At 36.3% G+C, this 57,671-nt stretch carries 42 protein-coding genes (1 of these 42 only partly in view); 7 read left to right on the top strand and 35 right to left on the bottom strand.

Annotation, left to right across the window (positions count from 1 at the left end; genetic code table 11):
* Positions 1 to 14: 14 nt before the first annotated feature.
* From IC221_RS01370 to IC221_RS01390, 5 genes are all read right to left on the bottom strand, one after another.
* Positions 15 to 1,316, bottom strand: a complete 1,302-nt coding sequence (locus IC221_RS01370; RefSeq protein ID WP_188167260.1) for a hypothetical protein — start codon at positions 1,314 to 1,316, stop codon at positions 15 to 17.
* A 1,031-nt stretch (positions 1,317 to 2,347) separates the two neighbouring features.
* The gene (locus IC221_RS01375; protein ID WP_188167261.1) at positions 2,348 to 5,368 is read right to left on the bottom strand and encodes a CHAT domain-containing protein; all 3,021 of its coding nucleotides are present in this window, start codon (positions 5,366 to 5,368) and stop codon (positions 2,348 to 2,350) included.
* Between the two features lie 230 nt (positions 5,369 to 5,598).
* Positions 5,599 to 7,659, bottom strand: coding sequence for a sugar-binding protein (locus IC221_RS01380; RefSeq protein ID WP_188167262.1), 2,061 nt, complete (start codon positions 7,657 to 7,659; stop codon positions 5,599 to 5,601).
* Positions 7,660 to 8,044: 385 nt separating this feature from the next.
* Complete coding sequence (locus IC221_RS01385; protein ID WP_188167263.1) at positions 8,045 to 9,277, bottom strand: MFS transporter; 1,233 nt, start codon at positions 9,275 to 9,277, stop codon at positions 8,045 to 8,047.
* Positions 9,278 to 9,555: 278 nt separating this feature from the next.
* A complete protein-coding gene (locus IC221_RS01390) occupies positions 9,556 to 11,376 on the bottom strand; it encodes a PAS domain-containing sensor histidine kinase (protein WP_188167264.1) in 1,821 nt (606 codons plus the stop codon).
* Between the two features lie 121 nt (positions 11,377 to 11,497).
* Here IC221_RS01390 and IC221_RS01395 point away from each other — a divergent pair, with 121 nt between their 5' ends.
* On the top strand, positions 11,498 to 12,352 hold the full coding sequence (locus tag IC221_RS01395; RefSeq protein WP_188167265.1) for an urease accessory protein UreD: 855 nt from the start codon (positions 11,498 to 11,500) through the stop codon (positions 12,350 to 12,352).
* Between the two features lie 77 nt (positions 12,353 to 12,429).
* On the opposite strand, the gene ureG is transcribed toward IC221_RS01395, so the two are convergent.
* The 10 genes from ureG to IC221_RS01445 form a co-directional block, all read right to left on the bottom strand.
* Positions 12,430 to 13,167 (bottom strand): urease accessory protein UreG, encoded by a 738-nt coding sequence (ureG, locus tag IC221_RS01400; protein ID WP_044212651.1) that lies wholly within the window; start codon positions 13,165 to 13,167, stop codon positions 12,430 to 12,432.
* A 4-nt stretch (positions 13,168 to 13,171) separates the two neighbouring features.
* Positions 13,172 to 13,828 carry an urease accessory protein UreF gene (locus tag IC221_RS01405; protein WP_188167266.1) on the bottom strand — a complete coding sequence of 219 codons (657 nt, stop codon included), beginning with the start codon at positions 13,826 to 13,828 and terminating at the stop codon, positions 13,172 to 13,174.
* Between the two features lie 297 nt (positions 13,829 to 14,125).
* Complete coding sequence (gene ureC, locus IC221_RS01410; RefSeq protein WP_188167267.1) at positions 14,126 to 15,835, bottom strand: urease subunit alpha; 1,710 nt, start codon at positions 15,833 to 15,835, stop codon at positions 14,126 to 14,128.
* A gap of 43 nt (positions 15,836 to 15,878) precedes the next feature.
* Positions 15,879 to 16,619: an urease subunit gamma gene (gene ureA, locus IC221_RS01415; RefSeq protein WP_188167268.1), complete on the bottom strand. Its 741-nt coding sequence runs from the start codon at positions 16,617 to 16,619 to the stop codon at positions 15,879 to 15,881.
* Positions 16,620 to 16,648: 29 nt separating this feature from the next.
* Positions 16,649 to 17,404: an urea ABC transporter ATP-binding subunit UrtE gene (urtE, locus tag IC221_RS01420; protein WP_188167269.1), complete on the bottom strand. Its 756-nt coding sequence runs from the start codon at positions 17,402 to 17,404 to the stop codon at positions 16,649 to 16,651.
* Between the two features lie 384 nt (positions 17,405 to 17,788).
* Positions 17,789 to 18,547 carry an urea ABC transporter ATP-binding protein UrtD gene (gene urtD, locus IC221_RS01425; RefSeq protein WP_188167270.1) on the bottom strand — a complete coding sequence of 253 codons (759 nt, stop codon included), beginning with the start codon at positions 18,545 to 18,547 and terminating at the stop codon, positions 17,789 to 17,791.
* A gap of 193 nt (positions 18,548 to 18,740) precedes the next feature.
* Positions 18,741 to 19,847, bottom strand: coding sequence for an urea ABC transporter permease subunit UrtC (urtC, locus tag IC221_RS01430; RefSeq protein WP_188167271.1), 1,107 nt, complete (start codon positions 19,845 to 19,847; stop codon positions 18,741 to 18,743).
* A gap of 126 nt (positions 19,848 to 19,973) precedes the next feature.
* Positions 19,974 to 21,584: an urea ABC transporter permease subunit UrtB gene (gene urtB, locus IC221_RS29465; protein ID WP_223241260.1), complete on the bottom strand. Its 1,611-nt coding sequence runs from the start codon at positions 21,582 to 21,584 to the stop codon at positions 19,974 to 19,976.
* A 264-nt stretch (positions 21,585 to 21,848) separates the two neighbouring features.
* Positions 21,849 to 23,102 carry an urea ABC transporter substrate-binding protein gene (gene urtA, locus IC221_RS01440; RefSeq protein WP_188167272.1) on the bottom strand — a complete coding sequence of 418 codons (1,254 nt, stop codon included), beginning with the start codon at positions 23,100 to 23,102 and terminating at the stop codon, positions 21,849 to 21,851.
* A 60-nt stretch (positions 23,103 to 23,162) separates the two neighbouring features.
* On the bottom strand, positions 23,163 to 24,494 hold the full coding sequence (locus IC221_RS01445) for a hypothetical protein (protein ID WP_188167273.1): 1,332 nt from the start codon (positions 24,492 to 24,494) through the stop codon (positions 23,163 to 23,165).
* Positions 24,495 to 24,785: 291 nt separating this feature from the next.
* Between IC221_RS01445 and IC221_RS01450 the strand changes: the two genes are divergently transcribed.
* Both IC221_RS01450 and IC221_RS01455 read left to right on the top strand, forming a co-directional pair.
* A complete protein-coding gene (locus IC221_RS01450; RefSeq protein WP_188167274.1) occupies positions 24,786 to 25,424 on the top strand; it encodes a hypothetical protein in 639 nt (212 codons plus the stop codon).
* Between the two features lie 91 nt (positions 25,425 to 25,515).
* On the top strand, positions 25,516 to 26,175 hold the full coding sequence (locus tag IC221_RS01455; protein ID WP_188167275.1) for a response regulator transcription factor: 660 nt from the start codon (positions 25,516 to 25,518) through the stop codon (positions 26,173 to 26,175).
* A gap of 97 nt (positions 26,176 to 26,272) precedes the next feature.
* On the opposite strand, the gene IC221_RS01460 is transcribed toward IC221_RS01455, so the two are convergent.
* Positions 26,273 to 29,614 carry a two-component regulator propeller domain-containing protein gene (locus IC221_RS01460; protein ID WP_188167276.1) on the bottom strand — a complete coding sequence of 1,114 codons (3,342 nt, stop codon included), beginning with the start codon at positions 29,612 to 29,614 and terminating at the stop codon, positions 26,273 to 26,275.
* Between the two features lie 459 nt (positions 29,615 to 30,073).
* Here IC221_RS01460 and IC221_RS01465 point away from each other — a divergent pair, with 459 nt between their 5' ends.
* The gene (locus IC221_RS01465; protein ID WP_188167277.1) at positions 30,074 to 31,468 is read left to right on the top strand and encodes a hypothetical protein; all 1,395 of its coding nucleotides are present in this window, start codon (positions 30,074 to 30,076) and stop codon (positions 31,466 to 31,468) included.
* Positions 31,469 to 31,652: 184 nt separating this feature from the next.
* On the opposite strand, the gene IC221_RS01470 is transcribed toward IC221_RS01465, so the two are convergent.
* The 15 genes from IC221_RS01470 to IC221_RS01540 all read right to left on the bottom strand — a co-directional run bounded on the left by IC221_RS01470 (position 31,653) and on the right by IC221_RS01540 (position 49,701).
* Positions 31,653 to 32,753 (bottom strand): hypothetical protein, encoded by a 1,101-nt coding sequence (locus tag IC221_RS01470; RefSeq protein ID WP_188167278.1) that lies wholly within the window; start codon positions 32,751 to 32,753, stop codon positions 31,653 to 31,655.
* Positions 32,754 to 32,765: 12 nt separating this feature from the next.
* Positions 32,766 to 34,232: an alginate export family protein gene (locus tag IC221_RS01475; protein WP_188167279.1), complete on the bottom strand. Its 1,467-nt coding sequence runs from the start codon at positions 34,230 to 34,232 to the stop codon at positions 32,766 to 32,768.
* A 3-nt stretch (positions 34,233 to 34,235) separates the two neighbouring features.
* A complete protein-coding gene (locus IC221_RS01480; protein WP_188167280.1) occupies positions 34,236 to 35,006 on the bottom strand; it encodes an NAD kinase in 771 nt (256 codons plus the stop codon).
* 213 nt (positions 35,007 to 35,219) lie between these two features.
* Positions 35,220 to 35,429: a hypothetical protein gene (locus IC221_RS01485; RefSeq protein ID WP_188167281.1), complete on the bottom strand. Its 210-nt coding sequence runs from the start codon at positions 35,427 to 35,429 to the stop codon at positions 35,220 to 35,222.
* 85 nt (positions 35,430 to 35,514) lie between these two features.
* Positions 35,515 to 37,161, bottom strand: a complete 1,647-nt coding sequence (locus IC221_RS01490; protein WP_188167282.1) for an MFS transporter — start codon at positions 37,159 to 37,161, stop codon at positions 35,515 to 35,517.
* 13 nt (positions 37,162 to 37,174) lie between these two features.
* Complete coding sequence (locus IC221_RS01495; RefSeq protein ID WP_188167283.1) at positions 37,175 to 39,292, bottom strand: CehA/McbA family metallohydrolase; 2,118 nt, start codon at positions 39,290 to 39,292, stop codon at positions 37,175 to 37,177.
* Positions 39,293 to 39,484: 192 nt separating this feature from the next.
* On the bottom strand, positions 39,485 to 40,870 hold the full coding sequence (locus tag IC221_RS01500; RefSeq protein WP_188167284.1) for an alanine racemase: 1,386 nt from the start codon (positions 40,868 to 40,870) through the stop codon (positions 39,485 to 39,487).
* 34 nt (positions 40,871 to 40,904) lie between these two features.
* Complete coding sequence (locus IC221_RS01505) at positions 40,905 to 41,648, bottom strand: hypothetical protein (RefSeq protein ID WP_188167285.1); 744 nt, start codon at positions 41,646 to 41,648, stop codon at positions 40,905 to 40,907.
* A gap of 9 nt (positions 41,649 to 41,657) precedes the next feature.
* Positions 41,658 to 42,293: a TMEM175 family protein gene (locus tag IC221_RS01510; protein ID WP_188167286.1), complete on the bottom strand. Its 636-nt coding sequence runs from the start codon at positions 42,291 to 42,293 to the stop codon at positions 41,658 to 41,660.
* Between the two features lies 1 nt (position 42,294).
* Positions 42,295 to 42,903: a hypothetical protein gene (locus IC221_RS01515; protein ID WP_188167287.1), complete on the bottom strand. Its 609-nt coding sequence runs from the start codon at positions 42,901 to 42,903 to the stop codon at positions 42,295 to 42,297.
* 175 nt (positions 42,904 to 43,078) lie between these two features.
* A complete protein-coding gene (locus tag IC221_RS01520) occupies positions 43,079 to 43,879 on the bottom strand; it encodes an SDR family NAD(P)-dependent oxidoreductase (RefSeq protein WP_188167288.1) in 801 nt (266 codons plus the stop codon).
* A gap of 105 nt (positions 43,880 to 43,984) precedes the next feature.
* Positions 43,985 to 45,124 carry an Ldh family oxidoreductase gene (locus IC221_RS01525; protein ID WP_188167289.1) on the bottom strand — a complete coding sequence of 380 codons (1,140 nt, stop codon included), beginning with the start codon at positions 45,122 to 45,124 and terminating at the stop codon, positions 43,985 to 43,987.
* A 119-nt stretch (positions 45,125 to 45,243) separates the two neighbouring features.
* On the bottom strand, positions 45,244 to 46,014 hold the full coding sequence (locus IC221_RS01530; RefSeq protein WP_188167290.1) for an SDR family NAD(P)-dependent oxidoreductase: 771 nt from the start codon (positions 46,012 to 46,014) through the stop codon (positions 45,244 to 45,246).
* Positions 46,015 to 46,055: 41 nt separating this feature from the next.
* Positions 46,056 to 47,219 carry an arginase family protein gene (locus tag IC221_RS01535; protein ID WP_188167291.1) on the bottom strand — a complete coding sequence of 388 codons (1,164 nt, stop codon included), beginning with the start codon at positions 47,217 to 47,219 and terminating at the stop codon, positions 46,056 to 46,058.
* A 427-nt stretch (positions 47,220 to 47,646) separates the two neighbouring features.
* On the bottom strand, positions 47,647 to 49,701 hold the full coding sequence (locus IC221_RS01540; RefSeq protein ID WP_188167292.1) for a sigma-54 dependent transcriptional regulator: 2,055 nt from the start codon (positions 49,699 to 49,701) through the stop codon (positions 47,647 to 47,649).
* A gap of 207 nt (positions 49,702 to 49,908) precedes the next feature.
* Between IC221_RS01540 and IC221_RS01545 the strand changes: the two genes are divergently transcribed.
* Entirely contained in the window at positions 49,909 to 50,463 is a 555-nt protein-coding gene (locus IC221_RS01545; protein ID WP_188167293.1) for a Pathogenesis-related transcriptional factor and ERF protein, read from the top strand.
* 76 nt (positions 50,464 to 50,539) lie between these two features.
* Here IC221_RS01545 and IC221_RS01550 read toward each other — a convergent pair whose 3' ends face one another.
* A complete protein-coding gene (locus IC221_RS01550) occupies positions 50,540 to 51,274 on the bottom strand; it encodes an HAD family phosphatase (RefSeq protein WP_188167294.1) in 735 nt (244 codons plus the stop codon).
* 291 nt (positions 51,275 to 51,565) lie between these two features.
* On the opposite strand from IC221_RS01550, the gene IC221_RS01555 reads away from it, so the two are divergent.
* Both IC221_RS01555 and IC221_RS01560 read left to right on the top strand, forming a co-directional pair.
* Complete coding sequence (locus IC221_RS01555; protein ID WP_223241261.1) at positions 51,566 to 53,137, top strand: arylsulfatase; 1,572 nt, start codon at positions 51,566 to 51,568, stop codon at positions 53,135 to 53,137.
* Between the two features lie 99 nt (positions 53,138 to 53,236).
* Positions 53,237 to 54,235 carry an AraC family transcriptional regulator gene (locus tag IC221_RS01560; RefSeq protein WP_188167295.1) on the top strand — a complete coding sequence of 333 codons (999 nt, stop codon included), beginning with the start codon at positions 53,237 to 53,239 and terminating at the stop codon, positions 54,233 to 54,235.
* 2 nt (positions 54,236 to 54,237) lie between these two features.
* On the opposite strand, the gene IC221_RS01565 is transcribed toward IC221_RS01560, so the two are convergent.
* From IC221_RS01565 to IC221_RS01575, 3 genes are all read right to left on the bottom strand, one after another.
* Positions 54,238 to 54,870 (bottom strand): HAD family hydrolase, encoded by a 633-nt coding sequence (locus IC221_RS01565; protein ID WP_188167296.1) that lies wholly within the window; start codon positions 54,868 to 54,870, stop codon positions 54,238 to 54,240.
* 88 nt (positions 54,871 to 54,958) lie between these two features.
* Positions 54,959 to 55,429, bottom strand: coding sequence for a peptidylprolyl isomerase (locus tag IC221_RS01570; RefSeq protein WP_044207744.1), 471 nt, complete (start codon positions 55,427 to 55,429; stop codon positions 54,959 to 54,961).
* Between the two features lie 100 nt (positions 55,430 to 55,529).
* On the bottom strand, positions 55,530 to 57,671 hold the 3' portion of the coding sequence (locus tag IC221_RS01575; protein WP_188167297.1) for a PAS domain-containing protein. It continues 1,113 nt past the right edge of the window; the window shows 2,142 of its 3,255 coding nt (coding positions 1,114-3,255); the start codon falls outside the window, past its right edge; its stop codon occupies positions 55,530 to 55,532.

Genomic DNA, 57,671 nt, shown 5'->3' on the forward strand with positions numbered 1-57,671 from the left:
ATGAGCACTTTTTATTAAGAGTTATCAACATCTTTGAATAAAAATGGATAATCTTTAGGTTCCCAACTCATTATTTCTTGCTCTAATAATTTTTTTATTTTTGGATTATCCTCATATTTAAACAAGGCTCTTCGGTATGTTTCTTTCAAATAATCTCTGATCCAAGCAGTTGTGCTTCCCCTATCATCGAGTACTTCAATGGCAGTTTCAGTATCAAGACTTTTTCCTTCCCAAACAATATTACAGTTCCACACATCTGAAAGCATGACCACATATCTTATAAACTCAAACGTGGGAACAGTTTTAAACTCTACAATGTGATAACCCGCTTCCGTGTCTTTTCTGACGCTGACTCTTGATTTAATATTCTGTAAAAAAGGCAATTGAAAACTAGAAACCTTTAGTTTGATACTAGGAATATTGTCCTTTATCATCGTGGCATCAGGGGTATATCGATAAGGAAAATCTGGTACAATCACACCTACAAAAGACTGTATCGCATGTTGAAACTCGTCTTTTAATTGTGTTATTCTCGCTTGATTCTTCTTACTTTCTGCATTAAAAAATTCTTTTCTTTTCGTGATAGATTGTATTCCCTCTACTTCAATAATGGAAATATTTTTATAGCCTATACTATTCGGTAAATCATTATTTTGGTTCACCTTTATACTCATTAAGTACAATTTACCATATAAGTTTTCTCTCACTTTCATGGGCAGTACTTTCTCTCTTTTCGCTTCACCAAAAAAGTGATATTCAATTTCTATAAACTCTAACCGGCCAATGCATAACATGACATCATCAAACCATTCTACCCAATTATTTTGATTGATTCGTTGATTTCCTTTTTCAAAATCAATATTCTCCAAATACAGTTGTGGATCCTTTAATAACCTAGACTTTTCTTTCGTCTGACTTATAATTGCTTTTAAATTAAATAATTCTTGAACCGTTGATAAGTAAGCTTGGTTGGTTTTCAACTGATAACCTATTCTTACACCTTTTCCCTCTCCTTTCACATACTGTTTCAATCCTCCTATTTTTTGATAAAAAGTATGTTCTTCAAGATCTTCCAGTGGAATAATCACCTCCTCCACTTGTAGTGAATACTCGTTGTGTAATTTTATATTGTAACGGATAAAAGTTTTATAAAAAGCATCTTTGACCTTTTTCTCCTCTCTTTTTGAAGTGCAATAAGATAGTTCTTCATTTAACGTTCGGCTCAATTGAAAAAAGTAAATAACTTCACCCTTATGATCTAATAAGAGCTTTACATATTCAATGAATGAAAATAAGTTCTGGTTTGAGTTTTTCATAAGTAGGGTATTAAAATTTATTTATTGCGATTTTTTCAGTCGCAATAATTTACACTATCCCTCTATATAAACAATGTACATAAGATTATAATACACGTTTTTATAAAAAATATTCTACTCCTAAATAAATCGCTAAATTTCATTCTACTTTTGTAACATAATATAGAACGTGTCATTTCGATTATGAACGTGATGTGTGATGATTTACTGCATAAAAAATAATTTATTGTGATTATGATGGCCTTTCCTAAAATTTGATAGGAAAGCTTAATTCATTGTATAGTTAAATACAATTCTACATTCTTAAAAATATAGTTTTACCCAAACTATTTTTGCTGAAACAAGCGAATACTCTATTCTGTAGTGAGCTACAGTGGTTAATGTTCGGTAAATCATCTTTACCTGTATCGAACATGAAGGGTTAAGTGTTATGCTTAGCCCTTCTCTCAGGTGATCAGGCAAAAATCACAATTACCCCGAATAATTTAGCACATTGTAAACTAAATTATCATCTACTTTCAATCGACCTTTCTACAAGCATTTATAGGGGCTACTTTCAAGCTTCCTTCTTCTTCATTTTTCCATTGATGAAAAACGAAGCAAAAAATCTAGGCTTTGAAGTCAAAAGCTAAATTCCATTCCTTTCGCCTATTGAAAGGATAACTCGATCAAAACTTCATCATTTTGAGATGCTCAAACAGCAAAATCATTTTTAACGGCTCAATACATGAAATTCTTCACGCTTTTCCCTTCAAGGCCGAGGAAGATACTACTAAATGATTGTCTAATTACATGTCAAAAGACAAAGATTTAATAATAACCTTCTAAAATGCAGTTCTGTAGGGACGTTGCATTGCAACGTCCCTACAGAACCACAATACACTACCATTTATCATCCATAAAAAGAAATTTACAAAATATTTAACTTCAAAATATTAATTTATAATACATAAAAAATGAGCCTTTGGTTATATTACTTTCACCAAAGGCTCATTATTTTCTAATCTCTATTTTAATAGATTTATTGCTTACTATTGCACATGTACAAAAGCAGCCCAATAATAAGGATGTTCGTACTCCTGCTGTAGTTCTTCTTTTGCTTTTACGACAGCCAAATCTATATCCGATAGTTCTACATAATACTTATAGAAAAGTGTCATAAATTTTTGTGTGGCGGCATCATCTACTGTCCATAAACTGATGATTTGATGCTCAATTCCAGCTAATTTAAAAGCTCTTTGGAAACCATAAACACCCTCAGATCTTGTACTTTGACCGATACCTGACTGACATGCTGAAACAATGGCCAAGTTTGTTTTTCTTAAATCATAGTTGGATAGTTCACTTGCCATCAAAATACCATCACTTTTATCTTCAAAATTCTTCCCGGTTTCCCAGAAGTAATTGGCTCCCGAAAATACAATTCCAGCTCTGTTCATTGGATCGGGATCTGAATATATCTTTTTAGCCCCTTTAAATGAGCCTTCTGCTATTTTTTCTTTTTTGATATAGGGAGAGAAGTAAGCGTGAGAGGCAATATGAAGAATATCAGTTGGTGCTTTACAATATTCAATAAATTGATCTTCCGTTGCGGAATTTCCTGTATATAAATCTACTTCCACCGAAGAAGAAGTAAGTTCTTCATTAATCAAGTCAACCTCTTTCAGCGTTCCTCTTAAATAATTGAAAGTTCCGCCTACCATTTGTATTTGGTTCTCTTGTGGAGCAGAAGGGGCTGAACTTTTCTTCTTCTTATTTTTGACTTTCAAACCTCTTTCTCCTCCCGACTCAGATTGCTCCTGCAATGCCTGATCATCATAATTCATCCCTCCAAAAATGGTAGCTTTGCGAGGAGAAAGCTTTGTTTGCTGTGCCAAAAGAGAAGTCTTACTTACTCGTTTTAGTCTGAATTCCTTTCCTAATCGCTTTGCTTTTTCGTCAGAAGATAGTTTCAAAGCCTCCAAAGAAATACCATGCAAAATACCTGATGGTGCATAGAAAATTGTCTTCACATCTGATAAATAAGGTCGTAATGGGTCAACGATGAGTGATAAAATTTGCTTTCCATTTTGATTATAAACATAGTCAATACCATTGATTTCACTCATACGTTGCTCCGGTTCCAACCACTTTTTGAGCTCTTTCTCTTTACATAATGGAATGATCACTGGAGAATCCATATCCTTTTTCAATACCAATGCCGCATAACTATCAGGAGCATAAAAGACATATTCAACTGCAATTTGATTATCCTTTAAAGCAGCTTGTACTTGTTTCCATTCCACAGTATTTTTTTCCATTTCATAAAATACTTGTTCCTTCGTTTTGATCGCCAATTCTTTATGCAAACCGAAGCTGATATCTTTCAAACTATCAATGTCCAATCCTTCTTCATGAAATAAGATTTCTTTTCTGACTTTCATCCATTCCTCAAAGAGACCTTTGTAATCTTTATTTTTACTATCTGCAGCGTACTTTCTGATGGCAATTACGGATGATAAATCAATTTCTTTCGACAGAAGAGTATAATTATAAGCCAACTGTTTTGCTTCTTTTCGATCCACATTTGCTGCCAATTGATACATAATATCGCCGCACTGTTCCGAAATATTGATGATCTCTTTTTTACCTAGTTTTGATGGGTTTAGCAAGATATTTCTGATAATGTAATCAAAGCTATCATACTCCTCAAAAATCTTATTTAAATCAATTTTATCCGCTTTTCCTTCAGTCATCAACTCACCTACATACATCATATAGTAATAGAAATTGTAGAGTTTCATTGTCAGCATGGCAGTGTTATCCATATCTCCCATATCCGGTAATCTTCCAATTTCTACTTTTGACTTTTCAAAAGCGTCAAAGAAATAATCTTCTGCTTGTTCGGGATCCTCCTTACGTTTACAAATCTCTCCTAACGTAAAGTAAGAACCGGAATTTACATCCTTTCCTTGTTTCTCTGATGCAGTCATCATTTCCATACTTGCATCATAAGCCTCATCATATCGTTCTAATCCAAAAAGACATGATATTTTACAATTGATAATCCCAAAATAAAATGGATTGGTAGGGTCAATTTTATTCAAATAAGCTTCCGCAAGCTCTAACGACTTTTCGTAATCCTTGAGTTGTAAGTAAGAATAGATCAGAGTCGTTTCGTGACTCAATAGCCCTAGTTTTTCCTGCTTTAATTGTACTTCAAGCATCTTCTCATAGTTTTCCTGGAGAGAATAGAAATTCCCTAAACTCATCAAGAAACTTTGATAGAAATAATGACTTGTATTGTTTGTTGCCTCCAATTGCTCCACTGCTTTTTGAGTCAACTTAGCACCTAGATAATATTGATTGGAGCTATACATTTTATTGACCAAACCAAATATTGCTTGATAGTCCATTGTCTTTTTAGAAAGCTCTTCTCTTATGATTCTTGAGAAGTTTAAAGATTGAGCTTTTGCATTATTCCAGAAACGCTGTACGTCATCATAAAAATCCTCATATTCTTCTTTTTCTTCTGCACTAGCATTCTTATAAAGTACATCTAATCGAGCTAAATAAGGTTTGACATAGAAAAACTTATCGGCTAGTTTCTGAAGCGGCATTAACATTGGGTTCGCTTGGGTCTGAATGACAAGGTATGTTTCTATAATTTTAAAGAGTTCTTCCATCTCTTCAAAACTTTCTTTTTCATCCATCTCAAAACCAAAAATAAAGCCTTTCACTTCTTCCAAATATTCCTTTCGTAATTGGTCTATTGCTTGATTTTCTTGGGGTTTGAAATAAGAATAAACAGATACAGTGGCAGCACTTCTTACAAAGAAATCTTTGCCTTCCATGTTTTCAATTACTTTTTCTGCCCATTTCGCTTTCCACTCATCACCATATTGTTTTCTATAGGCTGAATTCAGTGCGTCTACCTCTTTCTTCTCCTTTTTCATGGCTGGCAAGGCTGCTCTTAATGCTTTAGAATTGTTGATCTCTTGGGACCAAGCAGGAAAATGATGACACAAAAACAAGAGTAATGTACACAGCAATAGTTTTGAAAAATTCCTCATCGATTTAATTCGTAATATTAAATAGTTTGTTTGACTTTAACACCATTATTGGCTTTTATCTCTACCTAAGCATTGGCATATTCAGCCCTAATTTACTTTAGTTTTGGTATTGAGGAGGCTAAAATAGAAAAAAGAGAAGGATATAAAAAGTACTGCAATTTTAAAAAGAGCAACCTCGATACAAATGATCGAGGTTGCCTTAGTCTATATTGGTGGGTAAAAATTGATGATTATTTCTTTTGTAGTTTCTTTACAATGACTCCTTTGTGGGTTTCTAAAGAAAGAAAATACAGTCCAGAGGGTAAGTATTGAAGATCTATAGCTGATGAGCTTTCTAAGACTCCGCTTTGGATTTTTTGCATTTTGGTATTGAAGATTTTATAGTTCAAAATTTCCAATTCACTATCAATAAATACGTATTGATTTGCAGGGTTAGGGTAAATAGTCAGCTGTGGAGTTGGAGGTGTTTCCAATGCTAATACTTCATCCGTTTTATCTCCTACAATATAAAATTCAGCAGCAGCTGTAAATGGTATTTCTGCATTATTTTGTGCTTCAGACAATGCTATAATTCTTAAGTACCTTCCTGCATGTGGTTGGTCAAACACTATTTTCTGAAGCATCTTATAGTTTCCTACCAAAGAATTACCCCAATTTAATGTTCCTTTTGCCACGGCATCACCCCAATCTGATGGCGAATTACTTAAATATATTTCATACTCACCGATGGCACCATTAGGTCCAAACTCATCTTGACGATTGTAATAATGCAACTCCTCAATGGCATATACTGATTTCATATCAATCTGAATTTCATGTGGAATAGCTGCTTTTTGGTCTCTCCATTCCGTATGCCAGAACGTTTCCATATCGTCATCAATCGCATTTTCGGCAATGCCTTTAGTGTCTTCACTGTCTACATAAATGATTTCCCAATCCGTTTTAAATGGATAGTTGTAAGTCCATTCCTCTAAAAACATGGAACCGAATTTTCGAGTATCACTTTTCGCTGAATTAATACCCGTATTGTTGGCCCAATTCAATTCGTTTTCAACCACTAGATTGGTATCTCTATCCAGGGCTGATAATTCAAAACCAATCTTCGCGTTTTCTAAATTAGAAGCATCATCTAAAATGACCATCCATGGAATTTTTGCTTCGAGTACATAGCCATTTGTTGTTTTGACGGTAGCATATTCAAATCCATCAAAGTTGATGTCTTGTTTACCTCCTTCATATTCCTTGTAGCTATTGTCTCCATAAAATAATCGCAAACGTAAATCTCCTTCATCATAAGTACCATTTTCTAAATGCTCATTATCTTGATTAAAATATAATTCAATTGCATCTCCATTTTCTTTTGAAGAGGAAGCATCCACTGCCTGAACATTATCATCAGTAACATGAGCCAGTAAGTAAAGGTGGTCCATGTCGTATGCCATTTTGAAAGTATAAGAAAGGTCGGAAGCTGTGATCGGTTGCTCATTGACTTCATAATTTCCTTTCTTTTGTGCAACATAATCCCAAAGCGTTTCGATTTCCCCGTCTACAGTAATACTTTCGTCCAATTGTTTGATATTGTATTGACGAGAAGAAGCAAATTCTCGGAAGGAAGCATCTTCACATTCCAGTTCCATAGCAGGCGTACCGTTAGCCATTGCCACACTCCCTTTACCTTCTTGGAAGAGAGCTATTCTGTCAATTGGGTGAAATTTGGATCTCCCTGAAACTTTGATTTCATAAACTCCCGGAACATCAAAACGGGCGTAGACATTCATTCCATTTATACCGGCATGCTCACCAAAACAATTCCATGACCATTTATTAAGGTCTTGAATCCACATTTTCATAAAATGATCTGTACTCGGCACTTTCTTGTTGGTACTTGCCTTGATACCATAAAATTCTGCTGCTTCGACCATCAACCAACTATCGTTTTCCTCATCAAACTTAGCAGCGTTTTTACCATTTCTTGACCTCCATTTTACACGATAAGTCCCTGGATTAGTGATTTGAATTTTGTAAGTAATAATACTTTCCTGTACTACAGAACCATAGCTATTTTTTCCCTGATATTCGATATGCCCTTCTCCAAGTGCATCTTCATCAAAAGAATTTGTGACTATCCAATAGTCATTGAGAGTGGTGTTTTCTGCTTCAAACACCACATAACCATCACGCTCAACAAATACGTCTTTTGTACAGTTTTCATGAGCAGTAGCAATGGTGTTCGTTTGAAAAAATAGACAGATAATTAAAAAGAGATTAGTGTTGTGTAAGTATTTCATCATACGTTTTTTGTTTTTTATGCACAGACGTGTGCAACAAAGCGGATGACGGTTCAAACTGCCTTCTTGAGTGTTAAAATGGTAAATTCTGTTTCAATAAAATTAATGCAATACGGTATTTTATTGTTGTTTAATTATGCTTCATTTCATTCCTTTTATAATAATTCACTTCAAGTCAAACAGTTGAAATCATAGTCATTCGCTCAATGAATAATAGTTATTAAAAAGATACTTGATCAATCAAAATTACTATTTAAAACTGCGACGTTAGGCTAATAATTTGACATAAAAAAAGGGGGGAATAATTTTAATTTTTCCAATTCAATTGTAATGTTGAAAAAGATTAAAATTACTCCCCCATTAAATGGTAATTCAAGTATGCAACTGCTTAATTCAGTTCTAGTTCCTTTTCCTTTTTAACAGATTGCTTATAAAGTTGAAGTAAGAATAGGCTAACAATAAGCCCAATAGACATTGCAACCCAAGTGAGGTTAAAGCCCATAAAATCAACAGACTGCATTCCTAAATTATGCCCAATCAGGTGAGCAATAGAGAAGGAAATCGCATATAATGCCATGTAATCTCCTTGATTTTTGCCCAGTGACCTTTGCATTGCTTCGGTGTTTGACAATGGAAACATCAACATTTCCCCAATCGTCAGAAAGATCATCCCAACAACCAATAAACTCACATCAAAACTTGCCATTAACAGTATATAGCTGATGATCACACAACCTACTGCAATCATCATTACATTCATTTTGGAAGCTTTCTTCTGTTTCTCAATCCAATGCATCAATGGCATCTCTAAAAGAAAAATGATCAATCCATTACTTGAAATAATCAAACCAATCGTCGCTTCACTTAGTCCATGTACCTCTTTATAAAAAAGTGGTACAGTACTGAAATATTGAATAAAAACTAGACCAAATAATGTCAACGAAAGTACAAACAAAAGGTACGATTTATCCTTGTAGGGCGATTTTAATACTGATGAATCCTCTTCTTTTTTTTCTTCTTTAGACAATGCATTCATTGGTTTTTTCAACGTCAATATGAAAAAGAGCATTGCCAAAATGCAGCTCAAGCCATCTACCCAAAAAAGAGAAGCATAACCAAATGAAGCAATCAGCATCCCTCCTGTTGCAGGACCAAATGCAAAACCCAAGTTGATTGCCAATCGTACTAATGTGATCGATCTTGTTCTATTTTCTTCATTGCAATAGTTATTGACAGCCACAAAAACAGGCGGTCTTAAAATATCGGACAGTAAAATCACTAAAAAGAAACCCAAAGCGATCTGCATAAATGAGTCTAAATCTTTTAAAATAATTAAGCCAATACCTGATGTCAATAAGCTAAATACGATAACAGGATAAAAACCAATTCGGTCTGTTAGCTTTCCTCCTAACCAAGACCCGACGACTGAACCTACCCCAAAGGCAGTCATAATCCACCCGATCTCATGTAAGGTAAAGCCTTTGCTGTCGGACAAATAAATAGACAAAAAAGGAATTACCATCGCTCCAATTCTATTGATTAGCGATACAATGGAGAGTATCCATATTTCCTTGGGTATACCTCTATAGATATCCCAAAAGGAACCTTTTGGTTGAGTCATTTTTTTGAGCATCTATTTAATTTCGATGGTTGGTTAGTACATTATAAACTAAAAAGGGAGAAAGTCCTCTAACGTAGGTGTTAAACGATAGCGACATTCTTTCTTTAAAAATTAATAGAAATCTACTGATTTCTAATGGCTATAAATATTTGAAGATTTAGAGTTTACAACGTAGTTAGTTATACTATTTTCACACAAAAGTATCTGATTCAAAAGGATTTTGGAAAGTATGGGTAAAGTATTTTAATGCAATACTCAACAAAATTGTCAATCTATAATTAATCTAAAATGGGTACTTCTAGCGTGATATGTGTTCCTTTTCCAACTTGGCTCTCCAAATACCATTTTGCTCCTAATAATTCGGCCCTTTCTTTCATATTGGCTAAGCCGTAAGAGTTAGCATCATAATCAGAAGTCAATAGAGACGCGGTTGAATAATTAAAACCTACTCCATCATCTACTATTTCCATGGTAATAAACTCTGCATCCGACTCTAAAATAACAGAAACATTTTCAGCATGAGCGTGTTTCATCACATTATTGAGGCTTTCTTGAAGTATACGAAACATGCCCATCTCAATATCAATGGATGTTTTTTCTAGCTCGAAATTATCAATAAACTGTATATTCAAGTTGGTGCTCTGCTGAATGGAAAGGACCAAATCTTCGATAGCTGACTTCAATCCGAAATCCTCTAAAACGCTTGGTAGCAATTCTCCACAAATACGACGTGATTCTCCGATAATATTTCGAATCATATTGTCTACATCACTGTTTTCCTCAAAGATTATAGGGTGTTCTTCTTCCAGCATTTCTATTTTCATTCTCAAAGAAGTCAACATCTGACCAATGCCATCATGGATTTCTACAGCCACCCTTTTTCTTTCTTTTTCCTGACCAGCTACCATAGATTGTAATTTCACCTTTTTCAATTCCTTCTGATTTTCTAGTTTTTCTTTCATCAAAAGGTGCAATTCCTGCTCTGTCTTTTTACGTTTTGTAATGTCAATTCCAATCACCAAAAATTGATATAATTGTCCTTTGCTATCAATCATTGGCATCAAAGTCACCTCCAACCAAAAGTCCGTTCCATCAGACGCTTGATCGAAAATCTCACCTTGCCATACTTCATTTCTTCTTATAGGATCCTTGATATGATCATAAATGATATTTTCATTATGCGTTTTGTCATTGTAAAAAAGAGGCCTTCCCAACAGTCCGCTCATTTCATACTTTGTGACATTGCAGTACTTATCGTTGGCATAAATGATATTGCCTTCAGTATCAATTTTCACAAAGTAAGTGGCCTTTTCTAAGGTAAAATTAATATCTCTAAGGCTCTGATGTGACTTCTCCAATACATTGTTTGCTACTTTTATCTCTCTTGCTAATGCTCTTGCATTTTTCTCAGAATCAGTCAGTTCCTCAAATGACAAACGTATTCTTTTTGCTAATGGTCTGAAGATAAAATAGGCTTCTAAAAGTAATAATATGATGACTGATGCGAGAAGGTATAATTCTATTTTTTTGAGAAAAATAACGTTCTTTCTAGAGATTCTATCGTAATCAAAAACGATCATTTCCATTCCTAAAAAGTACGCTTTCTCACTAATTAAGAGTTGATCAATCTGCTCTTCTAAAGCTTTTCGATCTAGTGGTTTCCGATTAGCAGGAGCTGTAATATTGACGATTTCCCAAGCGGCGTCAATCATTTCTTTATAAGGGTTTTCAATGATATTGAAGAGTTCGATCATATCCACATTGTGGTTTTCCGGTATATTTAGAAATTCATTGCCGTGCTGTAAACTCTCATGGGTCTTCTGTAATTGCATCAAAATATTCTGAAAATCCTTGCGGTGTGTCTTGTTGCTTCTCTCACTTTCCAACAGTAAAGCCAAGCGAGTTAAAGACTGAGAATTGGAACGTAGTCTTGTGGCAAAATTGATCAAATGTGTATCATGTAATTGATTGCCCAAATAGCTTTGAATCAAGAGTTGGCTGACGATAGAAATAATGGCTATGACCGATAATGCAATCGCATACATCAGATTGTAATAGCGGATAGTTTGCTTGGTTTGAGTATCATTATTTCTATGCATAATTAATCCTTAATTTTTCAAAATTTACAAGTGCTATTTACAAAAAAAATTACTATTTTGTAGTGTAATTCAATCATTAAATTTGGATATAAATCTCAATTCATTTCAAATACTACAAACAATGACAACAAACTTAAAACTAGGCTCTTATATAGAAATAAAAAATATACAAAACACTTCTAAAGTAACGAGCCACTTCAATCAAAATCCTTTAAAAATACTATTACCAAAAACACATAATAAAGCGGTACATCTGGTGACTACCAACTACGGTGGAGGGATGGTTCAAGGAGATAATATTCAATTTACAATCAACGCCAATAAAGACACCAAAGCATTGCTTACTTCTCAGGCCAATGCCAGAGTTTACAAATCAGAAGATGGACGTTTTTGTAAGATGATTCAGAAAACCAATGTACATGAAAATGCGGAGTTTTATCAATTGAATGATCCGTTGGTATTGCACTCTAATGGAAAATTAAAGCAATTTACTGAATTTGATTTGGGTAAAAACAGTGTTTTGTTCTTTATGGATTGGGTGCAGGCAGGAAGAGTGAGTACAGGCGAAGTTTTCCAATTCCATCATTTTTATTCTGAGATCAATATTAGAAAAGAAGGAAAAAGAGTGGTTGCCGACAAGTTTATGATTTCTCCTGATACGCAAAATTGTACTTCTCCGGCCGTATTCTTCAAGCACACTAATTTTATTAATATCTTTTTGGTGGGTGATGAGAAAAATGAGAAAGTGCAATTGATGGAGGAAAAATTAAGTGCAGTCACCCATCAAACGGTACAAGCGAATATCACTCAGGAACCTGAAGTGTTAGTTTCTTTTGACCGTATTAATAGTGAGGTGATTTTAGTTCGGTTATCAAGTATAAATCATGACAAATTATATGATTTTATACATGAATTCTCTAAAATATTTAAAAATAATTCTCTATTGAATTTTAATCCTTATGATAGGAAATTATAATTCAATTTAAGGGTAAAACTAACACTAATTCAAGTCTCAAAGCTTGAAACAGTGTTAGTTTTACTTTTGAAAAAATATTAGTGTGTATGTGCTTCCTCCAAAGCATGTGCTTTTGCATGGAAAATATGGTCAATCACCTTATCCACATTATAACCATGGTAGGCTTTTGCAAAAATAAACGGTCCGTTTTGACGCATTTTCGTTGCATCTCTTTCCATTACTTTTAAATCTGCGTTGACTAACTCTGCAATATCAATTTTGTTGATGACTAACAAATCCGCTTGTGTGATACCTGGACCACCTTTTCTAGGAATTTTATCACCACCCGATACATCAATCACATAAATCGAGAAGTCTACTAATTCTTTACTGAAGTGCGCCGCTAAGTTGTCTCCACCACTTTCTACAAAAAGGATTTCTGTATCTGGAAATTTCTCCATCAAATCCTCCAATGCATTCATATTAATGGAAATATCTTCACGGATAGCTGCATGAGGACAACCACCTGTTTCCACACCTACAATTTTATCTGCCGGCAATGCTTCATTTCTTGTCAGAAACTCTGCATCTTCTTTGGTGAAAATATCATTGGTCACTACCGCAATATTCGTTTTCTCTTTTAGTCTACGGCACAACTGTAATAAAAGGGCTGTTTTACCCGTACCTACAGGTCCGCCAATACCTACCGTAAATGCTCTTTTTTTATAATTTCGGTCTTCTTTGCTTAACTCTCTATTGGAGAAAAAACCAGGACCGTCGTAATGTTCTTGATGGAATAAGTGAGGTAATGAACACCCAGGAGTGAATGAAATCATAATCTTAATTTTGAAAAAGTTTTGTGTATAAATATTTGTGTGAGAGCTGTGCCATTTCTACAATGTAAGTGCATTTATAGGCTTGTTCTACTGAAGGTATTTGGTCAATAGTAAACGTTTTTTCGAGTTCCTTCAATAGATCGCTCTGCATTTTATGTCCTTGCGATGGACCGAGTGTTCCCAAACGAATGATGGCACTCAATTGATCTCTAGCAATCATAAAAAGATAGAGGATACATACATTTTCTAATGAGTACCCCAATAGCTTGCAGGTATAGCCGAAGATGATCAAGAAATCAGGATCGGCTTCTTTTACTGGCCAAAGGTCTATTGTTTCACCATGCAATTGTTTGATGGCTCTTTTCCAGTTTTTACCCAATACCACCCCTGCCTTTTTGATCGCCGGATTCAACAGCATCACATCATAGCTTTCGCATAAATGCGGTAACTCTTCTGCTTCTGCCTCAAACGCCTCCTTTACAAAAGCCATATCAAACTTGATGATCTGATGGAGGTAATCTTTCAGGTATTGGTTCAACCCTTTTACATCTGAAATGATCCCCGACTTTACGGCGTATTCTAATCCGTTGGAATAAGCATAACCACCAATCGGGAAAGCAGAATCGGCAATATGCAATATTTGATATAATTCAGTATTCATACCATTTTAACAGTGTGATGTCGCATTGAAAATTACTCCTATTTTCTTCTGTCTTCTTCATTTTTTCCATTGATGAAAAAACGAAGCAAAAAAATCTAGGCTGTGAAGTCAAAAGCTAAATTTTATTCCATAAGCCTAAAATCTTCAAAACTCGCTGCACTCAAACAGACGAAGATTTTTTAACGGCTTATTCCACAAAATTCTTAACGCTTTTCCCTTCTATGCCACTAGCTCGAACTTCAATTGAAAACCATTTTTTACTAACCAATCTAAGATTAGACTTATATTAATGCTGTCTTAGAATAGGTTGTACAGTTGTGCCAAAGGAACTTTTGCTACTGGTTCACATGATAAATGCACACCGTCGGCAGTTACTTTATAGCTTTCTGGATCTACGGTGATTTCCGGAAGTGTGCTATTTAGTTTCATATCCTTTTTACCAATATTTCTACAGTTTTTAATACCTACGATTTCTTTTGAGATACCGTATTCTTTTACGTTTTCAATAGAGCTTTTTGAAACAAAAACAGCAGAAGTATGTGGAGCTGCTTTTCCTTTAAAACCAAACATCGGTCTTGAATAAGATGGGCCCGGAGTTGGGATAGAGGCATTCGGATCACCCATTTGTGCTTGTACCACTACACCACCTTTGATGATGATTTCTGGTTTTGCACCAAAGAACTGAGGCTTCCATAATACAATATCCGCCATTTTCCCTACTTCAATCGAACCAGTCACATGTGAAAAACCGTGAGCGATGGCTGGATTGATGGTATATTTTGCCACGTAGCGTTTTACTCTGTGGTTGTCATTTCCTGATTGATCTTCCTCCAAGAAGCCTCTTTGCTCCTTCATTTTCGCCGCCGTTTGCCAAGTTCTTGTGATCACTTCTCCTACACGTCCCATAGCTTGAGAATCAGAAGCGATAATGGATAAAGCACCCATATCATGCAAAATATCTTCGGCAGCAATAGTTTCCTGACGGATCCTTGATTCTGCAAAAGCAACGTCTTCAGGAATATTTTTATCTAAGTGATGGCACACCATCAACATGTCCAAGTGCTCATCAATCGTATTGACTGTAAAGGGTCTTGTGGGATTGGTAGAAGATGGAATTACGTTCGGATCACCGCATAACATGATGATATCTGGTGCGTGACCTCCACCTGCACCTTCGGTGTGATAGGTATGAATAGTTCTATTTTTCAAAGCGGCTTTTGAAGCTTCTACAAAACCACTTTCATTTAAAGTATCGGTATGAATACAGATTTGAACATCCATTTTATCTGCCACACTCAAACAGTTGTCAATTGCCGCTGGAGTGGATCCCCAATCTTCATGTAATTTCAAACCGCAAGCCCCCGCTTCTATTTGCTCTTCTAATGCTTCGGGGTGCGATGTGTTTCCTTTTCCTAAGAAACCAAAGTTCATCGGATAATCATCTGTGGCTTGCAACATCATACGGATGGCAAATTTTCCCGGAGTACAAGTGGTCGCATTGGAATTGGTTGTTGGTCCTGTTCCGCCTCCTAAGAAAGTAGTAACACCTGAAGCCAATGCTTCATCGATCTGTTGCGGACAGATATAATGAATGTGTGAATCAATTCCTCCTGCAGTGATAATTGCCCCTTCTCCTGCTACTACATCGGTACTCGCTCCTACAATCATATCAGGGTGAACACCGGGCATAATATGCGGATTTCCTGCTTTACCAATGGTATGAATTTTACCGTCTTTTATACCAATATCTGCTTTAATAATACCTGTGTAATCGACAATCAGAGCATTGGTAATTACCATATCCAATACATCTTTTCGGCGTAACCCTGAAGCTTGCCCCATGCCGTCTCTTAATACTTTCCCTCCTCCAAACTTGCATTCTTCACCATAAACGGTGTAATCTTTTTCTACTTCAATACAAAGGTTTGTATCGCCTAAATATAATTTATCGCCAGTAGTGATGCCGTACATATCGGCATACGCCTGTCTGCTAATTTCTTTTGCCATAATCGTTTTTGTTAATTGATCGAATTGAAAGCTGTTGGGAAAACTAAACCGTTTTGGCTAGTTTTTCTTTTATTTCCTCTTCCGTCACCTGATCTACAGGACCGTTTACGATGTTGTTTCCTCCGTAAATGATCTTTTGACCGGCAATCTCTACCAACTCTACTTTTTTATTTTCTCCTGGTTCAAAACGGATAGCAGTACCTGCAGGAATATTGAGTCGGTAGCCAAGAGAGGCCATTCGATCAAAGGACAATTGAATATTGGTATCAATAAAGTTGTAATGAGAACCAACCTGTACGGGGCGATCTCCCATATTGGTCACGTCTAATGTGATGGTTTTTCTGTTCTCATTGAGAATAATGACTCCTTCACCCAGTTCCTTTTTACCCGGTAAAGGATTGGATACATTATCCATTTCAATTTTTGTTTTCGATTTTGTCAGACCAGAACCATATAAAGCCCAATCGTTGTCAAGGTTTTCGTCGCAGATAGGTGAATGCACTGTAACGAGTTTGGTACCGTCCATAAAAGTACCTTCAATCTGTACTTCATGGAGCATTTTTTCTACACCGGGCATTACATCGTCAATGCCTAGTATTTTCTTTCCTCTATCCATTAATTCTGCTACGGAAGCACCTTCACGGATAAACTCCAATAGTTGAGTGGAGATGAGAGCGACTGATTCGGGGTAGTTGAGTAATACACCTCTAGCGTAGCGTTTTTGTGCTACTACACCAGCATTGTGCAACATCAATTTGTCTATTTCTTTCGGACTTAGATGCATGTTAGTAGTTTTAGCTTATTGAAAATTGTCTAAACTGATAAGTGCTTACGAATTCTATCGGCGTCAATAGTACTTGCTTCCATTTGTTCGATGACCTTACCTCTATCCATAATATAGAAGTAATCAGAAATTCGTAATGCGAAATCTAGTTTTTGCTCTACTAAAACTACAGAAATTCCTTTTTCCAATGCAAGTTTTTTCAAAATATCTCCTATATCCTGCGTAATTGAAGGCTGAATTCCTTCTGTAGGCTCATCTAAAAGCAACATACTTGGCCTTCCACACAATGCTCTTGCTATGGCTAACTGCTGTTGTTGTCCACCACTTAAGTTTCCTCCTGGGCGGTTTCTAAAATCTTTTAAAATGGGAAATAGCTCGTAGATTTCATCCTCTGGAATTTTCGCTTTTCTATCTGTACACGCATCCAAACCAATCAGAAGGTTTTCATAAACGGTTAATTTCGGGATGATTTCTCTCCCTTGAGGCACATAGCCAATTCCTGCTTTTGCTCTTTTGTGTGGAGGAAGTTTTGAAATGTCTTTTCCTTCAAATTCTATGGCTCCACTTTGTACATTAAGCAATCCCATTATGGTTTTTAAAGTAGTCGTTTTCCCAACTCCGTTTCTTCCCATGATGGTTGTTACTTTTCCTTTTTTGGCTTCTAATTCTGTTCCCCAAAGCACTTGGCTTTCCCCATAAGAAGTTTCCAAGGCACTGACTTTTAAATGTGTTTCGAGTTCATTCCAAGAGGACGTGATTTTATTTTCTGTGGCTACGAGTTCCATTTTATTTCGAGATTAAGTGAGTCTTTTGATATAGAAATCAGGAGATTTCTATTGATCTGCAAGGCACGAATGACGCTATCGCTTAACATTCGCGCCAGTGGAGCTACTACTTTCTAAATTAAGGTAGAACTCCCACCGGCCTTGAAGGGAAAAGCGTTAAGAATTACATGAAGAGAGCCGTTAAGAATGATTTTGCTGTTTGAGCGCAGCGAGTTTAAAATCATTTAGGCGAAAGAAATGTAATTTAGCTTTTGACTTCAAAGCCTTGAATTTTTTGCTTCGTTTTTGTTTCAAGACAAAAATGAAGAAGAAGGAAGCTTGAAAGTAGAGTCTTCAATGATTTCCTAACGGTCTGTCAAGCGTTGACAAAACGTATTAAACATACTATGCTGAACGTTGGGTCTGAGCCGAATCAGGTGCTCCCAAATAGCAATCAATAACCTGTTGATCATTTTTGACTTCCTGAAAAGTACCTTGTGTCAAAATCGATCCTCGTACCAAAACGCTTACTTGATCAATAGCGATTTGCTCTACAAATTTCATATCGTGCTCAATCACAATAACACTATGAGAATTACTCAGCTCACACAACAGATTGCCTGTTTTTTCTGCTTCGGAGTCTGACATTCCTGCCGCAGGTTCATCAATCAACATCAATTCTGGATCTTGGAGTAAGACAATTGCTATTTCCAGCCACTGCTTTTTACCATGCGATAAAGAACCGGCTATTTTATCTAAATCATCCTGCAAACCTACTTTCAAAGCGATTTCATGGATTTTTTCTAAGTGTTCTTTTTTTGTTTTGTAAAAGAAAGTGGAAATGATATCCTTTTTGACTTTCAAGCCTAAAAGCATATTATCAAAAACCGACAAGCCTGTAAAGACTGTTGGTTTCTGAAACTTTCTCCCCACTCCCATTTCCGTAATTTTCACTTCGCTCATACCAATCAATTCTTCTCCTTTGAACAAGATTGACCCTTCATCCGGTTTTGTCTTTCCACAAATTATATCCATAAAAGTAGATTTCCCTGCCCCATTAGGGCCGATCACTACTCTCAATTCGTTTTCTTTTAAATCAAACTGATCCAATTTCAAAGCCTGTACTCCTCCAAAAGCCACGCTTAAGTTTTTTACTGATAACATCGTTTTTTATTTAGTTAAGTACTTGATAAAAATACCGTACACCATGACTGAAGTCATGGGCAAGTAATACTGACTCCAACAACACTAAAGTGATGTTTCCGTTTTGAACCTTCAAGACTTTAGTCTTGAAGGTTAAGGTATCACCTGCCCATAGTTTTAACTATGGTGCACGCAACACATTTCCTTCAAGTGCTTAGGCTGAAACATTTATTACTTCATTCTCTGCTTCTTTATTATTTTTATCGGAGGCAAAAAATGTCTTTATATAGGCTTGAATTTGCTGGAATAAGCCGATCATTCCTTTATCTAAATACAGTACCGTAATCACGAACAAGCCTCCCAAAACATATAGCCATCCTCCTGGTAAGATGGAAGTGAAAATACTGTAAAGTAAGTTGACTACGATGGCTCCTAACACGGCTCCTTTCAAGTTTCCTCTTCCACCCAAGGCTACCCAAACGATCATTTCGATGGAAGCCTGTACATCCATTCTTCCCGGTGTGATGATGCCGGTTTGTGGTAAATAAAGCATACCACCAATGGCTGCGATCACTGACCCGATCATAAAAATGGTAATCTTATACGCTGATACGCCATAACCTGTAAATCGCATTCTTGATTCACTGTCTCTGATGGCGACCAAACCTTTTCCGAATTTAGATTTTGTCAAGAAAGAAGAGTAGATATATATCAAACACAAAACGATAAAACTGATGAAGTATAGACCTAGTTTTGTGGATGTTTCTCTAAGGTCAAATCCTAATAAATATTTGAAGTCTGTTAAGCCGTTTGTCCCTCCCAACATGGTTTCATTTCTTGAGAATAAAAGGAACATAGCCAAGGCTAATGCTTGTGTAATGATGGCAAAATAAACGCCTTGAATACGGCTTCTGAAAACGAAAAAACCGAAGATCAAGGAAAACAATGCCGGCACTAATAATGAAAGTATAAAGGCTAATGGAAAAGAGGAGAATGGAGCCCAGAAAGTGGGCAGTTCAGTGACCTGATTCCATTCCATAAATGCCGGCAATTGATGTCCTTCGGGTAAATTGGAAAGGGTCATGTACATACCGATTCCATAGGCACCCAAACAAAAGAAGAAGGCTTGCGTCATACTTAGCACCCCCGTATATCCCCAAATCAAGTCGATTCCAATGGCGGCTATGGCAAAGCAAAAATAGCGACCCCACAAGGTCATGGTATTCGTTTCAACAAACCCTAAGAGATTGCCCAAGGGCATAAGTATTAGAAACAAGCCTATGAAGACTAAATGATATTTTTTCTGAATTAATGTTTTCATGATTTCAATTTCTTTGATTAGGTAATGGAATGGAGCATGAAGAGGTAGTTCGTAGTGTAGAAAGTTTATTTGAGAATTTCTTACCTTTTAACTCTTACCTCTTCCCTCTAAATTCTTCCCTCAAATCTATTCTTCAGACAATCTTCCTTTATCAGGGAATAGTCCTTTAGGTTTGAACTGTAAGAAGAAGATGATAATGGCGAGCATTATTACTTTGCCGTACACTGCTTCGTAAAAGGATTCAAAGATTTTGGACAATACGCCCACACCCATTGCCGAAGCAATAATTCCTACAAGTTTCCCTACTCCACCTACAACCACAATCAAGAAAGAATCTACGATATAAGTCTTTCCCATATTCGGTACTACATTACCGATCAACGTCATGGCACAACCAGCAATTCCTGCTAAACCAGAACCTAAAAAGAAAGTCATGGCGTCAATTCTTTTCGTGGAAATTCCTAGACAAGCACTCATATTTCTGTTTTGAGTTACAGCTCTGATTTTCACACCTAGTCTTGACTTAAAGAAAACGATATAGGTCAGCACACCCATAAACACCGTCAAACCAATAATGAACAATCTATTGAAAGGTAAAATCAAACCATCCATCACTTCTATGCCTCCTGATAGTAATTCTGGTGATTTTACGGCGGTGATGTCGCCGAAAATACTTCTACAAATCTGGATCATAATCAAACTCAACCCCCACGTTCCTAAAAGGCTTTCCAACGGTTTGTTATAAAGGTGACGAATGATTAACCTTTCTATTAAAAGTCCAATCAAACCTGCCGTGATAAATGATAATGGCAATGAAACCCAGAAATAACCTTCAAACCATGAAGCGGGTAAATAGGCAATAAAGCACTGCTGAATAACGTATGTTGTATATGCACCGATCATTAAGAACTCACCGTGACTCATATTGATCACACCTGCCAATCCATAAATAATTCCTAGCCCTAAGGCCACCAACAATAAAATACTTCCTAAAGAAATACCACTGAAAAGGTTTTGGGCTGTATTGATAAATCTTTCGTGAGCTTGAATATCACTGATCAGTTCACTTGCGAGAATGTAAGACTGATCTTGTGGTGCATTTTCTTTTTTCTTTAAATATTGTTCCAAAGGATCTAACATTTGATCCGATGCTCCTTCCCCTAGCTTGGCCAAAGCATTCATCTCCAACTGCTCATCTCCACTTAAAAGCCAAATGGTATAAATGGCTTCATATCCTGCTGTTTTGACTTTTTCATCACTTTCTGTTTTTAATTGTTCCGTCAGAAAGGCCACATCCTCTAAAGTACCTGACTGCTTAAAGCGTTGGTAAGCATTGAGCTTGCTTTGAGCAACAGGCGTGTACAATTGGGTATATTTTGATAAAGGACGAAACTTTAGAATATATTTTCTAGAGAGTTTCAATGGTACTATTCCTACCACATCATTCCCTGCCTCTTTAAATTCCGGATATACTTCATAGTATGATTTTATACCTGGAAACAGGGTGTATGCTTTCGTTCCTTTTACATAAAGTCTTTTTTCTAAAATAGCACCAATGAGTGCGTAGGTATGGGGTGTTTTAGTTTCTACTAAGAAGTTAACGACGCTGTCTAACTCCGTTTTATTATTGGATAATAGGGTTTGTACACTGTTTTCTACTGTTTTTTCAAAAGAAAAGGCAGTAAAGGAGAGGGTTCCCAAAATCAAGGTTAGGAACAGGAGTTTTGATTTTAACATCAGAAAAATATTAAGTGATAGAAATGCGGGATGTGAGTTTGAATACATAATTGAAGTGGGAGCGGTCATAGGCTTTACGATCACCTATGACCCAGAACTATTGACCACAGTTCTACTCACTTAAACACTTCAATTTTAAATACAATAAAGAAGTAATGAGGATTTGGGAGTGGAATGTTAGGCATTGTAATACAATTTCCACATCTTCCACTATAAGAACTATTTAAAATATCGAATACTTACTTCTTTGGTGATTGTTAGTAATTACATCGCAAACTTGCTAAATGGTTCTGGTACAACGAGATCATCTGTTCTTGAAATAATATCGAACTGACCATCTGCACGAATTTCACCAATTAGTACTGGTTTCGACAAGTGATGGTTATCAGGATGCATTTCTACATATCCACCTGGTGCTTCAATAGAAAGACCTGATAGTGCTTTGATCACTTGATTTACATCTGTTGTTCCTGCTTTTTCAACTGCTTTTTTCCATAAGTATATACCTGCATACGACCAGTGAATTGGATCATCTGTTACACGAGATTCACCGCCATGCAATCCATTTTCTTTACAATATTTTTTGAAGCTTTCCACAAACTTAAAGTTCTCCGGAGTCTTTACCGATTGATAGTAATTCCATGCTGCCAAGTGACCTACTAAAAACTCTGTATCCATCGCTCTCAACTCATCTTCCGCAACTGACATGGCCATGATCGGGCAAGTAGAAGCTGATAAACCTTGGTTCGCAAATTCTTTATAGAAAGGTACATTACTGTCGCCGTTGATCGTACTCAATACACATGCATCACCTGAAGAAGCAAAACGCTTGATTTTTGACACAATAGTTTGGTAATCTTGGTGGTGGAATGGTGTGTATTCTTCAATGATATTTTCTTCAGGTACACCCGAATCCAATAAGAAGTTCTTTAAGATTTTGTTGGCTGTTCTTGGGAATACATAATCCGTACCCAATAAATAGAACTTTTTATAGTTACCTCCCTCTTCGCTCATCAAATATTCTGCTGATGGAATCAACTGTTGGTTTGGTGTTGCTCCTGTATAAATGATGTTTGGCGATTGTTCTTGCCCTTCATACTGAACAGGATAGAAAAGTAGTCCTTTGTACTCTTCATAAACTGGCAATACTGATTTTCTAGAAACCGAAGTCCAGCAACCAAAAGTTACATCTACTTTATCTTTCACTAAAAGTTCTTTTGCCTTTTCGGCGAATAAATCCCAATCTGACGCCGGATCTACAATGACAGGCTCTAATTGTTTTCCTAAAACACCTCCTGAGGAATTGATTTCATCTATTGCCATCATCAGTACATCTTTTAAGGATACTTCTGAAATGGCCATGGTCCCACTCAAAGAGTGTAATACGCCTACTTTAATGGTTTCTTGTTTTTCTGCAACAGTTTCTGAGCTAGAAGAGGCTTTTTTATTGGCACTACAGCTAAGAAGTAGGCCTAAAAGAAAGATTAAAAAACAATGCTTGTTGATGATACGTTTCATAGTTAAATTATTGTTTGTTCAAAAGATATATATGAGATGTTTTCCGATAAATGCAATGCATTAGAATACAAAGATTTGAGCTTGAAGCCATACTTGGCCATAGGTCTTTGATTCGTCTGTTGCTGCTACTGTTTTTGTAGTTGTAGTATATGATAATCTAAGGTTGGTATTGTAACCATTAAACCAATAGTTTACTCCTCCACCAAATACGGTAGTGGAATTGTACTTATTGAAGTCTGAAATACTCTCAGCATCTCCAATTTGATTACTTTCAGCATTCATGCCCTGACGCTCATAACGCAACCAAGGTTGTAATTTAAGATCCTTAAAGTAATATCCCAACTCCATGAATTGAGTATTTTGTGTTGGGATCATTGTCGCAAACGAATATTCATTTTCTGGGCTGTTTCCTCCTGAAATATAAGAGTACGCTCCGTTCAATGTCATCGAACCTAAATCACCTACAGGCATATCTAAGAATACATCAACACCTGCTGCTAAGTAATCGCCTTGAGCGTCAACACCACCACCAATAGAAAGTGTTTTTCCTTTGCCTAAGTTTGTTCCTGAGTAATAGAAGTTTTTGTCTTCATCAAAAATATTGTACACCAAACGACCTACGGTACGGATCGGTGATGAGTTTGTACCATCAAAGCTTGTTCGGCCTGAGAAAAATCCTAAACGGTATTCTAGCTTGTTATTCGCGAAGAAACCTCTAAAATTCACCCCCAAATCTCTACCAAAGTTACCTTGTAAAGGACTATCAGGAAACAAGTTATAAGGATATTGGTAATAAGTAAAATCATTAGCCATTAAACCGGCAGCACCCTGAAGGCCATTTCTGTTGTGTGATACCAATTGTAGACCACCAATCACTGAAAAGTAATCATTGAAGACATGCTCATACTGGCAATCCAAGATAATTGGTGTAACAGCGGCTTGTTTCCCTCCGCCAGCTGTCGTTGCACCATTGATTGGTGAAGGAATTTCAGTTTCCATAAAGAAGTTTCCCTTTTTTGTCAACTGAGCACCTACCATAATTCTTGCTCTATAGACCGCAAAGTCAGTAGACCAATTACTTGGATCTGGACCTGCTGGATCACCTCCAAAAGCATATCCATCTTGTTGGCTTCCTGCAAACATATGGATGATAGCACCTACTGAAAAAGAAGGTTTAAACTCCTCTTCTTTTTCTTTTGCAATCTTGTCTTCTGCATTACCAGCAAAGATGCTTTTGGTCTCATTTTTCTCTGCATTGATTTCTTTCAGCAATGATATATCATCATTGATACGTAAGCTTGAGGATTGTTTTGATTGTGCACTTGCACTGTAGTTTACGAAAAAGAAAGTTAAGAGAGTTACAGTAAAAGTTAAGTAGTTGGTTTGTTTCATAATAATTTGTTGCTTTTAAATTACTTACGTAACAAACGTACGTATCAATATAACTTTATCCAATATTAATAACAAAAATTACGTAATAGCAACTTAAAAACATTTTAAAATCTGCTATATGGCAGTTTACATATAAATCAATTAATAATTTCAATTAAAAACCATATTCCAGTATATAATTACGTAAATTGCGATATAAATAATAAATTAATTTATATTAGCATTCAAATAAAAAGATCTATCAAAAATAAAATTACGTAAGTAATTAATAAATTAAACTTAAGTATGCTAATGCTAACAGAAAGCCTCCCTCTATTATTTTCCGCTTTGAGTATAGGAATCATTCACACTCTCTCAGGGCCAGACCATTATATGCCATTTGTTGCACTTGCCAAAGCAAAGAATTGGAGTACAACTAAAACATTAAATGTAGTGGCAATATGTGGAATAGGCCATGTTGTGGGATCAATTGTTTTAGGACTCTTAGGCGTTGCATTAGGATGGAGTGTTTCAAACCTTGAAATCATTGAAGGACAAAGGGGTTCCATTGCCTCTTGGTTTTTATTGATCGCAGGAGTTTTTTATGCTGTTTATGGAATTTATACAGCGATCCAAAATAAACCTCATTCTCATGTTAACACAAAAAAGTCGCTCTCCTTTTGGGTTGTCTTCATCATATTTGCCTTTGGCCCTTGTGAACCTTTAATACCTTTATTAATGTACCCTGCTGCTCAACTCAACCTTTATTTATTAATCGCCGTCACCTTAGTTTTTGCTACAGCCACTATAGGCACAATGCTTACAAGCGTTTACACATTATCGAAGGGGATTTCACTAGTGCATTGGCATAAATTGGAAAGGTATAGTCATTTCATTGGAGGATTTACCATTATGATGTGTGGTGCTGGAATGGTATTTTTAGGATTATAAGTCATGTAGTTTTTATGGCATACTTCATTTTTTTACCTTTGAAGAATATTTTTTGTGTTACCTTTCATACAAAACTGATCAAAACCGACTCATGTTAAAGCATAGAATATTATTAGTGGATGACCATGAAATTTTTAGAAATGGTGTAAAACAACTCGTCAACAAAGAAGAAGACTTAGAAGTTGTAGCTGAAGCTAGTAACGGGGAGGAAGCTATTCCATTGGTAGCAAGTCACCATATTGATGTTGTGATTATGGATATTTCTATGCCTAAAAAATCAGGATTAGAAGCGGCAGAGTTGTTATTAGCAGAATCCAAAGAGACACGAATTCTATTCCTCTCTTTATATGATAGGGAAGATTATATAGTGAAAGCCGTGAAAGTTGGTGCTTGTGGGTATATCCTTAAAGATGAATCCAATAAGACGTTTTTAAAAGCGATCAGAAAAGTAGCCGCCGGAAAGTTTTATTTCTCTGGCGACACCAGTGACATTATTGTAAAAAGTATCCGAGAAGATAAATTCAGTAGTTCTTCCAGCTCCATTAAAACTCAAAATACAATCAGTCTTTCCAAAAGGGAATCTCAAATTCTAAATCACTTAATGGAAGGCCTAGACAATAAGGAAATCTCAGAAATGCACTCCGTCAGTATTCGTACGATCGAAACACATCGATTGAATATTTTGAGAAAGTTAAGTGTTAAGACTATTGAGCAGGCCATCGAAAAAGCAAAGAAGTTGGGGATTGTGTAAGGAAAATGCATTATCGTTCACTTTCAAATCAAAAGCCACTATCGCTTCACATTTGCGATAGTGGCTTTCGTATTCTAGGTAGAAACTGCTACTTTTTTTATAGTTTAAGACCAATCACCGTAATATCGTCTCTTTGATCCTCATCACCTTGATGTCTCTGTAATAGGTGTTCCAGTTGTTCTTTCTGTTTAGACATTTCTAATTTTGAAGTGCCTTGAAGGATGCCTTCAAAAAGTTTCTTCCCGATTTTCTTTCTCAAATGATTATTTTGATCAATATAGCCATCCGTTGAGAGGTAGATTTTATCTCCTTTTTGAAGCTGAATGGAATGTGATGTAAATTTCTTCTCTTTTTTCTTCTTACTTCTACCGCCAATGGAAATATTGTCGCCCTTTAATGAGATCAATTGATTTTCCTTCGTTTTATAGAAATAAACCGTGCTTTTTGCTCCTGTAAATGTCACTTCTGTTGCACCCTCAGCATCAGAAACAACCTTTAAAAGGGCTAGGTCCATTCCGTCATCAATATCTGAATTTTCCTGTTGGAGGTAATCAATGATAGAGGCATTCAATTTTGTAAGAATCTCTACAGTGTCATATTCTTTGTGTTCTTTGATGATTTTATTAAGAATTGAAATTCCCAACATTGACATAAAACCACCAGGAACTCCATGACCTGTACAGTCTACAGAAGCGACAAAAGTTGTGTTATCCTCTGGGATTGTCATCCAATAGAAGTCACCCGAAACAATATCTTTAGGCTTGAAAATAATGAAGTGATCCGCAAAGGCTCTTTGAAGCTTTTTAGCACTTGGAAGTAAAGCAAACTGCATTGTTTTGGCATAGCGAATACTATCCGTCATGCGTTTATTCTTTATTTTCATGTCTGAGTTGATCGACTTCACTTGCTTGATCAAATCAGATACCTCTTCATTTTTGGTGTTGAGCTCGTCATTCCTTTCTGAAATTAAATCATTCGTTTCAGAAAGATAATCTCTTTGTTGCTGTAACTCCTCCGCCTGTTGTTGTAATTCTTCAGATTGTTGAAGTAGCTCCTCAGACTTCTCATAAATCTCCTTCGTCCTTTCTGTTACTCTTCTTTCAAGTACCATCTCCCTCAGCTTAAAGCGTCTTACTCTCCATCGGTAAGTGAAAAATAACGCTACAAAAAATAGGACAGCAAATAAGAGTTGTATTTCCAGTCTTTCATAAAAAGAAGCTAATTTTTTGAATTCTAGCCTTACGGGCTTTTTCAGCCAAACGTTGTCCTGATTCCCCGCTGAAATCACAAAAGTATAGTCTTCAGGAGGTAGATTGGTATAAATTGCATTTTGATTTTCTTCTGCATAAATCCAATCCTCATCAAATCCTTCTAATTTATATTTATAGGTAATTCCTTCTGGATGCAATAAACTAATACCTTCATAAGCAATCTCCAATCGGGTATTTCCTTCAGGGATTTCAAATTGATCAGCAGTATGACTTACGGTCTCACCATTGACCATCACTTTATTGATAATTACCGTTGGAGGTGTTTTTTCTACAATGATATCATTACAATTCACAATGCTCACGCCATCATAAGTATGAAACCAAATTTCACCATTCTTTCGGACCAAGCTTCTACCATTCGCCATCACACTTTTGGATTTCATACCGTCTTTGGTGCTATACAGTTTTAGTTTCACTTTGTCAAGGTTTCCTCTATACACTTGGTTAAGTTCATCAATTTTCAAAGTATATACACCTACATTGCAGCTTATCCAGAAAAGGTTGTTTTTACGGTCTTCGATGATGTTAAAAACAGAGGTAATTTCTCCTTCAATTTTTCTATGATAGCTAAAAACTTTATCTCCTTCCACTCTGAAAATACCATTATTAGTACCATACCAAATCACGCCACGATGATCTTGTATTACTTTAAAAACAGGTTCAGAATTGAGTTGATGTAACTTTGTGAAATTATAAAATTTACCGTTTTTATACGTTGTAACTCCTCCTTTTGTACATATCCACAACTTCTTTTGATTGTCCTCAAAAATAGATAGGATAAAATTATTCGTGAGCCCATCTTGTGTCGTGAAGGTTTTAAAGCGACCATCTTTCTGAAGGATGTTGAGGCCGTCAATTGTACCTACCCAAATATTGCCATAGGCATCTTCAAAAGTAAAACGAGCATAATTATTCGATAATCCGTCTTTCTTGGTATAATGAGTTACTTTTTGATAACGATCTATTTTTGTTAGTCCTCTTTTAGAGGCAATCCATGTGTTCTCTTTACTATCAACAAATACATCTTTTACACTTTTCGTTTTCAGTTGACTGTTGAACCAGTGAGGGGTAAAAGCATTATTCTGATAAACAGTAATTCCTCCATTTGTTGCCAATAGAATCTCATCATTTGAGATGCCTTCAGAGATGGAGTATACAAAATTCCCTGTAAGCCCTTGTTCTACACCATAACTTGTAAACTGCCCTAAATTCAGTCGATAAGCACCATGCTGATAAGTACCTACCCAATAGTTGCCCTCATGATCTTCGAGGATACTACATACGATATGTTTTCCAATTTCTTTATTCTTTGAAAAAGAGCTAATAAATTGATTAAAATATCGAGCAATACCATGGTCTGTACCAATCCATAATGCCCCTTTAGAATCTTCAAATAAAGCTGTAATGTTTTTTGATGGAAGTTGATCTATTTGATCGAAGCTACTGACTTTAAGCTCTTTATTCAGCTTTTTTAGGTAACCACTACCACCAATCCAAAGGCTTTCATTTTGATCCAAAACCAAGGCTTTGATGTTTTTTATTTTCTTATTGTTATAATCAAATTTCTTTGTGTCGATGTTATACCTAAACAATCCGCTCTTTTTAGTACCAATCCATAATTTGCCAGATTGATCTATTTTTAAATCTGATATTGAAGCTTTCTTTAGTACAGAAGGGATACCACTTGAAATAATTTTATTTTTTTCGATATCAAAATAGCATAAACCCGCTGGAGTACCAATCCATAAATTTCCTTTTTGATCTTCTACAATTTCGTGGATCTCATTATGAATCAGCCCTTCTTTTTCAGTAAAAACTTCCCACTGATGATTACTATATTTAATCAAGCCTGCTTGAGACCCAAACCATCTAGCATTTTTGGTTTCCAGCATGTAGGTAAAACTATGTGTTGTCAACCCATCAGTATTGCCTTGATTGAGTACATGCATAGATACTCCATTATACCTAACGAGCCCATTGTAGGTACTTAACCATAAATATTTATCAGTGGTTTGGTATAAATGTAAAACGCCGTTGGTAGGCAAACCATCTTCAGAGGTCAAAGCCTCAAAGCTGTATTGAGAAAGTTCTTTTTCGTTCAGCTTAGCAAAAAGTAGATTACTTATTAGTAGTAATAAGGTTACAAGAATTGGTCTAAAAATTACCATTATTTAGTCAATAGAAATATGCGAACAAATTGTCGTAATTTTATAAGTGAACCACTCATAATAATTACTCTTGTGTAAAAAAATAGAAATGTATGTTATAAAGGTGCAAAAGATATGTAGAAGTACACTAATTCATAAATGAATATTAACAAACACATTGTTTATCAACGGTTTCATGATGTATAACATTGAGTATTTATTGCTTTTGACACTTTGAAGGAGATGAAATTTTTCGTGAACGTCCAATCGATCTTTCTATAAGATTTCTTTGATCTACTTTCAAGTCAACTTCTTCTTTATTTGTATCCTAACACAAAAACGAAGTAAAAAAGCTATAAATCCTCCCAAAAAATGGGGATAAATGAGTAATTGAACTTAGAGTGAAAATATTTTCCCCTACTCTACAGCAGCTTTAAAATATATTAGAGTATTATTCATTTAAATCAATATTCTATCACAATGGCAAACAGACTAGCAGTAGTATTAGGTGTTTTTCTTTTTCCTTTTTTGGCGTACGGACAAGGTTTCAAAGATGTAAAAATGCATTATGTCACTTTTGAGAAAGGGGAAGCAAACCCATTGAAATCTCTCCCCTTTGAAACAACAGACGAAAACGTAAAATGGGGACATGAGATTGTACTTTACCCTAACATCGAACATCAAACGATAGAAGGAATTGGAGGCGCTTTTAATGAGATTGGAGGTGAAGCACTTTTAAGCCTACCCAAAGAGCAACAAGAAGAAGTAATGCAAAACTTATTTGCTTCTGACAAAGCTGGCTTTACATTTTGTAGAACGGCGATTGGTGCAAGTGATTTTGGAATTGATGCTTACAGCTATTCTGAAAAAGCGGATGATTATAAAATGAAGTATTTCTCCATTGAAAGAGACCAGAAATATGTACTTCCTTATCTTCAAAAAGCGTTTGAAATTAATCCGAACTTAACACTTTTTGGTTCTCCTTGGAGTCCTCCGGCATGGATGAAAGAAAATAACTCTATGGTGGGACTTACAGAGAAAAATAATTACTTAAAAACAGACAAAAAAATCTATAAAGCGTACGCTAATTATTTTGTAAAATACATCAAAGCTTATCAACAAAATGGGGTGAGGATTGATAGAATTTGTGTACAAAATGAAAATGATGCAAATACAAAATATCCTAGCTGTACCATGCCTCCTGCTCAGATGCTTGATTTAGCCACTAATTACATTATTCCTACTTTCAAAAAAGAAAATATTGAGGCTGAAGTTTATGCAGGTACATTGAGAACTGCTATTAAAGCTGATATTTTGGAACTTCTTTCTTTAGAGGGAGTAAATCAATTGGCTGGTGTTGGGATACAATACACATCCCCTAATATCATTACTGACGCTGTAAGAATGCAGCCCAATTTAAAGATGTTCCATACAGAAGGTCACTGTTATAATGGTAAAAACACTGTAGAACAAGGGGCACATCGATTGGAGGAAATTGCTGACTATATCAATAGTGGTTTAACCAACTTCTGCTATTGGAATATGATTTTAAATGAAACCACTGAAAGTGGATGGGATTGGCCTCAAAACTCATTGATCAATATTGATAGAGAAAAGAAAACGATCCAATACAATCCTGATTATAACGCTATGTATATCATCAGTCACTTCATAAAGCCGGGTGATGTACGAATTGCTTCCAACAGCAAGAAGCCATTGTTGACTGTAAAAGATAAGGAAGGCAACTTAAAAGTGTTGATTCATAATACAGACAATAAGGATGCAGTTTATCAAATTCATTTGAATGGTGAAAAGAAAAAGGTAGTACTGCCTAAAAATAGTATTACGGCAATGGTCATAAGAACACAAGCATAATAACAAGGGAAGAGATAATTGATGACATCTCTTCCCTTTTTAATGTGCCTTATAAATTAATATTGCTATAAGACTTATATATTATCTCTTTAAACTTCCTTCTTCTTCATTTTTTCCATTGCTGAAAAAACGAAGCAAAAAAAGCGAAAACGACATTCGTGTCCAATACGAAATCTCCTGATTTCTAAAAGGCCTCTCCTAACGTGATATAAATCCCATTGTTTTTATCGATCAAGCTCCAAGCAAAATCAATTCGAACATTCGCAGGGTCTTTTCTATTAATATTAAAACGAAGCCCTGTACCCAATGCAGCCTTTAGAAATTGAAGATCTGAAAGCTCATCATAAACAGTGCCTGTCCCGAAAAAAGTGGTCATTCCCAGTCTTCCTACTACATTGAAACGATACTCTGCTTGAGCCTGAATAGAATGCTGATCTCTATACCTTCCAAGGATATACCCTCTCAAAATCTGTTTTCCACCAAGCAAAGCCAATTCTGTATACGGAACATTGCCAAAAGTATTTTTTGCGACTACCTGCAGAGCCAAAACTCTTTTGCTGTCTTTTCGAAAATCAATATAACGTCGGCCATCAATTTCTACAGTCCCAAAAGCTCCTCCATTAGAGTTCAAATAAGCAGTAGCTGAAATGTCTAAATAATAATCTTTAGTCGGGGTCAAGATGCTATTTCTTTTGTCCAACATCCACACCGGCCCAATTCCAGGATAATAACCACCTGCATTTCCTTCTAAGTGAGGTGCCGGAATATCATTATTATAACGATCTTGATAGCTGACATTAAAAATATGCATGTACCTTATTTTTAATCCGAAGAATTTCGATTGCTGATACTGTCTCAAAATCCGTTCTTTGACTTCGAAAGAGTAATAATTGACATTGAGGTATTCCTCTGAAGAGGATTGATTTCCAATTCCATAAAATGGTTCAGGTGTGTTTTTATATTCAATAATCCCTTTTAAAAAATATTTCTCTTGAAAGGTTAAAAATGTGTGTTCGGTTTGCAGAAAAGTATGCCCTTTGTAAGAAGTACCATAATAGAAACTAAGATTAGAAGGGCGTGCTAAATTGTCTTTTTTATCGAATTTAAATTGATACAAACAATAAACACCTACCACTAAATCGGTACGTGGACTGTAAGTGAAAGAAGGAGAAGGAAGAATGTTGTTCTTGTATATTTTTTGAGATGTTGAGTCTGTTTGTGCCTTTACTTTTGATGTAAATAGCAAAATAGAAAGTAATAAAATATAGAGAATGCCTTTCCACATTGAGTGCTTATTTTAAAAAGTAAATTGGGTCGTTATCATGAAGAAATGTTGGGTATGTGCTTTACCTGCTTGCGTATCCCAAAAATATTGACCAGGTTCCCATAAGTTGTAAGTGGCACATATTTCCCAGTGTCGATTGATAGAAATGATGGTTGATATCTGAAATGAATCCCCCAAGTCTCTGGCACTAGATGCTCCACTTCTTAATATTCCATTTGATGTATTGTAAACTGCATCATTCAAACTCGACCGCATAAAATTCCAATACGTTAATCTTGTTTTTACTTTTTTGAAGGCCGTGAAATCTACATTAGCAGAAAAAGAGGTTAAGTTCTTACGGTCCATGGCACCATGCTCTCCAAAAAACTGTGCTACCTGAGGAAATAAAGGGTTAAAAGTATTCAATGTACCGTCCCCTTTGTTTTGATCTCCAGAGGAATAATCAAACCTTAACCAAATGTGAGGTTGAAGTGCTATTTTAGGAAAACTTACCCCAAACTCAGTCGTGATAGAATATGCACTAATATTTTTGCCACCAAAAGTACCAAATTGATACATGGCTTCTACTTCATAATTGAAGACTCTTTTGATGGGGCCTGACAGCAAGAAACCTACTGTATAACGGTTTTCATCTGCCACACCTTCTTCATACACTGCATTCTGTCGATGAAGTCCATAAAAATAAGGCTCGAAATAAGTTTTACTAAACGACGACCAACTTGGCACTCCAAAGCCTGCATGAGAGTTGTAGGCTACATCAAAACTTTCATATCTCAAACCCCAAAAAGTAGTATTTTGATCTCTAGTAGTATAACCATCCGGCACTGGAATGACAGGCTTTGAAATAAAACCCGTCAACTTATTATTGTCATTGCCTATATAAAAACCCGCTCCATCAAAAGTACGGCGTGTAATCAGCCAATTCCCTGGAGACAATAAACGTTCGTGTCCAGCTTGTAATTCTCTTCGCCCTACCCAAACACCAAGGTCGGTCTGCTTGTAAAGGTCGAATTTATATTCTGCAAAAAGATTTAGAAAAGCACCTTTAGTAACTGGAGTCCCTGCCCCTAGTCTTTCCGAATTGTCTTTAGTGGTGTTAGAGTAAATACCTTCTGCAAATACTCTAAAGTTTTCTCCGAAATGTATGTCTGCATGAGCCCGCATACGTAATGTAAACAGCCCCGAATTCTGAGGTAAAAACTCCTCATTGACCGTCGGCATATAACGGACACGTACCTGCCCACCGAAAGAAGCCCATATCTTTTTGTTATTGGATAAAGGTATATTCTTTATAACATCAGACCAATCCTGAGCTCTTGCGTCACGGTCTGACCACTCTTCTAGTTTCCATACTTCCTTGTACCGTCTATCAGCATAAGACGGTAATGGATAAATCGTTTCTAACTCTTGTCCTATTACAACAATGACATCCGACAAAAGTATCAAAACCAAAGCGGAAGACTTTAGTAGTTTTGGCATATTCTACACGTTAAATTGCTCAATCAAAATACGTTCTTCCAATGATTGATCCTGATCAAATAACAGATGCCTCATATCGTTTTTATCTTGCCATACTTTCGCTCTGACGGCATTTTTCACTTCTTTGGAATCTGCTGCTGCACCAATGGGTCTTTTGACAGGATCTAGATTTGTAATTTCTATGTTCACATCATCTGGAAGTAATGCTCCTTTCCACCTTCTTGGACGAAATGGACTGACGGGTGTCAATGCTAAAAGGTTGGAGTTTAAAGGAATGATAGGCCCATGAGCTGAAAAGTTGTAAGCTGTACTCCCTGCAGGAGTTGAAACTAATACTCCATCTGCATGTAATGCCTCTAGCATTGTCTTACCATTGACCGCAATTTTCAAATTGGCACTCTGACCAGAATAACGGATCACCGATACCTCATTATAAGCCTTGTAATGGTAATGCTCTCCCTGATCGTCTTCAATGTCCACTGAAATAGGACAAAGGTGAATATCTTTTGAATGATTAATGCGTTCTAAAAGGTCTACATCGTCTTTGTATTCATTCAACAGAAAACCTAAAGTCCCTCTATTCATCCCAAAAATAGGAATGTCTAAATGCGGATAAGTATGTAAAACTTGTAAGAGAAAACCATCTCCTCCTAAAGCCACAATCACATCTGCTTCTTCGGGTACATAGTTTTCATATTTTGATAGTAATAAATTGAAAGCTTCCTCTGATTTAGGGCTTCCTGATTTTAAGAATGCTAATTTTTGATATTTCATAATAAGTTAGTAAGTGATTATGTTAATTGTTTTGAGTACTGTTACTTTGCTACATTATACCCGTATACAATCTCGTATTTGACATCTATCATGTTTCAAGTGTTAAGCATTAGCGTCACTTGCGATATGGTAGATGATTAAAAGGACTTTTCTTTTAATCTGTAATCTGACAATTATTTAACAGTAACTACCTCGGCCTTGTTTACAATCTACTTACTCACCGAAAATAATCTCATACTCGACATCTGCAAAATGTTGTTCACCCAAACTTGTCTTAACAACTACAAGAGGATATTGATGCCAATCTTCTACATATACTTCCTCAATAACTCTGGTTTCATCTCTTAAAAAAGGAGTACCAATGATAAAGTCCTTTTTCTTGCCATCTGTATCAATGATTGATACGCCTTTAAATGATCCCATTACTTTCTTTCGTTAAATGAATAAAGATTTATAATTATATATTGTGCACCATCATCACTTTAATGGTGCACAATATATATCCGTTCTATGCCGTCATCTCGTCTGAAACTTCCTCTTCTTGATTTCCTAGTTTCATTCCAGGAAGAAAGAAGCTCAAGAGTAATGAAATCACCGTGAAAATACTCACAATGAGGAAGGTCTGACGGAATGCATTTTCAGCTGAATTATTCACAATTTCCTGGTACGTAGCTTTGGTTTTTTCAGGTAATTGTTCACTGACCCATGCCTTTTCTTGTTCAGGAGTGATCTCCATAAAAGTATCTTCTAACTCGATAATAATTTCTTCCTTATCTCCTAAAGTTAACTGCAGGTCTTCAGTGGCTTCATACCCCTCTACCATATTAGAATATACCGCTCCGAAGAGGATAGATCCAGCAAAAGCGATTGCAAAACCTTGCCCTACAATTTCCTTCATAGTTTCTGATAAACCTGAAGCTTCTCCATCTTGTTCTGATGGTACTTTGATCATCGTCAATGTAGCAATTTGTGCCATAACCAACCCACATCCTGTACCGAAGACCAAGGAACCGGTCATAGTAGTAAATGGAGTCATATCTACTGAAACTTGTTCTGTAATCAGATAAGTACCTACCAAAACAATCACAAAGCCTACTATCGTAATTAACTTTGGAGTTATTTTGCTACCAAGATTGGCCGTAAAGAATGCTGCTGCTGCTACACTGATGGAAATAGGTAGGGTTGTCAATGCGGTATCAAAAGAATCTAATCCTGCTGCTGACTGCACAAATACAGAAACTGTAAATAATACTGCAGCGATTAGGAAGTAAAGTAATGCTTGTATCGTCATTCCAATCGTAAATGGAATGTTCTTCAAAATCGATGCACTCAATAATGGTGTTTCTCCTTTAGCTGTCAATGCTGCTCCTCTCTTGAAGAATATAACCAACAATATTATAGCGATCACATACATCAAAGGTACGATCGACAATCCTCCTAAAGGTATCACTGAACCTCCAATTTCAAAAGGTCTTTTCTCCATCAACCAACCATATTGTGATGCCATTGTTGTCGCAATCAAGAAAGTACCGAATGCGATAACAGATAAAAATACGGAGAGAATATCAATTTTTATCGAAGGGTCCTTTTCTGTTTCTGGCAAAGTAAAAGCAGCAATGATGGTCAAAACTCCGAATGCTGGCGACAATCCCAAAGCAATTCTCCATGAAACAATAGAGGCCAAATAACCTACTACCACTGGTGCTACTGCCGATACAATCGATAATACTGCTCCATAAATACCAAAGGCCATAGCACGTTGAGAACCTTCATAAAAGTACATGATGATAGCGATTGAGGTCGGAATAATCAATACCATTCCGAAAGGCCAAATCAAGGCCCAAGCTATACTAAAAATTGTAGAGTTTGGTGCCAATACAACGATTGTTAAACCTACAGTGTAGATAATCGATCCAATCAAGAACACTTTCTTCTTTCCTATTTTATCTCCTAATCTACCTGCGGTGACCATCAATGTTCCGGCAATTAAAGAGGCTGAAACAATAACCATTTGTAATCCTGAAACGGACCAATTCAATTCTTGTACAATCGGTCCAATCAATACGTTAATACTAAAAGATGTTATGTACATCATCACCATCGACAAGATGATCACGATTAACGGTTTCCAATTCATTTTTTCTTGTGTACTCATTTGTCTAGTCTATTTATGGTCTCACAATCTCTTTTTTTCTATTGATATAGTATTCTTTGGTCTGATCAATCCACGTTCTTAAATAAGGGCGGAAAGCATCCAACATCTCTTCTGTTCGGTCAGGACTTTCCCACGCTTCATTATCATGTCTTTCATACTTCATTTCCTTTACCTGTTCCAATCGTTCTAAAAGCATCTCAATAATTTGAGGAGCCTTTTCTTTGGACCAAGTCGGCTGTCCATCCACTTCTATATAAATGGGGGAAGTATGTGCTTGAATTCTCTTGGTAAAATCACTTTGAAAAACAATATCGTGTGACTTTTCTCCGTGTACTTTCACCGCTATCCAACAGCTTTTATCTGCCGGTAACTCTAATTCAATCTCTATTTCTTTCTGTCCCTTTTCGAGCTTGATATCCTTCACTACATCACCATCCACAATGATGCTAGCATATTGAAGTAAATCCCAGCTGGGTACGATATAACCTTTTGCTTTAATGGACAACGTCTCTCCTTTTTTCACTTGAAGTGTAGCTCCTATGTCTTTTTCATTGACATTGAAGTCAATCATTGGTCCATTGGATACAAACGATTTTCCTTCTTTGAGTGCTTTATTCCAAGCTTCAGGTGTGAACTCCCCGTCGATTTTCACAAACGTCCTCACTGCTCCCGGCAACGACATATAAGGCCAATCAGAACCTGCAGCTGCACTTAATTTAAATCCCAAATTGAGGAAGGCATACCAGTCGTTCACGTTGAGAGAGTGATATTGGAAGATCTCTACAAAGTCTACTTCATTTTCAGGAGCCAGCATTGCTAAGGCAATATTTTGTTGAAATTGAGCAAAATCCATATGTGCTACCCCAAATACACCTCCTTGTTTGTGTACCTCTTTTGATACTTTATCATAATGGAAATATTCATTCGGATAGCGAACAAATTCATGATGACCCATTGCTAAAACATGTCCTAAAAAGTCTGTTCTTGGATCCTCTTGTCCTGAAGCGATATAGTAATCTTTTTCTTTGTACTGCCCTTCTTTTCCCCAAGCGTATTGGTCAAAGTGTGTAGTGACCGAATTTCCCAATGCATACAGCCAATGCATGTGCAAATCTGCTGCTCTTGCATGTGCGATCTGATTTGGATTGGCGGTCGCGTTGGTTCTTGAGAAGTGATTGTGTACGTCACCGGAATACCATCCTTTTTTGGGCATATCCAAAACATGTTCTATCTGAACAGCTATTGGATTGTCTTCCCCTGCCTTGATTTCAATTTCCTTTTGAAGTATGGGATATTCAGGCCCTTTCATTACAATCAAAGTATATTTCCCTGCTGGGATATTCGCCTGATAAAAACCATCGATATACATCGTATAATGATTGTCGCTTGGCCAATACACCTGATCCAATTCCTCTCTGATCTCTACAGATCTTACTTTGGTCTCAAAGAATTGTAACTCAATAGCACTTTCCGTTGGAAGTGGCATTCTACCTGAAGCGTCATACAATCCAATTTGTGCTGCTACTCTTTCTTTAGATTTCTTTTCAAATAGGTTTAACTGTAAATTTCCTTTGGCGTTTCTCTTTGGTGTCTCTCCAATTAATTCAAATTGAATATCACGAATAAAAAGTAGCTTATTCGACATATCTAATCCTGAAGCAAGTGCAAAATCAGTCTGCCCATAACCCCGGTTTGCAAAGCGTGCTCGTTCTAATACAAACTCGAATTTTTGAAATCCTTTGGTACCAGCTGCAACTTCCACTCTATGCACTGACTCCACCCCACCATTTCGATCATAAGTATAGAAAAACTCCGTTAGATTACTAGCATCTAGTTCTACTGTCACCTTCACTTTTTGATCAATATCAAAAGCAAACTGATCATAAATACTAAATCCTAAAGCGATTCCATACAAGATCTTCTCACCTCCATTTTCTTTCACTCCTGCTCTTGAAGGATCATTGTCCACTCTCAAGCCCATGGTTTGAAAAACACCTGTAGCAATGGTCTTATTGATCTGATGAGTGTGCCAATGCAACTCAAAAGTACCTGAAGCATTGTCAGGTTGATGTGCGGTTAACATCAATGGCAAAGTAAAAAGCAAGCAAAAACTTAGTAGTAATTTTTTCATTCTCTTCTTAGTAATCAAAATAGAGTTTTTAAGTGAAGGTGGTTCGTGAGCCACAAGGCATTGTGGCTCTACAAAATGATACCTTTTCAATCTAAAAATTCACATCGGTTAAAAGTATTCCCTTTATAGAGACGCAATGCTTTGCGCCTCACGGACCACAACACTACACTTTTTGTAGCTTTAACTAAATCATTAAATATCTTTCAAACGCTCAGGAACAACGTGTCTTGAAAATACTTCTTCTTGTGTTTCAGGCGTTTTTACCCATTCCACGGTATCCCCTTTGACCATCACCATACCCGGACGAGGAAGGGCATTAAAATTACAAGTGTAAGGCTCGATGTACGACCCTGTATTCAAGAATGCAAGTGTATCTCCTTTTTCCAATTGAGGCATTTTATGCTGTTCAGCTAGGCAATCATAATTACAAGTGATTCCTACTAAATCTACCGGAATATCATACTTTTGATCCGCCTTATTACATGCCACTAAATCAAATGGAGGTACAACATTCAATCCTCCAACACTTAAAAATGTCTCTGAAGTATCTGTTTCTGCCCATCTATAATCCATTCCATTGGCTGTTTCGTGCTTCATGTTATGCACTTTAAATAAATGAATACCACTTTCATTATACATTGCGCGACCTGGCTCAATTTCCAAGATTACGCCCTCAGAAGAAAGGCCAATCGCTTTCATTCCGGTTCTAAAAGTTTCTGTGATTACCTTCGCAAAATCTTCTAAATGAGGTGTATCATAATCCGTTACGGCTACACGCGTTTCTTTATCCATTTCGGCAGGGAAACCACCACCAACAGAAACAATAGAAGGTGACCAGTTATTACCCACACCATCATGAATTTCTTTGATCATATCAACCACTGATTGTACCAATGATTGCCAGAAAATAGGCTTTTTAGAATGACGGCCTGCATGTGTGTGAACACCCACTAATTTTACATTTGGACAATCTGCAAACTGAGGTAACATTTCTCTTACTTCAGAAGTGGGTATACCGTATTTTACAGTTTGCGTCATTTCACGAATCAAACGGGCAGGGAAGAAATCAGATGGTTCATCAAGATCTTTCATATAAGGCTTGATACGCAACATCACATGTGCTTCTTTACCTAACTCCTTTGCTATTTTCTGACAAGTACCTAACTCATCTTTATTGTCCAATACAATATGAATTCCCAAATCAATGGCTTTACGGATAATGTCATCTGATTTGATTGAGCCGTTTACAGCAATATCTTCGTAAGGTACTCCACCTCTGATCGCTGTTTCTAATTCACCCGCTCCAAAAGTATCACAACCACAACCTGCTTTTGTCAAAACTCGTCGCACCGCTACGGTAGGGTTAGCCTTTACTGCAGCCATCACACGAATACGTCCTTCTGGATAGAACTTTTGAAAAGTATTTTGAAATGCTAAATAATTTTGAACTAAAATGTTTTCTGATACAACAAACAATGGAGTACCAAATTTCTTTGCGATTTCAACGGTATTGATGTCTTCAATGAATAAATTTCCATCTTTTACACTCAACAACGGATTCATTTTGATATCACTCATGATCATTATTTTTTTATAGTTTTTAATCTCTTATTTAAAGGAATACCACTAAAGCGAGTCGTGCCGTATGATTATCATCTTTGAAGATTCCTCTGTAGAATCCACTTAATTGTAGTTTCTCTGATAAGGCATACTGGGCAATAAACTCCTGTATATATCTATCATTTCGTTCCATACCCAAATTACTTGCGGTGTAAATGGGCGTTACTTGTAAAAACATTTTATCACTCAGTATAATTGGGGCAATCACTTGAAAGGAGATGCCATGCTGAGGATCTTGAAACAAACCAGGTCTTTCTATTACAGGACTTGATGTATATTGATAGGAGAGAATTGGGAAAGCTTGAATCCACTCGGCAATCATCAAGCCTACCGTCACCCCTGGCTGTATCAACCAAGCTCCTGAACCTAATCCGTGATCATAATTTCCTGTAGGAGCAAACACATCTACCGAAGGTCCAAAGGCTCCTAGAAATTTATCGTAGTTCTTGTAAGGCAAGTAAAAATACCTCGCTCTAAAATCTCCAATTCCAGTTTTGTCAGTACCGGTATTGTGTAATAATGGAAGCTCTGCCAAAATTAAATGTGCTTCACTAGGGGCCAACATAAACTCAGCTCTGTATCCATAGGTATCAGGACCATTTTTAGCATAATTATATTCCAAATGATTATACAATTGGGTATAAAAGTTGGTCGGTTTTGAAGCATCAATTTCCTCTTGAGCGAAAATGAAATGAGGTAAAAACAGCAGTAAAAAATAGAAGATAAATTGTTTCATAATTCTTAATTAAAATCCAGCTCTAATACTTACTCTTGCTAAGACATAATTGACAATGGGTACTAATGCAATCATGCCTATCAACCAAACCGTAAAGGAGATGTAGGATAAACCAACACAAATTAAGGCTACAACAGGATCGGCTAGAATTTCATTAGACAACACCTTGATTCTTTCTTCTGATAACTCTTCTTTCAGCATACCATTCTTTTTGGCGTGTTGTAATTTCCAATAGGAAAATATGCCTAATAGCCCCCATACACCACTGAAAATGGCCCTTGAGTCAGGTTGATCTGAGGTAAATTCAATATTCATTTCGAAGTAAGGGTAAAGACATAGTAAGAAGAAGAAACCGAAAGTGATCAATATTTGATTAAGGTTAATGTTCTTCATCGAATGATGTACCTCTACAAACTTGAACCAATGAATCATCAAAATTACAAACCCTGCCACATAAGGCAGAAAAGGCTTATCCCATATCAATTGAGCATCAATTACTTTATCTCCTTCCACAATTTCTGTTTCTACATCAAAAACAACTAACCCCAATATTGGTGTGGTCATGCTGATGGCAAACAACAGCATGCCTAAGTGTTTTATATAATCTAGAAAGTAGGAATAATCTCTTAGTTTTGGTGATCTCATATTAATATCGTTCTAACCATTCATCCACGCAATGATCAATAGAATTCAACCATACTTGGCGAGCTATTTCTTTTAACTTTGGAGAACAGTCCGCCTCCTCTACAATGAGTCTAGAACCTAAAAGTTGAAATCCCTCTGGTAAGCGTTCGAAATTGGTTTGAGCCCCCGCTTCAATGCTACCTGTATCTCTATACACATAATACGTTTTACCTACCTGACTGAAACAGATTCTCGACAAACACATTGGACAAGGTTCTTGAGAGGTGAATAAGGTGTATTCTCTCATTCTCGGTGTCTTATCATCACAAAGTCTATCTTCCAACTCATTCAAAAGCACCATCTCTGCGGGTAAATCTAATCGATGATAAGGTGCATTAGCTTTAGACATATTCTCTGCAATTACTTCATCATGATGTAAAAGACATCCCCCTACAGCAATACTCCCTGCTCTTCCTGCCCTTATTCCTTGTCGGATGGAAATAATGGACGGTCCATCATGTTTGTATCCTTCTGGGTTGGCTTCGTAATCGTTGAGTTGTTGCTCCAATTCCTCATAATTGTAGGCAGGAGTATCAAATTTCAGTATCGGCTTTTCATTTGTATTACACATAACAGTAATCTTTAAATTTTACCAATCTATTCTTTTCCTATCGGTGAAAAAACCTGCAGTAGAACTAATACCTTATATTAAATCAGTTATTAATGCTACTTTTTTCATGGTAAACTTTGATTCAATCGGGAGAGACTATAAGCCCATATTTAGATATGGACTTATAGTGAGAATTTTATAATCCTGGAGCCATACCACCGTGCACCGGAAGTACAACACCTGTAATATAACTTGCTGCTGGAGAAGCCAGGTAAACAATTGCCTCTGCAATTTCACTTGGTTCAGCCGGACGTCCCAACGGAATTCCTGCATTCTCTTTTGCCGCTGCTTCTTCTACAGAACATCCCTCTGCTTCCGCAATTGCCTTGTAAGCCTCTTGTAACATATCGGTGTTGATGGCCCCTGGAGCCACTACATTGGCACGAATACCTTTTGATGCTTGCTCAATGGCCAACACTTTCGTTGCTCCTACTAATGCATGTTTTGTAGCTACATAAGGGTAAGGCATTCCCATACCTGCCGCAATACCAGCTGTAGAGGCTACGTTTACGATTGCTCCACCACCTGATTTTTCCATCGCTGGAATCGCTCCTTTACAAACAGCCAATGCACCTTTGACATTTACTGCATAATTGGCGTCCCAATCTTTATCTGTATTCTCATCTAGTAAAGCAGATCCAAAGCCAACTCCTGCATTGTTCACTACGATATCCAAAGTACCGTAAGCATCTAATACTTGTTGAATGGCAGCGTCTACTTGAGCAGCATCTGAAACATCAACTAAAACGCCCATAGCTTCTCCACCATTACACTTGATTGCATCAACATTGGCTTCCATTCCTTCTTTGGAACTGTTACGTCCTGTCAATACTACTTTAGCTCCTAATTCTGCTAATTTATCCGCAATGGCTTTTCCTAAACCTTTTGTTTTTGTAGCACCTGTCACTAGGGCTACTTTGTTTTCAAGAAGTTTCATTTTCAATATTTTTATCTACAGAAAGCTTGGATAAGTGGGACGTCTATTATGCAACGTCCCATTACCAAAAAGAAGATAGTTTCTGTAGTTATAACCTTTAATATATTACTTTTGAGCTTCCCACTCTTGTCTTAAACTTTCTTCAGAAAGACCGTATCTTCCTGCCTGAGTTTTAAAGAATGGCTCCCAGTGAGAATCCAATACCTCCACGATTTCCTCGTTTTTAATGATTGACTCATAGCCTCTTGCACCTGGCATACCTGGTTTTCTTTGTCCCGGACGAGCTGGTGAATCCTCGATAGCTTGAGCAAAACGATCAGATTTCGCTAAAACTTCACCCAATGGACCAAATACTGAAGGGTCAATACAGATAAAGTAAGAACCACCTACTGAAGTTCCATCTGCCTTTTTGTCAACAATATCTCCTAATGATGGCACCTCTGGAGTGATAATACCACCTGGATTGATAATTCCTGAAAGTAATTCGTTGAATAAGTTCAACATGTATACTCTTGGATTGGAAAGCTGTTGGAAAGCTGACTGATTGTACACACGGCCATATCCTTCAATTGGCTCTGCATAAGGCGCTAAATCGTTTGAAAGCTCTCCTGTTTCTGGATCTATCACATAGTCACCTTTTAACTTGGTACCTTGAAGAACTGCTTGTGCTGTATCGGCGTCATACCACTCACATAATTTTGTAGACATCCATACTGGTGGTTTCTCACCTGCCGGACCAATACCATCAAATGGTGGTACTGAAATGGTATTTGACATACCACCTAACGGTGAACACATCGGTACAGAGTTGTTAGAAGTTAATGCCACACAACCTGCCTTTGATGCCATCCAAGTGTAGGCTCCAAACGATCCAGCGTCATTATGATTATGACCAAAAACAATGGCAATACCATGTTTTTTCGCTTTTTCGATAGCCATATTCGCCATCTTCGTCAACGTCCAGTAACCCGACGAACGCTTACCGTCAATTGATGCCCAAGTATCGCCTTCTGCTACTACTTCCGGTTCTGCTTTAATATCTAATAATCCTGATTGGTGCATGATATCAATTGCCTCATACACACCCAAACCTTGATTTAATTTCCCTTGACGAATACCTAACATTAAAGCATCTGCAACGGCATCTCCATGTTCTTCTGATGCTCCTGCTGCCATCCAAGTTCTTTTTAAAGCATAACGTAAGAAATCTGCGTTGGTCGATTTTGTTTTTCCTTGTGCTCCCATCGTAGTGTTTTTTAAAATTGTCAGAAAATATTTTTAGGATGTGAAGCTGTCGCAAAACCAATGTATAAGGTTTACTTTGAGATATTACGACAGCCTTTATATATGTTTAATGAGATCGCTTATTCTGAAGCTAAAGTGTTGTAAGCGTCAATACTCATACCGGCAGTAAAACCACCGTCAACACCGATCACTTGACCGTTAACAAAGTCACAGTCTTTTGCTGAAAGGAAGTGAATCAATGAAGCCACTTCTTCAGGTTCAGCAATTCTTCCTAGAGGAACAGCTTTATGTTCCATTCTTAATTGAGGTTGTCCTTCAGGCGTGTTGGCCATTGGAGTATTGACAGAAGTAGGAGCGATTACATTGGCTCTGATTCCTCTACTTCCCAACTCTACTGCAGCCGTTTTTGTGATACCTACAACAGCCCATTTCGAAGCAACATAAGGTGCTAAATAAGCGACACCTTGTACTGCTGCAGCGGAAGCTACATTGACAATTCTACCACCATCATTCATTTGAGGTACTCCGAATTTGATACCGTGTACTACACCTTTTGTGTTGATAGCGAAATTCTTATCAAAGTTTTCAATATCCGTTTCCATCATGGTATCATACCCGAAATTGGCTCCGGCATTGTTAACAAGGATATCAATTTTACCGTAGACTTCTACTGTTTTATTGACCATTGCTTCCACAGATTCAGCACTCGACACGTCACATTGAACGAATGTTGCTCCAATTTTCTCAGCGATTTCAGTACCGTCTTTACGACCTGAAATCACCACTTTTGCACCTGCTGCAATAAAACGTTCTGCTGTTTTTAAACCGATACCTGAAGTACCACCAGTCACGATCGCAACTTGGCCTTCTAATGAAAAGAAATTTGCCATGATATTTTTTAGGGTTAATATTTTAGATCTAACAGATAAAATTACAGTGTCACGTTACCAAAAGCTTGTGGCCAGTTCGTAGGGTGGTTTTCACCTCCATTTCTACGTTTCACATCAGCTGCTAACCAACAAAGGATTTTCCAGCTTAAGCCTGCCGCTATGTAACCGAATGTTTTGGCAGGGTCATTTTGAGGAGCGTATTCCACTACATCTGCTCCCACCAAATTCACTTTACCTGACATACGTACTAATTTCAACACATCATATACCCAATTGGCATCCAAACCAAATGGCTCCACTGCCGATGACGCAGAATTGTACACTGGATCTAAACAATCTAAATCGAGAGAAATATATGTGGGCCCATCGCCTACCACTTCAATAATTTTATCTGCCATTTCTCTTGGCGACATTACTCTTGCTTCATCAGCAAAGTATACGTTTGTACCGAAGTTTTTCGCATGACCACCTACAAGTCCTGTCATTCTTCCACGGATACCAATTTGAATCATTCTTTCAGGGTCTACATTTCCTTTCGCAAAGTTTTGTGTAAACATATTACCTGAGTGATATGGATAAGGGAAATCCGCTTCAGTGACTAAGTCATAATGAGCATCAAAGTGAATCACTGAAAGTGGTCCGTAAGTTTCACCTAACGTTAATAAAGGTGCTACTGTAACGGTATGGTCACCACCCCACATAAATGGAACGATATGATTGTCACAAACAATTTTTCTATAATGCTCAATAGCATGTTCCATTTCACCTGCTAAGTCAAACTGACCATACGTATCAATGGTACCGTAGTCAATAATGTTAGCAAAGTCAAAAGGGATATCAAACTCACCGTTGATCCATGGTTCAGTAGTACCCATAAAGTTTTTAGAAAGCTCTCTTAATGCCTTAGGACCGTACTTATGAGAAGAGTTCATTGGTGCCGACTTTTCAAAAGGCATACCAATCACAGCAATATCAGCATCTTCTAGATCTCTTGAGAATGGAGCCATAAAAGCACCCAAGTAGTCTTTGTTGATATTACTCAAGAATTCAATTCCTTGGCCACCACCCATTGTTTTTACTCTTTCTAAGTGAGCTCTAACATCTGGATGAACCTCGTCTCTACTTGTAGAATTTTTCCAAAGGTCTTGGTACTTTTCTAATCTTTCTTGAGGAATTGGTGGATACTTTTTGATTTCCTTTTTCATAGTAATCTTAAATTTATCTTAGTAATAACTTTATTTTAAAGTAGTGTAGGTTTTGTAGTTAAACCTATATTTATTCAATCGTTCGAATTATAATTGAGTAGTTAAAAAACAGATGCCTTTTCGGCGCCTGCAAATTACTTAACGGTACTAGGGAGCATAAAGTTTCAGGGTAAGGTACAAGAATTTTGTGAACAACATCGAATTGATAGGTATTGGGTTATTAAAATAAGGTTTTATGAGAAATGTAATTGTCTCTATTGGGTTTTACAATACTAAAAACTAATTATCATGATCTCAAAAAAAAGCTCATTTCTTCAAACTAAAATTCATAAACAACTGAAAAGCAAATATTTAAAATTATTTACATTCAAAAAAAAGTGTTTAATTTTCGTGATATTTCACTAAAAGAAATAAGACTGACTGTATTTTATTCTACTTGACTTCTGATTTTAATGTCTTTTGTAATAGAGAGTTTTTTCATTTTAGATCTTAATGTCGCTTCATTTATTCCTAAAATTTCAGAAGCACTGTTTTTACCACTGATCTTCCAATTTGATAAATTTAAAATCTCAATGATGTACTTCCTTTCATGATCATAAAGATTCAAATAAGTACTTTCATGCTTTGTTTTCTTATTCATATATTCTTCAAACCCCTTAAGACGAAGTGTTTTTCCTGTTGATGCCAAAACTGCTTTTTGGAGTATATACCTCAATTCCTTGATGTTTTCTGGCCAATCATAAGATTGTAATTTTTTAATACATGCCATAGAAATGGAAAGGGGTTCTATATTATTACTTCTACAAAATTGATCCACAAAGAAATTGGTGAGGTAAGGAATATCAGCCAAACGATTTTTCAACTGAGGTAGGTGAATGGTATAAATACTTAAATATTGATACAGCTCCATATTGAACTCCTTCTTTCTGACTAACTGTAATAAATCTGTTGTTGTGGTGATGATAAATCTAATGTTATATTGGAGGCGTGCATTTTCTTTTTCCTTTAAGAGGTCTAGTAAATACTCTTGGTCTTTGACTGACATATTCTCAATGTTAGACAAAGTCAATGTTCCATGGTTAGCCACGTCTAATATACTTTTGTTGGAATATTCGGCTCCGGACTTACTTTCATAATAACGGGATTGGAAAATAGATTTAATTGAAGAATGACAATTATAAACGATGCTGGGTTTACCTGATCTATTACTTTTCTCAATAATCATATCCGCCACATAATTCTTTCCTGTTCCTTTAGCCCCCTCAATTAGAACTGTACTTTTATAATTTGCGATCCGTGATACTTCCTGTTCAATACTCGAAGCAAAACTTCCGACAAACAATTCATTCGGTTTGTTCTTTTGAGACTCTACTTTTAGAATCGTATTCTCTTGCTCCAATTCCTCTGTCAATTGATGCAGTTCTATTAAAGTCTCCTGCAGTTTCTTTTGTTCTCGCCTTCTCTCCGTGATATCATAACCTAATAAGTAGGTCTGAAGATTTCCATTTATATCTAATGTTATTGTGGAGCACTTTAAATATTTAAAAGGGCGACATTTACTTTTATAAACCATTAAATCTCCTCCATCTCCTTCTGGGTATTCCTCAAGAATCGTTTGAATGTCATTACCTAAGAGCTGACTCCCAAAAACATCCTCTGAATAATTATTTTGAAAATTGATTTCCTGATGCACATCAAAGCCTATCACGTATAATTTTACTTCTTTGATTAGTCTATTAAAATTTTGGGATACGTGATACAACTCTTCTTTATTTTTTGTCCCTATATATAGGTCTGAAATGAGGTCAATGTTAAAAAGTAATATTGAAAAGATAATCGCATATTCTGATGTATAAACTGAAACCGCAATGATGCCAACATCAATCAAAACATCATAAATATTACTGACGAGGAACAGAAACAGCACAGCAATATGAATTTGAAACTTTAAATTACTCTTATTGAAATTCGAAATGGAAATCATCCAAATAAAATAAATCACACTACTTCCATAAAACACGAGAACGGATAAATCGTAAATTTCAGAAGAGGTCCCCTTCAATATGTAATACTTCTGATGCCCTAGCAAAAAGAATTCAATGATTTGAAATTGACCATCAAACATAAAACTTGTATTCTCTACAAACAGCACCAAAGTGATGACTAAAGTGATGATCGTAATACCATAAAACGGTACTTTTCCTCTTCGCTTATTGTAAAAATAAAGGACTAAAAAAATAGACTCCATCAGCATTAAATAGGTAAAAACAACCAATGCAAGAAGTTGTCTATATCTTTCTACATCACTTTCCATATGCATAAAAGTAGTAGATAACACAAACAAACTTGAAAGTATACATATACCGCTATACGTGAGTTGAATTTTCTTTTGCTTCGTTAAAAGGTAGTTCAGGATGTATAAAATTGATAGTGCGATAAAAACCCCTGCAAGAATCAGGTTCAAAGTAGAGAGTATTCCCATTTTAAAATTTCGAGATATAGTTAATTGCTTTATTAAAAATAAGAATTTATTGGAATAAAATATATTTGTCACTCACATATCATGCACATTGTTAAGGTAATAGTCACTTAACAATAGTGAACAGTATAACATAAAACACAACTATTTTTATTAATCATTCGTTCGATTAAATAATTTAAGACCATCGTTGACTTAATTCTTTATACCATGTTATGTAAGATCAAACTAAAAAATACGGACGAAAACGCATTAATTTCTATTCAAACGTTTGAGTTTATAGAGAGTAATGAATATTATAAAAAAATTGGATTTCTTGAAAACCTTAGAAAGCATGTCAGTGGTTATGTTTTCTTTCAGAAAAATTATCCTACAAAAAATGGACAGTATCAAAATATTACAATCTATCTGCATAAACTCGTTGCTGAAGCTTTTGTTGAAAAACCAGATTCTGAAAAAAGACTTTTTGTAAGGAATAAGAATGGAGATACGCTAGACTGTAGGGAAGAAAATCTAGAATGGGTGACGATGGCCGACTTGAGAAGACATCAAAAACATAGAAATAAAACAGGTTATAGAGGTGTGGTGCAAGTGAGTAAAAATTCTTTTCGTGCCGTATTATATTCAGGTGGACAACGACATGACTTAGGTGTTTATAAGACGGCAAAAGAAGCCGCTGATGCTTATAATAAATATTCGGAAAAGCACTTTGGAGAAACTAAAGGTTTGAATAGAGTACATGCGGCCTCCAATAAAAATAAGTGATGATGTAAGTTATATATAACAAAGGCCTAGAGTGAAAATCACTTTAGGCCTTGTATTGTATGTCTTTGGTGTGCTCTTATTGGAAAATCGTAGTCCAATCGTTGATACTTAACGTACCAAATCCTTTCTCTTTACACTCAGAAATGTATTGTTCAGGTTTATCGTATTCTCCAGATTCTTTATGATCATGAATAACTAAAAATGATTGATGCGTAGCATATTCCATCATTTCATAATCTCCTGCCGAGTTTCCAAAAGCAAACATAGGCTGATACCCTGCTTCTTTTAAGTTTTGAACTTTCCCCTCATGTTCATTGACCCTAACAGACATTTTTGTCCCAATTACATCATCGAACATCGGAAGACTTGTCTTTGCTGCAACTTGTGCAAAGTACTCTTCAGATGCTGTACATAAAATAACTTTAAAGTCGTTAGCCTTTAAATACTCTACTAATTCCAGCATTGGTTTATATACTCTCGCTTGATGATCAGAAAAGTACTCATCCACATATTGTTTGTAATTTTCATCTTTTGTTAAAGCAACTAATGCCTTCACCAAATCGTCTTTAGATTTGATTTCTGCATCTGAATATTTTTTAGTGAAAAGTGCTATTTCATAGGTTGGAGATTCTGTAATCATCGTTCCATCCATATCAAATGTAGCAATCCTTCCCTTTTTAGGTGCCTTTTTGATCATTTTAATCATTTCGCTCCTCATTGGCTCATTCCAACTCACTAAATCTTGTGCATTAACCATACTAGATACAAGTAATGAAATAACTGCAACAAGGAAAAATTTATATTTTTTCATCATATCAATTTAATGGGTAAATAATAGTTTATAAATTATAAACGTTGGACATCAAACAAAGTTTCGTTTTGTATTAAAATTTAGTGAAATCAATTTTTATATACTTCCATTACATGAATTGTTTATAATTTCTCATTGCAAATTCACATCCATCAATCCACCTCTTCTAATAGAACAAATTGGCTTATTTGATGAACATATAAGTACATTCTTACAATCTTTCTATACCGTTTATCTAAGAGTATTATTTGTACATACGTGATTTAAATTAATTCATTTTTAGATACGGAGATGAAAAAAGTATTATTATCTATCCTTGCGTTTATCACTATTCTTCCTGCAATGGCGGGTGATAAGCCAAGTAAAAAGTCGCCAAAGAAACCTAACATTGTCATTCTTTGGGGAGACGATATCGGACAATTCAACTTGTCTTTCTGGAACAGAGGACAAATGGGGTATATGACTCCTAACATCGACAGAATCGCTGAAGAAGGTATTGCATTTACTGACTACTACGGTGAGCAATCTTGTACGGCTGGTAGATCTGCATTTATGACAGGTCAAAGCCCAATCCGTTCTGGTTTATCTAAAGTAGGTATGCCTGGTGCACCTGCAGGATTCAAAAACGAGCACCCATCTATTGCTTGGTTATTGAAAAGAGAAGGTTATGCTACTGCACAATTTGGTAAAAACCACTTTGGTGACAGAGACGATCAATTACCTACAAACCACGGTTTCGATGAGTTCTTTGGTAACTTATACCACTTGAACGCTGAAGAGGAGCCAGAGCATGAGGACTACCCTAAAGAGGAGTGGTTCAAAGAAAAATTTGCTCCAAGAGGTGTCATCCACTCTTATGCTGATGGTAGAGTATCTGATACGGGTCCATTGACAAAGAAAAGAATGGAAACTGTAGACCGTGAAATCACTGACAGAACTTTAGAGTGGTTAGACGAAAAAGCTGAAGACGACAAGCCATTTTTCTTATGGTACAACACGGTAGGTATGCACTACCCTACTTACCCTGCGGAAGACATCAAAGGTATTTCTGGAATGGAAGGTGATACTTTCTATGCTGATGCAATGGTAGATCACGATAGAAACATCGGTAAGATTTTAGAGAAATTAGAGAAACTAGGTATGATGGAAAACACTATCATCATGTACTCTACTGACAACGGTCCTCACTACAACGAATGGCCTGACGGTGCTGTAACTCCATACAGATCTGAGAAAAACACGAACTGGGAAGGTGGTTATAGAATTCCTTGTCACGTAATGTGGAAAGGTACTATTCCTGAAGGAAAAGTATTGAACGGTATTGTTTCTCACCAAGACTGGTTACCTACTTTATTATCAGCAGCAGGTGTTGAAAACATCAAAGAAGAGATTGAATCAGGTATTTCTTATATGGGAAGAGACGTTCAAACTACGATCGATGGTTACAACATGCTTCCATACTTCAAAGGAGAAGTAGAAGAATCACCAAGAGATACTTTTATCTATACTTCTGATGATGGTGATATCACTGCACTCAGAATGGGTGACTGGAAAGTAGTTTTTATGGAGCAAAGAGCGAAGACTTTAGCGTTATGGTTAGAGCCATTTGTAGAGTTGAGAGCTCCAAAAGTATTCAATATCAGAAGAGATCCATACGAGCGTGCTGATACAGATTCGAACTCGTACTGGCACTGGTTATCGAAAAGAACATTCTTCTTATACAAAGGTGGTTACACTGCAGGACAGTTTATCCAATCATTATATAAATACCCTCAAATCCAATCTATTGACAGCTTCACTATCGACAAAGTGATGGATCAGTACAATAAATGGAACGAGGATAGATTAAAATCTCAGAAATAGTTTAATAGCTAAAAACTAAAACAACAAGAGGGTGTTCGGTATGCCCTCTTCTTTTTACCTCTAGTTTTTTAACTAGAGGTTTCTTTTTATCTTAATCATATGAAAGTATTCAATTTCAAAGAAGGTTCAATGAAAGGGTTGATTACTCAACTTCAAGAACGCGTTGGAGGTGTATACCACAAACAGAAATACACGAATAATAATGAAGCCCTCAAAGTTAAGATTAAGTACTTCCAACTGCATGAAGGAATAGAAGTCTCTGTCAATTCTTATGTTTTCTCCGAAGATGTAAATATTCAATTTCAAGGAGATGTGGATAATCAAAGATATATTTGTTTTCGGTTTGCATACACTGAAGATATTGTGAAGAGCAAAATATCAGAGCTACCAAACATCTCTCCTTCTGGGGGAATGATTGTATATGACACTTCAGTGAGTACAGAAATAAATATAAAAAAAGGGTTACATTATCAATGGGTTGGTGTACGAATAAAAAAAGATATCATTGATAATGAAGAACACTTATTCAAAGAATTTTTCGGGGATATATTTTCTAATGAAAAAGGACAAGAGTGGCTTATTTATGATACCATACCATTAGAAATTCATATTCTGCTAAAAGATATCTTCAATATAAAGGAGTCAAAACCACTCATCGTTCAAAATTCATTATTGGTTGGTAAAGCGAGTGAAATGCTCAGTATTTTCTATGATCGAATATTATCTAGAAAGCATAAGATTACTTCTAAAAACCTACATTCTGAAGATTTTGAACAATTGATGAAAGTGAAAGACTTTATTTTATCCTCATTGGATTATGTTCCTTCATTAGACGAATTAGCAGAATTGTATGGTTATTCTATCTCCAAATTAAGAAGAGATTTCCAGCAGGTTTTTGGTACTTCTGTTATCAAATTTCATTTGAACTATCGACTTGAAAAAGCCAAAATTTTGCTTGCTACGGAATCAAATAACATCCAAAATATATCAAGAGCCTGCGGTTTCAAATCAAGTTCAAAATTCTCTTTCTACTTCAAGAAAAAATATAATATGACACCTAAAGAAGTAGCGAAAAGGTACCAAGGTAATTTGCTTTAACCTTATACTACATCAAGAATTTCTTTCATATCATGAAACACCTTAATGCCTTTTGAAGTGAACTTCTCTTCGTCTTGATGTCCCACATAAACCATTACATCAAAACCTCCATTTTGGGCTGCTACAACTCCTGACATACTATCTTCAATCACTACACATTCTGAGGGTTTCATACCTAAATGTTCCGCTGCCGTGACAAAGACTTTTGGATCTGGCTTCCAAGCTTGAAGATCATAAGCACTAAACATGTTTCCTTCAAAATAAGGATACAAACCTGTCGTTTTTAAATTCAACTCCATTTTACTCATAGGACCATTAGAAGCTACGGCAAAAGGTATCTTTAAATTGGAAACAACCTCTTTGATTCCCTCAATAGGTTGAATATCATTTGAGAAGGCTTCAAAAGTTTTCTGGCGGAATTGTTTTTCAAAATCATCATCTAAAGTAATCTGATACTCTTCTTCCACGTACTCTAAGATCTGATCAAAAGCTTTTCCTGTAAGGGTTTTAATCGCATGATCATAGCTCATTTTTGCACCATAGGCACTAAATAGCTCAATAAAAACATTCATCGTGATCGACTCTGAGTCGACTAATACGCCATCACAATCAAAAATTATCGCTTTATATTTCACGGTTTAATAGTTTGTTTGTATTGATATAAAAAGAGACTGTTTCAAAACTTGATGAAACAGTCTCCTTATTTTCTCTAAAAACTAGAGATTATAATTTTTTTACTTCTGGTAATTCAGCATCACCTTCTTCCTTGATAATCTCAATAGCAAGGATTTTATCGTTTGCACGGATATCGTCTACAACTTCAACACCTTCAACTACTTTACCGAAACAAGTGTGGTTACGGTCTAAGTGAGAAGTTTGTGCACGGCTATGGCAAATAAAGAATTGAGATCCACCAGTGTTTCTACCTGCGTGAGCCATTGATAAAACGCCACGATCGTGGTATTGGTTATCACCGTCTAACTCACATGCAATTCTATATCCAGGACCACCTGCACCTGTACCGTCAGGACAACCACCTTGAATTACAAAATTAGGAATTACTCTGTGGAAAGTTAATCCATCATAGTAGTTATGCAACGCTAAGTCTACAAAGTTTGCTACCGTATTTGGAGCATCTTCTTGGTAGAACTCTACTGTCATATCTCCTTTTTCAGTTTTAATGATTGCTTTCATCTCAATATTTTTTTGAATGATAAATTAATCGATTTGCAAATGTAATAATTTCATGCATTCAATAATAACATTATCCTCAAACATAATGATTACCTTCAATCTAAACTGTTTTTTGATGATTAGGTCTTAATGGAGTAATATTTATCAGAGCGGAAACAACCACATCTTGACCGTCAAGATCTGTGTATACTGAATTTCCTTTTTCTAGGATAAGTACTCTTCTTCCATCTCTCAAAGAAAGCGTATAGGTTTCATAATAAGATTTACCGTTCTTCACGGCCTCTTGAATATTACCCATTGCCAATTTATATTTCTCTTGATCAGTTTCTCTTACAAATGAAGTTAAATCAGAAACTCCTCCAAAGTAGCTTTGCCAAACACCCGTCGTCTTCTTAATATCTGTAACATTTTCTACAGATCTATAAGCAATTGAGACCGGTACTTTATCAATGCTTTGGTCTTCACCGAAATCCTCAAACTCTAACTGAGAAGCAATACTACACATGGCGTATATTTTACCAGAAGAATTCACCATCGGGAATTTGACATATTTGTATTTTGTACCATCTTCTCTTTCCTCTACATAAGAAACTTCCGTTTCTTGTTCCGCAATTCCTTGGTCTAACTCCCAGATCATGCTACCTTCTTCTTCTCCAAAGATTTCTACATCTGTTTTTCCAATGATATCGTACCCCAGGTTTAAGCGCTTAGTGAGTGTTTGATCCACCATGATGTACTTTCCGTCTAGGTCTTTCATGTAAACCTCTGCTTCATAAGTATCAAAAATGGCTTTTAATTGTCTTCTTGACTCCTCAAGATCAGCTTCTCTTTTCTTTCTTTCCGTAATATCATGGAACATAATTGTAGCACCGATTATTGCTCCGTCTTCCCCTTGAATTGGGTAGTAGCGAGAGTCCATGGTTCTCTTACGAACGCCAAACTGGAAAGTCATTTCATCTGAGAAAGAATGACCATCTAGTGCTTTCTTACAATTTTCTTTATAACGGTTTCTATTTTCAGGTCTCACAAGATCCAACATCACTGTTTCACCTTCAATGATTTCTTCCCCTCTAGCCTTCAACTCTTCTTTGATGGCATTGTTCGCCAATGTGACTACCATTTTCTGGTCGATGGCAATTACAAAATCACTTGTACTATCCAAGAAAGCTTTCAAGTTCGCTTCTCGGTTATTCAGTTGTTCCTGAGATATCTTTAAGTCAATAGTACTTGAAATATCGTTAATAGCACCTGCAAATCGTTGTGCGACACCATTTTCATCATGTTTTACAGCTCCAGACACATAGAACCATTTGAATGTACCTGATTTCAATCTTAGTCGAACCTCAATTGAATTTGGAGCAATACCCAAGTGATCTGCAATCAAACCATTAAATAATTTAATTGCTTTATCTCTATCCTCAGGATGAATATTGGCTACAAATGCTTCAAAATCGTTTTGTAATTCTCCTTCCTCGTATTCCAACAACTCTTCAAAACGATGTGACCACCAGAAATTTGTATTATCATCTAAGACTCCATTTGTAAGTACAGCATCCCAAATACCTTCTGAAGTTCCTTTGAAAGCTAAGTCAAAACGTTCAAGCGTTTTGGCTAACTGTTCTGTTCTATCTTTTACTTGATTTTCAAGACTTGTTCGAAGTCCTTCCAATTCATTTTGTCTTCTTTCCATCTCCTCTTGCGTCGCTTGAAGCTCTTCATAGTTTTGACGCATCTCTTCTTCCTGACTTCTCAGGTGATCTCTTTGTTGTTGAGAAGACAATAATAATTCTTTAGTACGTTGATTATTTTTAGCCGTTCTAAGCGTTGAAGCAATACTTTCAGCTACTCTTTCTACGAACTCAATTTCGAAAGATTCTATTTCTCTGAAACTTGCTATTTCTAAAGCCCCTTCTACCTCATCATTGATTTTTAAAGGTACAATCAATACTGCACGAGGTGTCGCGTCTCCTAAACCTGAAGTAATTTCGGTATAACCTTCAGGAACATCATTTAAATAAATTGTTTCACCTAAAAGGTAAGCTTGCCCTAAAAGACCTTCACCAAAACGTCCATCAATATGGATTTTCTTGTCGATGATTCTTTTTCTTTCAAAAGCATAAGTGGCTTCAAGGTTTAAGAATTTCTTTTGATCTTCAGTTTCATCCAAGAAGTAGAGTTCACCTTGATTGGCATTTAAATAAGATACCAACTCACTAATAATAGCATTTGATAGCTCTTTTAA

The sequence above is a fragment of the Flammeovirga sp. EKP202 genome (assembly GCF_014534745.1).
Lineage (GTDB): Bacteria > Bacteroidota > Bacteroidia > Cytophagales > Flammeovirgaceae > Flammeovirga.

Excerpts from the sequence above, each read along its gene's own strand:
- IC221_RS01445 (WP_188167273.1), bottom strand. The coding sequence starts at position 24,494 with ATGAAACAAACCAACTACTTAACTTTTACTGTAACTCTCTTAACTTTC.
- IC221_RS01555 (WP_223241261.1), top strand. The coding sequence starts at position 51,566 with ATGAAAAAAGTATTATTATCTATCCTTGCGTTTATCACTATTCTTCCT.
- IC221_RS01560 (WP_188167295.1), top strand. The coding sequence starts at position 53,237 with ATGAAAGTATTCAATTTCAAAGAAGGTTCAATGAAAGGGTTGATTACT.
- IC221_RS01530 (WP_188167290.1), bottom strand. The coding sequence starts at position 46,014 with ATGGCAAATTTCTTTTCATTAGAAGGCCAAGTTGCGATCGTGACTGGT.
- ureA (WP_188167268.1), bottom strand. The coding sequence starts at position 16,619 with ATGCATCTAAGTCCGAAAGAAATAGACAAATTGATGTTGCACAATGCT.
- IC221_RS01395 (WP_188167265.1), top strand. The coding sequence starts at position 11,498 with ATGACAACAAACTTAAAACTAGGCTCTTATATAGAAATAAAAAATATA.
- IC221_RS01550 (WP_188167294.1), bottom strand. The coding sequence starts at position 51,274 with ATGAAAAAATATAAATTTTTCCTTGTTGCAGTTATTTCATTACTTGTA.
- IC221_RS01510 (WP_188167286.1), bottom strand. The coding sequence starts at position 42,293 with ATGAGATCACCAAAACTAAGAGATTATTCCTACTTTCTAGATTATATA.
- ureC (WP_188167267.1), bottom strand. The coding sequence starts at position 15,835 with ATGGCAAAAGAAATTAGCAGACAGGCGTATGCCGATATGTACGGCATC.
- IC221_RS01545 (WP_188167293.1), top strand. The coding sequence starts at position 49,909 with ATGTTATGTAAGATCAAACTAAAAAATACGGACGAAAACGCATTAATT.
- IC221_RS01455 (WP_188167275.1), top strand. The coding sequence starts at position 25,516 with ATGTTAAAGCATAGAATATTATTAGTGGATGACCATGAAATTTTTAGA.
- IC221_RS01405 (WP_188167266.1), bottom strand. The coding sequence starts at position 13,828 with ATGAATACTGAATTATATCAAATATTGCATATTGCCGATTCTGCTTTC.
- urtA (WP_188167272.1), bottom strand. The coding sequence starts at position 23,102 with ATGAAACGTATCATCAACAAGCATTGTTTTTTAATCTTTCTTTTAGGC.
- IC221_RS01465 (WP_188167277.1), top strand. The coding sequence starts at position 30,074 with ATGGCAAACAGACTAGCAGTAGTATTAGGTGTTTTTCTTTTTCCTTTT.
- IC221_RS01490 (WP_188167282.1), bottom strand. The coding sequence starts at position 37,161 with ATGAGTACACAAGAAAAAATGAATTGGAAACCGTTAATCGTGATCATC.
- IC221_RS01390 (WP_188167264.1), bottom strand. The coding sequence starts at position 11,376 with ATGCATAGAAATAATGATACTCAAACCAAGCAAACTATCCGCTATTAC.
- IC221_RS01480 (WP_188167280.1), bottom strand. The coding sequence starts at position 35,006 with ATGAAATATCAAAAATTAGCATTCTTAAAATCAGGAAGCCCTAAATCA.
- IC221_RS01500 (WP_188167284.1), bottom strand. The coding sequence starts at position 40,870 with ATGAGTGATATCAAAATGAATCCGTTGTTGAGTGTAAAAGATGGAAAT.
- urtD (WP_188167270.1), bottom strand. The coding sequence starts at position 18,547 with ATGTTATCAGTAAAAAACTTAAGCGTGGCTTTTGGAGGAGTACAGGCT.
- urtE (WP_188167269.1), bottom strand. The coding sequence starts at position 17,404 with ATGGAACTCGTAGCCACAGAAAATAAAATCACGTCCTCTTGGAATGAA.
- IC221_RS01380 (WP_188167262.1), bottom strand. The coding sequence starts at position 7,659 with ATGATGAAATACTTACACAACACTAATCTCTTTTTAATTATCTGTCTA.
- IC221_RS01475 (WP_188167279.1), bottom strand. The coding sequence starts at position 34,232 with ATGCCAAAACTACTAAAGTCTTCCGCTTTGGTTTTGATACTTTTGTCG.
- ureG (WP_044212651.1), bottom strand. The coding sequence starts at position 13,167 with ATGATTTCATTCACTCCTGGGTGTTCATTACCTCACTTATTCCATCAA.
- IC221_RS01515 (WP_188167287.1), bottom strand. The coding sequence starts at position 42,903 with ATGTGTAATACAAATGAAAAGCCGATACTGAAATTTGATACTCCTGCC.
- IC221_RS01470 (WP_188167278.1), bottom strand. The coding sequence starts at position 32,753 with ATGTGGAAAGGCATTCTCTATATTTTATTACTTTCTATTTTGCTATTT.
- IC221_RS01375 (WP_188167261.1), bottom strand. The coding sequence starts at position 5,368 with ATGAGGAATTTTTCAAAACTATTGCTGTGTACATTACTCTTGTTTTTG.
- IC221_RS01370 (WP_188167260.1), bottom strand. The coding sequence starts at position 1,316 with ATGAAAAACTCAAACCAGAACTTATTTTCATTCATTGAATATGTAAAG.
- IC221_RS01495 (WP_188167283.1), bottom strand. The coding sequence starts at position 39,292 with ATGAAAAAATTACTACTAAGTTTTTGCTTGCTTTTTACTTTGCCATTG.
- IC221_RS01540 (WP_188167292.1), bottom strand. The coding sequence starts at position 49,701 with ATGGGAATACTCTCTACTTTGAACCTGATTCTTGCAGGGGTTTTTATC.
- IC221_RS01460 (WP_188167276.1), bottom strand. The coding sequence starts at position 29,614 with ATGGTAATTTTTAGACCAATTCTTGTAACCTTATTACTACTAATAAGT.
- IC221_RS01535 (WP_188167291.1), bottom strand. The coding sequence starts at position 47,219 with ATGAAAAAGGAAATCAAAAAGTATCCACCAATTCCTCAAGAAAGATTA.
- urtC (WP_188167271.1), bottom strand. The coding sequence starts at position 19,847 with ATGAAAACATTAATTCAGAAAAAATATCATTTAGTCTTCATAGGCTTG.
- urtB (WP_223241260.1), bottom strand. The coding sequence starts at position 21,584 with ATGTTAAAATCAAAACTCCTGTTCCTAACCTTGATTTTGGGAACCCTC.
- IC221_RS01485 (WP_188167281.1), bottom strand. The coding sequence starts at position 35,429 with ATGGGATCATTTAAAGGCGTATCAATCATTGATACAGATGGCAAGAAA.
- IC221_RS01450 (WP_188167274.1), top strand. The coding sequence starts at position 24,786 with ATGCTAACAGAAAGCCTCCCTCTATTATTTTCCGCTTTGAGTATAGGA.
- IC221_RS01385 (WP_188167263.1), bottom strand. The coding sequence starts at position 9,277 with ATGACTCAACCAAAAGGTTCCTTTTGGGATATCTATAGAGGTATACCC.
- IC221_RS01520 (WP_188167288.1), bottom strand. The coding sequence starts at position 43,879 with ATGAAACTTCTTGAAAACAAAGTAGCCCTAGTGACAGGTGCTACAAAA.
- IC221_RS01525 (WP_188167289.1), bottom strand. The coding sequence starts at position 45,124 with ATGGGAGCACAAGGAAAAACAAAATCGACCAACGCAGATTTCTTACGT.
- IC221_RS01505 (WP_188167285.1), bottom strand. The coding sequence starts at position 41,648 with ATGAAACAATTTATCTTCTATTTTTTACTGCTGTTTTTACCTCATTTC.
- IC221_RS01570 (WP_044207744.1), bottom strand. The coding sequence starts at position 55,429 with ATGAAAGCAATCATTAAAACTGAAAAAGGAGATATGACAGTAGAGTTC.